The following is a 57,276-nucleotide window of genomic DNA, read 5'->3' as shown; positions in this document are numbered from 1 at the left end:
AGAGGAAGGTCCTTCGCAAAACTCAGGATGACAGAAGTGTTTATGTCCTCAAACCCCTTTACAGCAGCTCCACCAGGGTTTCCAGACCCATGCCGCGGGAGCCTTTAATCAGAATCTGGTGGTTCTGCACAGGGTGTTCGCGCAGCCAGGCAGTGGCTTCCGTCTTCGTGTTGAAGTGCAGAAACTCTGGCCGGGCCTGGGCAGCAGCCATTTCCGGGCCGCAGAGCACTACGGTTCCAAAACTGTAACCGCTCAGCAGCTCACCCATAGCGCGGTGCTCGGCGGCGCTTTCCGGGCCCAGCTCAAACATGTCGCCCAGCACTACCATTTTGCGGCTGGCATCGCCGGGGCGGGTGGCAAAGCTGGCCAGGGCGGCGGCCATGCTGCTGGGGTTGGCATTGTAGGCATCCAGCACCAGCTCGTTGCGCTGAGTGCGCAGCAGCTGGGAGCGGTTGTTGGTGGGCGCGTAGCCGGCCAGAGCCTGCGCAATATCCGGGGTGGGTACTCCAAAATGGGCGCCCACGGCGGCGGCGGCGGCCAGGTTCAGAAAATTGTAGCCACCATTAATCTGCGCTTCCACTACCGAGCCATCAAACAGGCGCAGCACCACGTTGGGGGTAGCGCTCAGCAGCTCGGCCGGGTAGGTATCGGCAGGGTTGGGGTAAGTGATGCGCGTGGGTACTACCTCGGCCAGCTGCGCTACCTGCGCATCGGCCGTATTCACGAAGGCGGTGCCGGCGTGGGCGGCCAGGAAGCGCCACATTTCACTCTTGCCTTTGGCCACGCCTTCCAGCCCACCGAAGCCCTCCAGATGGGCTTTGCCAATGTTGGTAATGAGCCCGTGCGTGGGTTCCGCCAGCCGGCAGAGCAAGTCAATTTCCCCTTGGTGGTTGGCGCCCATTTCTACCAGGGCAAACTCGTGCAGATCAGCCTTAATACTGAGCAGCGTGAGCGGAACCCCAATGTGGTTGTTAAGGTTGCCTTTGGTATACTGTACGCGGTAGCGGCGGCTCAGCACGGCGTGCAGCAGCTCCTTGGTGGTAGTTTTGCCGTTGGAGCCCGTTACGGCCAGCACCGGAATGGTAAGCTGCCGCCGGTGGTGGCGGGCCAGCTCCTGCAAAGCCAAAAGCGGGTCGGGGGCGTAAGTATAGCGCGCGTCAGTGGCGGCCAGGGCTTCGTCGTCTACCACGGCGTAGCGGGCGCCTTTGGCCAGGGCCTGCGGGGCAAAATCACGGCCCCGGAAGCTGGGACCGTTCAGGGCAAAAAACAGCGTGTTATCTTGCTCCTGCCGCGTGTCGGTGCTGACCGATTGACATTCGAGAAAGCGGGAATAAAGAGCAGTGGGCTCACTCATGCGGCAGAAAAGTAACGGGTGTTGAACGAAACAAAGAAAGGCTAAAAACCGCAGGCAGATGCTACGATGGATCCTGACAACCAGCGGCCTTTGCTGGCTGGTACTAACCACCGCGCTGGCGCAGCAGCCAGGTGCGCTGGGGTTTGAATACCAGCCGGTGGCAAAAGTAGTGCACGGCCCCGATACCCTGCACCTGGCCTGGGCCGGCGGACTCAACAGCCCGCAGTTTTCTAATATCGATTTCGATCAGGACGGGCAAAACGACCTGTTTGTCTACGACCGGATCAGCCGCCGCATTTTCACTTACCTGAATGTGGCCGGCCGCGGCAGCCAGCGCCAGTGGCAGTACGCCCCGGCGTTTGAAGCCCTCTTTCCCACGGATATCAATAGCTGGGCCCTGCTGCGCGACTACGACTGCGACCACCGCCCCGACCTGTTCGCGCACGGCGAGGGTGGCGACATCCGGGTGTATCATAATGAGCCGGATGCCAACGGGCAACTCAGCTTTCGGCTCGTCAGCAGCCAGCTGCGGTACTACAATACCAGCGTCAACAACGGAAATATCTACGCCAACCCCTATGACTTGCCGGCTATTGAAGATATAGATGGTGACGGCAAACCAGACCTGCTGCTCCTGGATTTTGCCACCAGCAACTACTTTACCTGGTACCGCAACGTGAGCCCGGCGTGCGGCGGGCTTGATTTTAAAATTGAAACCAGTTTCTGGGGCGAAATCAGAGCATGCGCCGGGAGCTGCGCCGGCTTTGCCTTTGGCACCGGTGCCTCCTGCCCGCTGGCCCGCCCGCTGCACACCAGCGGCTACACTCTGCTCACGCTGGATCTGGACAACGACGGCGACCAGGACCTTATCACCGGCCGCGACGAGTGCCACGAGCTGGCCAGCCTCACCAATGCCGGCACGCCAAGCGCCGCCCGCATGACGGCCGCCGGGCTCAGCACCAACTTTCCCGCTGGCCCAACGCCGGCCCACGAGCTTATTTTTCCGGCGGCTTTTTCGGCTGATGTCACCTTTGATGGCCGCCCCGATCTGCTGGTGGCGCCGGCGCTGTTCAGCAACGCGCACCAGGAAAGCCTGCGCCAATCCGTCTGGCTGTATGAAAACACCGTGGCCACCGGTGCGCCGGCCTTCACCTTTCGCCAGCCCGATTTTCTGCAGCAGCAAATGCTGGAAGTAAGCGAAGCCGCCGCCCCCGCGCTGGCGGATGTAGACGCCGACGGCCTGCCGGACCTGCTCATCGGCAACGGGGGCGACGAAGTAGACGGCAGCTACCGCGCCTCCCTGGCCTACTACCACAACGAGGGCACCACTACCAACCCCATATTCCGGTCAGTTACCTCTGATTACCTGACGCTTTCCACTCAGAAGCTCACCAACCTGAAACCCGTTTTCGCTGATCTGAACCGGGATGGGGCGCTGGATCTGGCCTTGTCAGCTACCACGGCGGGCGGCACCACCAGCCTGTATTACATTCTGAATACTGCTGCTGCCGGGCAGCCCCTGGCGCTGGCAGCCGGCAATCTGCAGCAGGCAGGCGGCTTATCCAACCTGCCGGGCCTGGCCCCCGCCTTTCTTGACGTGGATGCTGATGGCTACCCGGATGTGCTCATCGGCACCAATGCGGCCGGCGCATCCGGGGGCTCGCTGCGCTACTACCGCCAGCAACCCAGCGGCACGGGCGCGCTGCAGTTTACCTTGCAAAACGAGGATTACGGCCAGATTCGCACGGCGGCCGGTACCCGGCCCGGCAACCTGTTTCCCTTGGTGCTGGATATAGATGGGGATACTGCGCCCGATTTATTAACCGTGGATAATACCGGCGTGGTGCAGTTCTTCAGCAACGTGCGCACCCTCTCGGGTGCCTTCTCACCTAAAACCGATTTGTTTTATCAGCCCCTGAGCAAGCAGTTTGCCGCCAGCCGTTTTGGTACGGCCTCGCAGTTGCACCTGGCCCTGGCGGCCGCCGATGTAAACGGAGACGCGGTGCCGGAGCTGCTGATAGGCCAGGAAAATGGCGGTGTGCAGAGCTTTCGAATCCGGCAGCGGCCGGCTACCGGCACGGCCACGCGCCCCACACAGGAGGCGCCGTGGCTGCAGGTATTTCCTAACCCGGCCGCGGGTGCCGTGCAGATTCAACTGCCCGGGCCGGGGCAAATTATGGTGCTGGATGTAACCGGGCGCACGGTGCGCAAGGCCCACAGTACCGGCCGCCAACCCCTGTCAGTAGTCGGGCTGGCTGCCGGCGTATATGTGGTGCGGGTAGCGCTGGCCGATGGCCGCCTGGGCGTGCGCCGGCTGTTGGTGCGCTAGATGGGCGCGGGCGTAGGCTGCAGGCTGAAAGCATCGGCATCGTGCAGGGCCGGGAAGCGGTTGCGGAAGGCCTCCAGCTCGGCGCGGCGCAGCGTGCGGGTAATGCAGGTTTGCTGATTGCCCACCTCCACCAGGTATTCCCCTTTCATATCCAGCAGGGCGGAGTCGCCGGTGTAGGGCTGCCCGTGGTGGTCGATGCCCACGCAGTTTACCCCAATGGTATAAGCCAGGTTCTCGATGGCGCGGGCGCGCAGCAGCGTGCTCCAGGCCGTGCGGCGCACGGCTGGCCAGTTGGCTACGTACAGCAGCAAATCGTAAGGCTGCTCCGGCGTATTGCGGCTCCAGACCGGGAAGCGCAGATCATAGCAGATCAGCGGGCGGATGCGCCAGCCTTTCAGCTCCTCCAGTAAGGACTCGGTGCCGGGTACAAACACGCTCTGCTCCTGGGCCAGGCTAAATAAGTGGCGCTTGTTGTAGTGGCTCATGGTGCCATCGGGCCGCACCCACAGCAGGCGGTTATAGAAGTCTTCCCCTTCCCGCAGCATCAGGCTGCCGGTTACTACGGCCTGCCGCTCGGCGGCTATGTGCTGCATCCAGGCCACGCTGGGGCCGTCCAGCGTTTCGGCATAGGCCGGCGCCTCCATGCTGAAACCCGTGCTGAACATTTCCGGCAGCACAATCAGGTCAGTAGGAATCGGAATTTCGTTAATCAGCCGGCTTAGCTCCGCTCTATTCCCCTCAGGGTTATGCCATTGCAAGGCCGGTTGTACGCAGGAAACAGTAAGATCAGACACAACAGCAGATGGGGGTGGTGAGAAACAGAGGAATATTACGAACTAAGAACCATATCTACTGCCGGAATAATTCTACTGTTGGTTTTTTGCGGAATTTTCCTGAGAAGGAAGTGAGGCGGACTATAGCTGCCGCAGCCGCTCGGCCGCCGCGTGCAGGGTTTCATCCCGCTTGGCAAAGCAGAACCGAATCAGCCCTTCATCCAAAGCATTATGATAGAAGGCCGAAATGGGCACCACCGCCACGCCGGCTTCCGTGGTAAGGCGGCGGGCAAAGGAAACATCATCTTCGGAGGAAATGCGGCGGTAGCGGGCCAGCTGGAAATAAGAACCAGCCGTGGGCAGCAGCTCAAAGCGGCTGTCCTGCAGTAAGCGGGCAAACAGGTCGCGCTTGTGCTGGTAGAAGGCCGGCAGCGCGTGGTAATGGGTGGCATCAGAGAGCACCTCGGCAATGGCGTGCTGGGTGGGCGTGCTCACGCTGAAGGTCAGAAACTGATGCACGCGGCGCACTTCGGCCGTGAGCAGGGGCGGGGCAATGCAGTAGCCCACTTTCCAGCCCGTGGCGTGGTAGGTTTTGCCGAAGGAAGACAGCACAAAGCTGCGCTCGGCCAGGGCCGGGTGCTGCAGGGCGCTGCGGTGTGGCTGCCCATCAAACACCATGTGCTCATATACTTCGTCACTCAATACCAGGGTGTTGGTGCCGGCTACTAAGGTGGCCAGCTGGTCCCAGTCGGCGGCATCCATTACAGCGCCGGTGGGGTTGTGCGGCGTGTTCAGCATGATAAGGCGGGTGCGCGGGGTAAGGGCCGCGGCCACCAGGGCCCAGTCGGGGCGAAAGTCGGGCTGGCGTAGGGGCACGTATACGGGCACGCCGCCCTGCAGCCGGATGGCCGGGCCGTAGAGGTCGTAGGCGGGTTCCAGCACCAGCACCTCGTCGCCGGGGTGCACCACGGCCGCCAGCACGGCGTACAGGGCCTCGGTGGCGCCGCTGGTTACCGTTATTTCAGTGGTAGGGTCGGGGGGCGTTACGCCGTATACCTGTGCCGTTTTGGCGCTGATCAGTTCCCGCAGCCGGGGCAGGCCGGGCATGGGCGCGTACTGCTGGTGGCCGGGCAGGCCGGCGTAATGGGCCAGTGCCTCGGTCAGGTTGGTGGGTGGGTCGAAATCCGGGAAACCCTGAGCCAGGTTGATGGCGCCATGCTCAGCGGCCAGCTGCGACATCACGGAGAAAATACTGGTTCCCACATCGGGAAGCTTGAATACAAAAGCAGGAGTAGCCATGAAAACGGGAAAGAGGAAGAAGCCAAATATACAGGGCGCGGGCGCAATACGGCGGAGGGTTCGCCCGGGAATAGACAAATGCGGCGGGTCTGTTATTTTTGGGCAAACCAGCCTTGATTACAATTCTATACCTTTTGTTGTGCCTGCCGTTTAACCCCGGCGTTCTTTCGTTTTCCTTCCGGCTTTATGCGTTTACTGTTTTGGGGTATAGTGTTGGGGTTGTTCACGATGCGGCCCGCCCAGGTGGTGGCGCAGCAGTTTCCGGTTCTCGACCAAAATCCGCCTTCCCTACGCTGGCAGGAGCTACGCAGCCCGCACTTCCGCCTGCTGTACCCCGCCGGCAGCGAACAGCCCGCCCACCGCACGTTGCGGCGGCTGGAGCAGGTGTACGAGCCGGTAAGCAGCTCCCTGGGCGTGCGGCCCCGCCCACTCACGCTGGTGCTGCAAACGCAAACCACCATCAGCAACGGCTTCGTCACCATTCTGCCCCGGCACTCCGAGTTCTTTACCACGCCCGCCCAGGACCCGTTTCTGTCCGGCACGCTGGATTGGCTGGACCAGCTGGCCGTGCACGAGTTTCGGCACGTGGTGCAGTTTGAAAAGCCCCACCAGGGGCTTTCGGAAGTAGCCTACCGGCTGTTTGGCTACGGCGGCCTGGGCGCTGCCACCCTGGGCGTGCCCGATTGGTTTGCCGAAGGCGACGCCGTGGGCACCGAAACCATTCTCACGCGCAGCGGCCGGGGCCGCATCCCCAATTTCGATGTAGAGCTGCGCGCCAACCTGCTGGCCGGCCGGCGCTATTCCTACCCTAAGGCCGTGGCCGGCTCCTTCCGCGACAATGTGCCCAACCACTACGTGCTGGGCTATTTCCTGACCACCTACGCCAAGCGCCAATTTGGCCCGGAGGTGTGGAGCAACGTGCTCAATAAGTACTACCAGTTCCCGGCCTATCCGTTTTCGTTTTCTAACAGCCTGCGGCGCACCACCGGCCTGCGCACCGAGGACCTGTATGCCCGCACCATGGCCCAGCTGGACTCTGCCTGGCGCCGGCAGCAGCAGGACCTGCGGCTTACCCCAGCTACTGATTTAGCCGTGCAGCCCGAGCGGAAAGTCTTTACCCAGTATCAATACCCGCAATACCTGACGGACAGCACGCTGCTGGCCCTGAAAAGCGGCCTGGGAGATATTTCCCGGCTGGTGCAACTCAGCCGGCGGGGGCGGAGCGTAAGGTGCATGTGGTGGGCCTGCTCAATAACCCGGAAATGCTCTCGGTGGGCGGCAGTAAAGTGTGCTGGCCCGAGTTTCGGTACCACGTGCGCTGGGGCCAGCAGGTATTTTCCGAGCTGCGGATTCTGGACCTGGCCACCGGCAAGCTCACGCACTTGGCGCCCGGCAGCCGCTACACCGCCGCGGCCCTTTCCCCGGATGGCACCCGTTTGCTGGCCGTTACCACCAATACCGCCTACCAAACGCAGCTATTGGTGCTGGATGCCAGCACCGGCCAGGTTCTGCGCACCCTGGGCAACCCCGAGCGCAGCTTCTACCAGCAGCCTCGCTGGCTGGCCGATGGCCGCACCGCCGTGGCCGTAGCCCTGAAGCCCAACGGCAAAACTCTGGAGCTGCTGAACACGGAAACCGGCCAGCGCCGGGACTTATTGCCGGTAGCCGCCCTCAACGTAAGCCACCCCCAGCCCTGGCAGGGCTATGTGCTGTACAACTCCCCGCAGTCCGGCATCGACAATATCTATGCGGTGCACGTGGCCAGTGGGCGCACTTTTCAGGTAACCTCCCGGCCGCTGGGCGCCTACCACGCTGCCGTTTCGCCCGATGGCCGCTACCTGGCCTTTCATGAGTATGAAGCCACTGGCAGCCGCGTCCGGGAAATGCCCCTGGATACTACCCAATGGCAACCCGTAGCTACTGCCGTGCACGACCCCGCCGCCTACGCCGAGCCCCTGACCCAGACGGACGCCGGTGCCCGCACGGTAGGTGCCGTGCTGCCACTCGATTCGGTAGTGGCTGGCGATGCCAAGGTCAGTGCCCGGCGGTACAGCCCGCTGGCGCATGCTTTTAATATATATGGCTGGGGTTTGGTGCAGTCGCCGGCCGGCAGTGGGCTGAGCGTGGGCGTTCGGTCTCAGGATATGTTGAATACCCTGCAGGCTGTGGCCGGGCTGGGCTACAACCAGACGGAGCGTACCGGCAATGCGTTTGCCACGCTCAGCTACCAGGGCTTATTTCCGGTGCTGGATGCTACCGTAGAGCGCGGCCAGCGCCGGGAATCCTTGTACATCGACTCCCGGGCGCCAGCCGATAGCCTGCGTACGGACCGCTGGAACTATACCAGCGTTACCGTAGGCGCGCGCCTGCCGCTTCAGCTCACCCGCTCGCGGTTTTTGCAGGGCCTTACGGTGGGCTCCTACTACGTGGGCCAGCAGGTGAGTGGCTACCAGCTGCCCGTGCGCCGCTACACAGAGGTAGATAATACCGGGCTGCATGCTATTGCCAGCTCGGCATCCTACTACCGACTGCTGCGCCAGAACAAGCGGGATGTGGCCCCGCGCTGGGGCCAGACGCTGCTTGCTACCTGGCGCACCACGCCCTTTGGCACTGGTCTGCGCGCGGCCCAGGTAGCCGCCCAGGGCAGTGCGTATTTTCCCGGCGTGGGCAAGCATCATTCCTTGCGCCTGCGGGCGGGGTACCAGTGGCAAAAAATGAACGACTACCGGTTTAGCGCGGCCGTCTTCTTTCCCCGGGGCCAAGACTACCGCAGCTTCGCAAACCTGGCCACCGCCAGCCTGGAATACCGCCTGCCCCTGGCCGATACCGACTGGGTCATTGGCCGCTGGCTGTATATTCAGCGCATAAAGGCGGCGGCTTTTTACGATGTGGCGGAGGGCCGCACGCCGGTGAAGCGCCCGGACGGTACTTCTGTTACCAGCCAGGCCAGCTACCGCACCATGGGGGCTGATATTTCCTTTGTGTTTAATCCGCTGCGGCTGCGCACGCCCCTGGAAGCCGGCGTGCGCACCATTTACAACGCCCAAACCAGGGAATGGCTGGTGCAGCCCCTGGTGCTGGATATTGGTTTTTAGACGCCCGGGTACTACATAGCCGGCGGCAGCGGTGCGGCGGCGGCCGAAGCCGTGAGCGAGCCGGCCCGGGCGGGCATGGTTTCAAATACCAGACGGGGCCGCGGATGGCTGTCATCAAACAGATACAGGCAGCCATTTTGGGTGCGGTAGCGGGTGGTTTGCTGCAGCAGGTTCACGTAGTTCAGCTCTAGCTGCACGGCTTCATCATTACAGTGCAGCATGGCCGCAATAACGTGGGTAAAGGCCCGCACCCGCAGCTCCAGCGAAGGTCGAAAATTCCCTTCGCTGTCCAGCTGGCCCGGTAAGGCTCCCTTCCAGACAGTGGCCGATTGAAAGCCGGGGCTGGAAATATGGAGCCGCACCGGTTGCCCATCTATGGTTTGCAATACCCAGTGCTGGGTTGGGGCAGTGTCCCTGGCCTGGGCCCACCAGCTGCCCAGAAACAGCAGCAACAGCATGCCGGCTATGCTCCAGATACTACGCATCACAAGTAATTTTTATAATAGCGGATAGGGTGTCTTTCTAAGATACGAATGCCGAAAAAGAGGTTGCATCCATCACCTGCTGCCAACCGAAGATTCCGGATGCGGGGAAGCAAAAAGCGTTTTACGCATGCTGATTACGGCCGGTAAACATCCGAATACCAATCACGTACTAAAAATCGTATTATTGTCTCGGGTCATAATTATATACTATCATTTTGCTCTATGAACATGCCACCTACCCTATTGCTTTCCGGTCCACGCCGTGATGGCCCCCACATGCGTACGGAAATCACGGAGCGGTTCCGCCACTTCCATGCGCACTACCTCGCGGAGAAAGGCAAGAACGCCCTGCTGCAGGCGTATTGCCATGCGCTAACCCAATGGGTGCAAAACCCCAACACAGACGTGTATCACATCGAAATGCTCTTCGATGAGATAAGCCTGGCCGTGCAGACCGACGAGCTGAGCGACTAATTCTATCTGCTCGTTCCGGCACTCCCACCGGTACATCAGTCACAAAAAAGCCCCATCCGATTTATCGGATGGGGCTTTAGGATATCTGGTAAGCAGGCTCTACTTCTTAATCAGCTGCGGAAACTCCCGGGCAAACTCCTGGTAGTGGGGCAGCGAAACGTGCTGAATGTAGGGGTTCTCCGGGTGCTTCACCAGGTACTGCTGGTGGTACTGCTCGGCGGGGTAAAAGGCTTTAAAAGGTACCACCTGCGTTACCACGGGGCGGCCATAGCGCTTTGAGGCGTTTACGCGCTGTATTTCTGCCATGAGCTGCGCTTTTTCCTGCGGCGTGCGATAGAAGGCTACCGAACGATACTCGGGGCCCACGTCGGGGTCCTGGCGGTTGAGGGTGGTGGGGTCGTGCTGCGCGAAGAACACCTTAACTAAGGTTTCATAGCTGATGACTTTGGGGTCGTAGTACACCTGCACGGCCTCGGCGTGGCCAGTGCTGCCGTGGCCCACCTGCTGGTAAGTGGGGTTGGCGGTGGTGCCGCCGGCATAGCCGGAAACAGCGGCCCGTACGCCCCGCAGGTTGTCAAACACGTGCTCGGCCCGCCAGAAACAGCCGCTGGCAAAGGTGGCTACTTCCTCGTTGGGCAGCGGCTTGGGCAGCGTGGCAAAACGCTCCCCGTCCTGCTCGGTTGCCACCGTGGCGGCGGCGCCCGGCCGGGCATCACAGCTGGCAATGCTCAGCATCGTCAGCACAAGAAAAAACATAGTTTTCATACGCATACCTAACATACGAAGTAGCACCCCGGTTCGGACTTACTTCTTAGTTGCGTAATAAAGTAGCTTGCCAGCCAAAAACCATGGAATAGCATGAAGCCTTTCCGATACACCCTACGTACCAACAGAACCCAACCAGTGGTAGCGTGGGAACAGACTTGCATCACTAGCTCAGGATAAAGCCCACGATATGACCACAAATGTTCTCTACGCTACACCCTTCATCTCCATCACCTATGATGTAGAGCATAGCTGGCTGTATGCGCAATGGCAGGGCGAGTTGAACCAAGAGCGAGTAGAACAGGGCTGCCGCCAACTCACCGAACTCCTGCAGGCCGAGGGCTGTACCAAGATTTTAAACGATAATACCCTGATTACGAAGCCCTGGTCCGAAGGCATGATGTGGGGCCGGCGGGTGTGGCTGCCGGAAATAGCCGCGGCCGGGCTGCGCCATATAGCCTGGGTATACTCGCCGCATATCTACAGCCGGCTGATATTTGATCTGGCCCAGCCCCATGAAGCCAACATGCCCGTAGTGGCTGCCTTTGATGAGGTAGCCGCCGCCTATGAGTGGCTAGCCCGCCAATAGATAAGCCACTACCGGGCCGGCAAGGCACCTATATCCCCCGCAGGCTTCTAGTTAGCCTGAATATTTTTCGTCTGATTTCTCTATGTCTGCTCTCACTTTTCGCCGGCCCGATGGGCATATATACCTTACTGCGGAGCGCAACCGGACCGAGGGCTGGATATATGACCACTGGATAGGCGTCCAAACCAAACAGACGGTTATGGAAGGCGGCCTGGCGTACGTAGATATGCTGCGCGCCGAGCCCTGCCCCAAGCTGCTAAACGACCACCAGGAGCTGGTAGGCCGATTCCTGGAGGCCAACGATTGGATTGCTCAGGTCTGGACGCCACTGATTATACAAGCCGGGCTGCGCTATTTCGCCCACGTCTTGTCGCCGGGTATTTTCGGGCAGCTCTCTATTAAGGATCTGCATCAGCGCATCGGCACCCAGTTTGAGATGCAGTTTTTCGAAGACATTGAAGCCGCTAAAGACTGGCTGCGCAGCCTGCCCAATTAAGCGTCCCTCGGGCGCTACATTTCCAGCTGCACATCAGTGTCGCCAATGGGGTAGCCGGTACAGGTGAGCACCAGGCCGCGGGAGGTTTCCCGGTCGGTCAGCACTTCATTCAGGGCCATCCACACTTGCCCGGCCGTGCAGCGGGCGGCGCATTGGCCGCACTGGCCTGCCTCGCAGCTGTAGGGCAGCAGCAGCCCCTGGCGGCGCGCAGCCTGTAAAATGGTGTGCGGGTACTGCACCAGCAGCTGGTGCTCCTGCCCCCGGAAGCGCAGCCATACCCGGTGCGCATCGGTATCCGGCGGCACGGAGTGGGGCACGGTAGAAGAATCGGGGTTAAACTGCTCCCGCCGGATGTGGCTGAGCGGCAGGCCCACTTCGTGGAGGCCGTAGGTGGCCATGCGCATAAAGTTGAGCGGGCCGCACAGGTACGCCAGCGTACCCTGGGGCGGGGCCGTAGTGTAGCGCAGCACCAGCTCTTCCAGTAGCTCTTTATACAGTCGGGCCCGGGCCAGATCGGGGTTGTTACTGAAAAGCATTTCCAGGTGCAGGCGCTCGGGAAACTGCCGGGCCAGCGCCAGCAGCTCCTCCCGGAAAATGGTGCTTTCGGGGGTGCGGTTACTGTATAGCAGCAGCACGCGCAGGTGCGGGTGGGCATGCAGAGCCGTTTTCAGCAGCGCAAAAATGGGCGTGATGCCGCTGCCCGCCGCTACCAGTACCAGCTGCTGAAATGCCTCGATTTCCGGGGGCAGGGTGAAAAAGCCGGCCGCGCCAATGGTGGTCAGCGTGTCGCCGGGCCGGGCCTGGTCAATGAGCCGGCGCGATATAAGCCCGTTTTCTACGCGCTTCACCGTAATGCTGAGGGGCTCGTGCAGCACCGGGGCCGAGCTGATGGAGTAGGAGCGGCGCACTTCCCGCCCGTATACCTGGTGCACCAGCGTGAGATACTGCCCGGCCTGGTAGGGCGGCGCCGTACCGGCCGGGGCATCCAGCACAAAGGTTTTTACATCCGCAGTTTCCTGCCGGATGGCCCGGATAGTGAGCAGCTGATCAGCAGAAGTCATTCGGCTGCCAAAATAAACAGGAACTAACCATTTAGATACTTAGGGCCGGCGGCCGGGGCCGTTAAGTACTCTGATAGAATACCTACTCTGAGTATTGATGTCGGCTGTCGGCGCGTGTATCTTGGTTACGTTCCTGACGCCGTGCGCGCTATGCGGTGTGTTTACGTAAGGGCCGGTCCCCGGGCCGGTGCATGTGCTGTTTAAGCAAACCGAACGTTCTTTTTCCTGCTGAGTCATGCTAGTTCAACCCTACCCTCCGCCCGTGGCTACCCGTAGCCTCGACGGAGCCCCCATCACAACCAAAGACCCCCCGCTGCTGGATGCCACGCCAGTGTACCTGGAGTTGCAACTCGATAATGGAGATGCGGCGCCGCTGCCCCTGGACATGCCACCACCCCCGCTCGTAAAACCTGAGTGGGCTCCCAAACTGCGCCATAAGCCTATTAAGGCCATGCGGTTTTTCCTGCGCTCCAAGCGCTGGCTGCTACGTTTGGTGCTGCAATCCGCCATCATTCTGGGCGGGGTATTTTCAGCGGCACTGGGTCTGAAAGGCTTTTTGCTGCCTAATGGCTTCATTGACGGCGGCGTAACCGGTATTTCACTGCTGGTCAGTCAGCTGACCGGTATTTCTCTCTCCTTGCTGATTGTAGTTATCAACGTTCCTTTTATTGTGCTGGGCTACTTTCAGATAGGCCGTGAATTTGCCCTGAAAAGCTTGGCTGCCATTTTCGCACTGTCCCTGGTGCTGTTATTTGTATCGTTCCCCACGCTCACCCACGATAAGCTGCTGATTGCCGTATTTGGTGGGTTTTTCCTGGGTGGAGGCATTGGCCTGGCCGTACGCGGCGGAGCCGTGCTGGACGGTACCGAAATCCTGGCCGTGTATATCAGCAGGCGGCTGCCGCTCTCTATGGGCGACATCATCCTGATTATTAATATAGTTATCTTCGGTATTGCAGCCTGGCTGCTCTCCATTGAAACCGCCCTGTTCTCTGTGCTGGCCTACCTGGCCGCCGCCCGCACCGTCGATTTTATTGTAGTGGGCATTGAGGAATATACCGGCGTTACGATTATTTCGCCCCGCAGCGAAACCATTCGGGAAATGATAACCGATAAGATGCACCGCGGGGCCACTATTTACACCTGCAACCGGGGCTACGGCACCCACGGCGCCCACCTGCGCAGCGTTGATGTCATCTTCACTGTGGTTACCCGGCTAGAGGTAACGCAGCTGAGCAATGAGATTAATAAGATTGATGCCGAGGCCTTTGTAGTGATGCAAAAAGTGCGCGATGCCCGCGGTGGGCTGATGAAACGCCGGCCCCTGCACTAAGGCACGGCGGCCTATTTGCGGAAGGGGTGGCGCCCCGTGGCCAGCCGTTCGGCCAGCTCTACGGCCCGCCGGGCCCGGGTTTCGGCCAGCTTGGCGGTGCCTACGTGCTGGGCCATAGCCCGCCGATGGCTCCCACTGTAGCGCTGAAATCCCGCCTCCGCCTCCGGCCACGCGGCCAATGCCTCGGACAACTCGTCGGGCAGGTCCACGTGGTCGGGGGTGGGGTCGGGATTAAGCGTGAGAGTTACGGGCTGGCCCAACTGCACGCCGGCGGCCTGGCAGAGGGCTTTGTTGATCATCAGAAACCGCTCCCCGGTTTTCAGCGGCAGCAGGCCCAGGCGCACGGGGTGCCCATTGAGGGTGCCCGCCACGCGGCGCGTAGCTTTGCCGCCCAGTGCCACTACTGCCGGCAGGGGCACCACCACAATCTGGGTGGGCATAAAGCTGGGGCCGCCGGGCTCCAGCAGGGCCGTAAATGAGCAGGCAAAGCCGGGCATAAAGTTTCTACTTAGCGGCGCTGAGGTTGCTGGGGCTGTCCAGGCTTAGCTCGCGGGCTACCTGAAAGGTGTAGGTTTCGGTGGCGGCTTCGTCTATGCGGCGCTGCATAATGCGCAGGTGGGTGGCATCGGCGCCCGGCAGAATGGCCACATCGGCGCCGGTGCCGGAAGCGCCGTCATAGGTGCGGAAACCGGTTATCCAGCCTGCCGGGTAGCCGGCGCGTTTGGCTTTGGCTGCGTCTATTACATCAGGCTTGCCGGGGAAGGTGCCCAGGTCTACTTCCTTGGTTTCCTTGCCCTGCAGCTTCAGGAAAGCCTGCGTGCGGGCTGGCTGCGCCCCTGCTACGGGCTTAAAGCGCAGAGACAGGCGCACGTCGTCCACGGCGGGCGCCTCCGGGGCAGTAGCCGGGGCGGTTGGGGTTTGTGTAGAGGGCGCGGTGGCGGTGGCATCGGCCGCCGCGGTATCGGCATCGGCGGTCTGGGCCGGGGTGGCGGTGGTGGGCTGCTCGGCGGGCTGGGTGGTGGGGTTGCAGGCAGCCAGCAGGGCTACGCTCAGCAGCGGCAGAAGAAAGCGTTTCATCAGAAAATAGGAGAAGAGGCAGACGTAGGTTACGGTGTAAGAATACGCATAATTTCGGCCCGTTTGTGCCCGTTCTGCTTCGGGAAACCTTTTGGCCGGCATCCGGCTTATACAACATCCTATAATCCGACTCTACTTTCATGAAAAAGATAACCGTTGAAATCTGGTCTGATATCCTGTGTCCGTTCTGCTACATTGGCAAGCGGCGCTTGGAAACGGCCATGGCCCGCTTCCCGCAGCGCGACCTGGTAGAAGTGCAGTGGCGGAGCTTTGAGCTGGACCCCGAAGCCAACCCCGAGCCCGGCGTAAATCAGTACACCCGCCTGGCCGCCAAATACGGCAACACCGAAGCGTGGGCCCGGGAAATGAGCGCCAACATGGCTCAGATGGCCGCCGGCGAAGGTCTGGCATTCGACTTTGACCGGGTGGTGCCCGCCAACTCCCTGCGGGCGCACCGCCTGATTCATCTGGCCAAACAGCACGGCCTGCAGGATGCCGCCGAAGAGCGCCTGTTCAAGGCGTATCTGGAAGAGGGCCTCGATATTAATGACCCCGCCACGCTCACGCGCCTGGCCGCCGAGCTGCCACTGCCCGCCACCGAGGTAGAGCACCTGCTGCAGTCTGATGACTTCACCCAGGAAGTGCGCCACGATGAGTACCAGGCCCGCCAGATTGGGGTGCGCGGCGTGCCCTATTTCGTCTTCGACGATAAGTATGCGGTGTCCGGCGCGCAACCCGCCGAGCTGTTTGAGGAGGTGCTGCAGAAAGTGTGGGAGGAAGCCCGCCCGCAGCCCGTGCAGCTGGCCGGCGCCGAAGACGCCGCCTGCGACCTGGAAAGCGGCACCTGCTAACTCCGGCTAAGTGAATAAAAAAGGCCACCTCTACCTGAGAGGTGGCCTTTTTTGTGCGCAAGAGGCGGGCTATTGAACGATAGTTACCTGGCGGGAAGTGGTGGCAGATCTGTCATTGCCTTTGGCCGTTAACTTAATGGTAAAAGTACCGGCCGCATTGTACTTGTGCTTAGCGGTACTGCCGGTGTCGCTGGCACCATCGCCCCATTCCCACAGGTAGCTGTCGGCGTCCGTGCTGCAAGCAGCATTTACCTGCACATCATCATTGATTTTAGAGCTGGGAATTCCCTTTTCAATCGTAAAGCAGGCATCAGGCTTTTTAGAGCAGCTGGCCAGCAATAGCAATGACCCGGCATAAAGCGCGAGCGGGCGAAGAAGTAAACGAGGCATCATGAGAATTAGGGAATAAATGAGAGAGCCCCAATCAGCAATAATATAGCCAATATTCAATTTTCTTAGCTTGCAAAGCTCGTTAGAAAAGGGTGAAGCGCTATATTATACACATTAGTACAATTTTTAATTATCAGGTTTATGTGAAAGCACTTCTCCTTGTTGTGTCAAGGCCTGTTTGGGTCCCGCCTTTCCAAGGGCTACAGCAGGCCAGAGAGAATATTGATGCTCAGGGCTAACACCGCGGTGTTAAAGCTAAACGAGAGCAGGCTATGATAGAGCACCAGTTGGCGCATGCGCAGCGTACTCACGCCCGTATCCGAGGTCTGGGCCGTCATGCCGATAACGAAAGAGAAATAGGCAAAATCCCAGTAGGTAGTGGGGGGCTCGCCGGAAAACACCAGCCCGCCCAGCTGCCCGTGCGGTGGCAGAAGGCTTTTGCTGAAATAGGTATGGGCGTAGCGCAGGGCAAAAAGCGTGTGCAGGAGCAGCCAGGAAGTAACCACGGCCACCACCGAAACCAATATGTGCTCTACCCGCTCCTCATACGACATAGCCTCCAGGCCGCGCAGCAGCAGCAGTACGGCCGCCAGGCTGGCCGTAGTGCCCAGCAGCGTAGTAAACAGCATCAGAAAGCGGGTGCGGTCGGGGTGCAGCAGCGTGGAAGCCCGCCGGATGTAGGCGGTATTGGCCCGGGCCATGGTGTACCAGGTAAGCAGCAGCGTGCTCACAATAAATCCATCCCAGGCCAACATCAGCTGCGTATTGAGGGGAAAATCGGATGGGGCCCACCAGAAGGCCGAAGCCCCGCCACCCAGGGCCAGGAGCAGGCGGACAAGGCGCGCCCGCCAGCTGATAAGCGGGCGCACGGTGGCAACAGGCGCAGAAGAAGCAGTAACATCCATAACCGCAAAGCCGCTGGAGTGCTACGGAAGATACCCAAAGATTTGCGCAACCCGAAGCCCTTTGGCTGTTTTTGTCTGCAGAGCAGGCGCTGAACTGTGACAACTTCTGCCGGTAACTCCCAGCTTGCCCCGTACCATTTCCCAAGGCCCAAGCCCTAGGCGGGCGGGCAACCAAGGCCCGGAAAACATCAGAAAAGGAGAGTGAAAGCAGCCCCATCCCCGCGCGGGCGGGGCGTTTGGGTAAGGCGCAAAAGGGTGGTAATCTACTTGCGGCAGTAGTACCAGCCCCGGGCCAACGGGCCCGCAACCTGTGGAATGCGCATAGGCAGCAAAACCGGAAAGAAAAGCTTAGAATGCTCCTGGAATCAACGAATAATCCGGAAATTATCCAAGATACTGGCCCAACTATTCTTTGATCGGTAGATGAGCTGCAAAAGGTTTCGGCTTGTGTTTATCATAATATTTATCAGTAGATTTATATATAAATTCTGGTCCGGTAGTTTGCCTGCCGGTGCTCCTTGCCGCCTGCCTCCGGGCAGCCCTGCTATGCTGGCCGCTCCGGCCTGATAACTCTGGTTATTACTCTGGTTTATGTTAATGGAAAAAAACCGCGTGCTGCCGCCCATCAGCATGCGCGGAGAGATTCTGCAGCCCCAGGATGCAGGCTACGAAGCGGCCTGCCACATCTATAACGGCATGATTGACAAGCGGCCGGCCATGCTGGTGCGCTGCGCCGATGTAGCCGACGTTATTGCCGCCGTGAACTATGCCCGCGAGGAAGGCATGCTGCTGGCCATTCGGGGTGGGGGGCACAGCGGGGCCGGCCTGGGCATGTGCAATGATGGAATGGTCATCGACCTGAGCCTGATGCGCGGCATTCATGTAGACCCCGAAGCACGCACCGTGCTGGTAGAAGGTGGCTGCACCCTGGGCGATGTAGACCATGCCACGCACGCTTTTGGGCTGGCCCTGCCCGGAGGCATTATTTCCACTACCGGGGTGGCCGGCCTCACGCTGGGCGGCGGGCTGGGCTACCTCACCCGCCAGTACGGCCTCACCATTGATAGCCTGCTGGAAGCCGACGTAGTGCTGGCCAATGGCCACCTGGTAAAAGCCTCGGCCCAGCAAAACCCCGATTTATTCTGGGCCCTGCGCGGTGGTGGCGGCAACTTCGGGGTAGTGGTTTCCTTCCTGTTCCGGGTGCACCCCGTAGATAACGTAGTGGCCGGGCCCATGCTCTGGCCCATGGAGGATGCCCCCGAGATACTGCGCTGGTACAGCAACTTCATTAAAACCGCGCCGGAAACCATCAATGGCTTCTTTGCCTTCCTGATGGTGCCGCCCGCCGCCCCCTTCCCCGAGCACCTGCACCTGCAGAAAATGTGCGGCATAGTGTGGTGCTACACCGGCCCGCCCTCCGGGGCGGCGGCCGCTCTGCAGCCCGCCCGCGCATTTAAAACCCCCGCGCTGGATATGGTAGGCACCCTGCCCATGCCGGCGCTGCAAAGCATGTTCGATGGCCTGTACCCGCCGGGTCTGCGCTGGTACTGGAAGGCCGATTTTGTGGCTGAAATGCCCGAGGAAGCCATTGCCGAGCATGTGCGGTTTGGCAACCTGCTGCCCACCATGCACTCCAGCATGCACCTGTACCCCATCAACGGGGCCGCGGCCCGCGTAGGCCGGCACGATACGGCCTGGAACTTCCGGGATGCCACCTGGGCTATGGTGATTGTGGGCGTGGACCCCGACCCACGCAACGATGAAAAAATTATGGCCTGGGCGCGCGCCTACTGGGATGCCCTGCACCCCTACGCGGCAGGCGGCGCCTACGTTAATTTCATGATGGAGGAAGGAGACCAGCGAATCCGCGACACGTACGGCGCCAATTACCCCCGGCTGGCCAAAGTCAAAGCCCAGTACGATCCGCAAAACCTGTTCCGGGTAAACCAGAATATCCACCCCGCCGAGCGGGAGCATATTTTCACCTGAGACCCGGCGGAAAGGACGAAGCAAATGCAGAACGCCCCGGCACAGGCCGGGGCGTTCTTGATTCTGCAACAGCCGCAAATAGTTACGGCTTGGCCGCGGAGGCCTGCTCAATGGCCCGGGCTTCGGCCAGGGCCATGGGCTTATACTTCATACCCAGGCGCTGGGCATTGGCTTCTACGGTGGAATCAAAGCCAGCCTTTTTGCGCCGCTGGTTTACACGGGCCGCATCCTGTATGGGCCAGATAAACGAGACGTTTTCCCGCTGGCCGGTTTGAGCATTGGGCACACCAAAACTGCGGCCCTGCGTGCCATATAGCTGCTCTTTGCCCTCATACATCAATTGGCGGTCCAGCATGCGGGCATACAGGTAGAAGGGTATCTCGCCTTTAGCGGCCATCTTTTTAATGAGCGGTAAGTACTGCGGAATCCGGTTGGAGTGCTGAATCACGAGCAGGGCTACCTCGTTGGTGGGCTCACCTACCAGCGTTTTGCCCGGGTAGCCATACTGCGTAATAATCCGGGCAATGCGCCGGATGTTGACCGAGTCCAGCTCCAGCATGCGCTGGCTTACATAGGGGCCAACCTGCTCAGGCGTCAGGTGCACCACGCGGGCTATGGAATCGTAGCCGCTGGGGGCGCCGGTGAGCATTTGCCGCATAATCAGGATGCGGTACTTCTGGTCTTCGGCATCTATGCTGTTCAGCTCTTGTTTCAGGCCCTGGTTGAGGGTGGTTTGGGCAAGGCAGCCAGTGGCCAGCAGGCTCAGCAGGCCAATGTATAGAGCGCGGAACATAGCAGGAAAAGTGGTAAAAATGGCGCCCAGCTCCTGGTGCCTTAGCGCGCCAGATTAAAAGTCAGCTTGGGCTGCCGCGAGTTATCCGGCCCGTACAGGCGCAGCTCGTTGCCGGTTATTTCATAGCGCACGGTTTGGCTCAGGGCACTCAGGTAGTGATACTCCAGGGCTTGGGCGGGGCAGGTGCCTCTCGTCGACATCTGACCACTGATGGTGAGGGTGCCCGGCCTGCTGCCCAGTGTGTAGGTACCGCCAAAGCCATTGCACGGGGCGCGGCCGCTGGTTTTATGATCAGCAGAGGTAAACTCCAGGTAGGAGCGGGCCGACAACGAAGAGCTTGGTACAGGCACCGGCGTTTCCTCTACCTGCACCAGCATCCAGCGGGTGTTTTCCAGCGTGGCAGTGGGCGCTACGTTCGTCTCAATTCGTTGGCAGGAAGCCAATAACCAGAGGCAGCAAAAAAGAGAAAGGGCAAAGCGCATATGTGGCTGGAAAAACAGAGGGGATACTGTTCCAACAGGATAGCCGGCGGGGCCGCGAAGGTTGCTTGCCATCGAAAGAAAAAATAATCCTGCTCAGCTCAGACGCACATCAGCCCGTAGCCTGGCCTAATTACAGCGCCAGCAGCGCCTGCAGGGCTGTTTCCGGCTCATTGAAGGCCAGTACCTGGCCGCCGGGAACCTGAGCCACGGCTTCCTGCGTAGAGCGCCGGCTGAAAAAATCCTGAGAATACACCACCGTAATCCGCTGCAAACCGGCATCCAATGCCCTTGGGAACCAGTTATTGGCAAACCACTCCGCCTGGCTTACCCAAATACCCCGAATGGCATAATGGTCATCCAGCAGGCGCGGGCAGCGCTCCTGCACCAGGTACTGCAGAATCTCCTCGTAGCCCTCCCGAATGGTTTCATCCGTCTGCTCGCCCCGCCACACGGCGTGAATGTACTCGCGCACTACATCATATTCCAGGGTCAGAAAATCAAGCTGATGCAGTACTCGAAGGCGCATAGGTAGTAGGAGGGTGGCCGCGAATATAAAAGGACTCATCGTTTCCCGCCAACTCCCTGGCCCCTGCCAGGACGGGTAAATGCCCGCTTTCTGATAGCGGAGGCGGTATTTTCTGGCCCAGTAAACAGCCGCTTGGCCTGCGGCCAAATACGCCGGAACAGTAAGCAGGGTTACGGGCCGGTGGCCGCCACTAATTATTTTTGGGCTACTGGTTTGGCGGCCGGCTTTGTGTTCAGGTACCGTTCCCGCAACGCTGTACTCTCGCCGGTCAGTTTCAGCACCGGCACGGGCTGGCTGTTATCCACAGCAAAGCCCTCCATCAAATCCGGCGAAGTCAGAGGTAGGTCGGCGCCGGTGAGGATGTATTTCTGAAACTCGTAGCTGATGTCTTCGTGCAGATAGGTTTGGGCCAGCACCAGGAAACGCTCATCGGTAAACTTCTGGCCGGGCTGCAGGCAGGATTGGCGTAGCTCGCGCATCAAATCATCCAGGGAGCGGGTATAGCCGGTGGCTTTCAAAATTTGATTATCCAGCCAAAAGGCGAAGAGCGCACCGCGGCGGTAAGGCAGCTTGCCGAAGGAGCTGTTTTTCCAGTAGTTGTCTTTGATGAGGTAGTTGGGCTGGTTGCGCTCCGGGTTTTTGTAAAGCCGCTGAATCACGTCTTCATTGAAGGTTTTTACCCAGTTTTCCATGGAAAGCTCGCCGCTGCGCAGGCGGTTTTTGTAGGCGTAGTAGTCCGTGAAGCCTTCCGTAAACCAGTAGTTCAGCTCCTCGTGGGCGGCGGTAATCTGGCCGCCTATCCAGTCGTGCAGCATCTCGTGGTTGCACATGTAGCGCAGCAGGTCCCAGTTGTTGAAGGGCGTATTCGTGGATTGCAGCTTGAAGCCCTGGTACAAACCCTCGCCGCGCATGCTCTGGCCGCGCCAGGCGCTATCCAGCAACGTTACGGTGGGGCTCAGAAACACGGTGTAGCGGGCCGGGCCGGCATCCTGCCAGAAGTCGCGCTGGGCCGTGAGGGCTTGCTGAATGGTTTGCAGCAGGCGCGACTCCTCGTAGTTCTGCCACTGCCCGCGCAGGGCCACGTACACCGGTCGGTTCTGGTAGCTGAACTGCTGCAGGCGGTAGTCGCCGCCTACGTAGAGCGAGCGGTAAAACTCCGTCCAGAGCTTGCCCCGGAAGGTTTGCTCCCGCACGCCTGAGGCAAAGGTGTTGTGCAGCACGTAATCTTTCGGAAAACCAACCCACCGGATGATAGCCGTCATATCGGGCGGGGTGGGAGAGGCGGCCAGGGCATCGGGCACCATAAACAAGCTTTCGCCCAGCACATGGAAATAGGTATCCGTCACGCGGGGGCGGTTCACCTGGTCGCGGGTGTACTCCGGGGCATCCTGGCGCACGCGGTAGGAAAAGCGCACGGTGCGGATGCGCGGGTGGTACACTACTATGCGGTTGCTGTCGGGCACCACCCGGAAACGGTAGCTGGGGCCCTCCCCTGCAAAGCCGCCGAGGCAGCGCAGCAGGTCCCGCTCGCCCCACACCTCATTGGCAAAGTGGAAATAAGTGGAGTCCTCGGCTTTGGGCGTACGCACGCTTACCTGCACCCGTAGCCCTTCCGTGCTCATGTGCGGGGCGTAGTGCACCTGGTAGGCCACGCGGTGTTGAGCCCCAGCCAATAAAGGAAGCAGGCAGAAGACAAACAGCAGAAGTTTCATGGAAGTAAAAATAGCTCCGCTGATAATCAGTTGGTTTCACATAATGATGTGAGGAAGTTAACATGGTCAGGGCCGGAAATCAACATCCACATTTATAGGGGAAAGCGCGCTTCCCTTTCAACCGACCACTAGTGCCCCACTTACTCTTCCTCCTGAAGCCGGCCCGTAGGTGGCAGTACCTTCACGTAGCTCATCATATCCGGCTCAAAACCAGCTCGCTCGTACACGGCGCGGGCGCGACTGTTCTGGGCAAATACGCTGAGGGTAAGCCAGCGGTAGCCGCGCTCCAGCGCCCAGGTTTCGGCAAACGCCAGCAGGGCGCGGCCCACGCCCTGGCCTTCGGCGGCCCACATCACGGCCAGGTCCGTGATGTGGGCCTGGGTTTGCTGGTAGAAGTCGGTGGAGGTGGTGAGGTGCAGCACGCCCACAGGCTGGCCCTGCTGCTCGGCCAGGAACACGCCGCTGTGCGGGGCGGGGTGGTGCAGGGTTTCCAGCAGCACGGCTATATCCCGGGCCTTCAGTTGGGTTTCGTCGCGCCAGGCCGGCGGCCCAAACGCCACCAGGCGCGGCAGCACTTCCCGGATAAAGGGCTCATCGGCGGGCGTGGCCGGGCGGATATGGGCAACAGGAGTGGGAGCAGGCATGGGCATGGGCAGCGGCCGGGTAAGATGGCTTCCTTATACGCAGTCCTTGGCCCATCTATTCCTACTAAAATTCCGGCCGCGCACCAGTAGCAGATTGCCGGTAGCCTGTTACCTTTCGCCCTTCTTACCCCATCCGCTGTATTCCATCATTATTCACGTATGCGCATTCTATCCGGGGCCGGGTTGCTGGCCCTTACTCTGCTGCCCCTGCTCAGCCAGGCGCAGGAAACCAAAAAGGTTATTAAATACCATCAGTTTCCCGAAAACCCGCAGTACCGCGAAGAGTACTTTGTGCTGAAAGATGACAACACCATCCGGCACGGCGAGTACCAGGAAATTTACCTGCGCACCGAGATGCCCTCCCTGGCCGGCTACTACAACCAGGGCCGCAAGGACAGCATCTGGCATCAGTATTATAACGGACCCGACCAGAAGGTGGAGGCTAAAGGCCGCTACCATAACGACAAGCCGGTGGGCGTATGGGAGTTCTACACCTACCAAGGCAAGCTGGAGCAGCAGTACGACTACACCCGCCACCAGCTGGTGATGAACGACCCCGCCGAAACGAAAATTACCTTTCGCCCCGTGGTCGGCGCTGCCCCGTTGGAGCTGAACCCGGTTTACATCGGGGGCTTCTCTAAGTTGCACCAACTCATAGGCCAATCCCTTCGCTTTCCACCACAGGCTCTCCGCAACAGGAAGGGCGGCCGCGCCGTGGTGGGCTTCACCCTGGCGGCCGATGGCCAGCCCGGCAACTTTCGGGTGGTACAGTCGGTGGGGTATGGCATAGATGAAGAAGCCTTGCGGGTAGCACAGGCCGTGGCGGTAGGTTGGTTGCCGGCTTCGGTAGGCGGCCGGCCCGTAGCCGCCGAAGTGGAAATTCCCTTCGAGTTTCAGATCCGCTAGGGCCGCTAGCACCCAGAACGCACTTTCCGGCGCAGGCAATTGTGGAGCTGCCTCATCACCCTGCCAAAAATTATATCAGTCCCCACCAGCGTAGGCGTATTCAGCAGCCACCCTGGCCGCAGGTGTAGGCAGAGATGCGTAGCTTGCCCCAATCACCCACTTCCGTGCGCGTATGACTGCCGATGAACGTAACCGCCTGGCTGAGCTGGAATCTTACGATATCCTGTATTCCGCGCAGGAAAAGCTGTTTGACGACCTGGTAGAGCTGGCTGCCTACATTTTTAGTGTGCCGGTGGCCCGCATTGCCTTCGTGCACGAGAAGGAAGTGTGGCACAAAGCCAGCGCGGGTATGCCGGCGCAGGAAGTACTGGCCCTGGAGCAAACTCTCTGCAGCAAAGCTATTGCCTCCGATGAGCCGGTGCTGGTGTTCGAGGACCTGGCCACCGAGCCCGCGTCGGGCACCGCCACCAGCCAGGAGCGCAACGTGCAGTTTTATGCCGGCGTGCCCGTACGCACCCCACAAGGCATTCCCATTGGCACCGTATGCCTGGCCGGCTACGAGCCCCGCCAGCTCACCCAGCCCGAGCAGCAGCTCCTCACCCAGCTCGCCGACCTGGTGATGCGGGCCCTGGAAGCGCGCCGCCAGCTGCACGCCACCCAGAATACCCACGGCTGGGACCGGCTGCGCGAGGAAGCTGAAGAAGTGCTGCACAACCAAATGGCCGTGGTGCGCTACCTCAAAGCCCGCAGCGAAGGCCAGGTGCCCGTGCCCCCGAGCTGCTGGAACCCATTGCCAGGCGCCTGGAAGAAGTAGCCGAGGTGCTGACGGTGGAGCAGGAAGGGGAGGAGTAGGCCGGTTTGCTGTTAGTGCGGCAACGTAGAGCAGTTGGGGCCACATGCAACAGATGCCATTTTTTTCTAAAACTTTGAGAAACGCCCTGTGCATATGGACTACTATTCTTACCTCTCCATTAACCCCGAAGTGCGCTTCGGCCGCCCGTGCATCAAAGGCACCCGCATCAGCGTGGCCGATGTACTGGGCTGGCTGGGCAACGGCCAGACGATACCGGAAATTCTGGAGGACTTTCCGGAGCTGACCCGGCAGCAGATTCAGGCCTGCCTGCTCTACGCCGCCGACCGGGAACGACACCTGCGCATTGCGGGATGAAGCTGCTCTTCGACGAGAATCTCTCCTGCCGCGTGGTAGCCCTGCTGGCCGAAGCCTTTCCCGGCTCAGAGCAGGTGCGGCGTCTGGGCCTGCTGGGTAAAACCGACCGCCTGATATGGGACTACGTCCGTCAGCACGGGTTTATCATTGTAACGCACGACGAGGATTTTCTGGAGCTGAGTACCCTCTACGGCGCCCCGCCCAAGGTACTGTTGCTACGCGCCGGCAGCCTGCCCGCGCTGGCTGCGTTGCTGCTCCGGCACCACGCCACCATTACCACCGAGCTGGCCGCTCCCACCGATACGCACTGCCTGACGTTGTATGGGGAGTAGCGTGCACGGCTGCCCCGCTCAGGTACACTAATTGACGCGAGCCTGTAGCTCGTGTCTTACTGGAGGTGAGGCTGTGCCTCAACCGGTAGGCTACCCAGTGCAAAGTCAGCTTGGCGCGTTGCGGCCGATGAGGGACAACCTCATCCTGCTGGCCGGGCACGAGCGATAAGCACGCGCCAGACGGGAGAATCAGTCGGCCAGCTTCCAGTGTTTCCGGCCAGGGCCAGGGCTACTGGAGGCTACCGGTGGCTAATGGCCGTAGCTGATCAGCCAGTGAACGTGTTTTCTCGGTCACCTCGCTACCGGTGTGCAGGGTTGATTTTTTTTCTATCAACATAATGTGGCACTCCTGCTCCGCCACGGGGTTATGCCGTACGCCCTTTGGCACTACGTACAAGGCGCCTTCTGGCAACTCAACGGCTCCGGTTTCGAGTTCGATGCGTAAGTGGCCCTTTAGAATAAAAAAGACTTCATCTTCCTGCTCATGACTGTGCCAGGCCAGAGAACCATGCACTTTGGCCACTTTCACATAAGAGTCTTCAAATTCAGCCACTACGCGCGGGGACCAGTACTCGGTCAGGGAAGCCGCCGTTTGGTGCAAAGACGGAAGAGAGGATAGTATGTGCATGATCAGGGAGGAATGTTGGTTCAAAAGCAAGGCAATTTAGTAGGTGCTACCCAATAAGGTAAGGTAGGCCGGATGGCAACCGAACCGGGGTAGCTGTGGCAAGCAGTATACGGAACATAAGCCCCTCAACGCCTACCGTTCGCCTACTCATTGTTACCTGACCGACCATTTCTTACACGCCTCACTGGCGCGAGCTGGTAGCTCGTGCCTTCGTTGCTGGGAGGCTGCGCCTCCCTTTATTAGCCAGTTTGGTAGCTCCGGTTTGCCGCGTTGCGGCAGATGAGGTACAACCTCATCCTCAAAGCTGGTCACCAGTTACGCTACGCTAAACCCGCGTCAGTTGAGGAGGTAAATCCAATAAAAAGTAGATCCGGGACTACGCTATCCGGCGTTTATAAACTTTGCCTTGGTTTTTATAAGCCAATGATTTAAGCCATAATTATTATAAGTTATTTTATATAATTTTATTACTGCATCCTTAACCCACCTGTTGCAGCCGGGCAAGCTGGACTTGCCTGCTGCGTTACTGCTGTAGGGTTGGCAACGGTATACGCGCCAACCAGCAGCGGCCGTCTGATAATGTAAACATGCCTCCCAGGTGCTATGCACGTCTGGGAGAAGTTACGTTTAGATTCTCTTTTACAATGAAATTATCCGGTATTCCCTATCTGCTGATTGGTATGCTGCTGCTGCTGCCCGAAGGAGCCCAGGCCACGCCCACTACCCGCACCGCGGGGAGTAAAAAGGTGCCCGCCCTTTCCGCAACCTGGGTTTCCTACTACAACGGCCCGGCTGATAGCTACGACTTTGGCGGCCTCCTGGCGCTAAGCCGGAATGGGGATGTGTACGTGACGGGGAGCTCCGCTAATCCGGGCAACGGCTACGCCGATTTTGCCACCGTCAAGTATGATCGGCGCACGGGAAAGGAGCTCTGGAAGGCGCGCTACAACGGCCCCGCCGACAGCGACGACCAGGCCCGCGCTATTGCGGTAGACGCGCGCGGCGACGTGTACGTAACCGGCTACTCAATGAGCAGCGCGTTCTTTATTGCCGACTACGCCATTGTGAAGTACGATGGCCGCACGGGGGAGCAACTCTGGGCGGCGCGCTACAATGGCCCTGCTGATTACGACGACCAGCCCACCGACATTGCCCTCGACCTATTGGGCAACGTTTACGTGACCGGGTCATCCTCCAACGGCGACTTCTACGACTACGCCACCGTGAAGTACGACGGCCGCACTGGCCAGCAGCTCTGGGCCACGCTCTACGACAGCTCCTACGGGTTCGGCGACTTTGCCAGCTCCATTGCCGTGAGCTTGAGCGGGGATGTGTATGTCACTGGCACCTCGGCCAAAAGCAGCTCCGAGGGGCTGTTTGACATCGTGACCATCAAATACAACGGGCGCACCGGCCAGGCACTCTGGGAATCCCGCTACGACGGCCCAAACAACCAGGAAGACCATGCGGGCGACATGGTGGTAGATGTACGCGGCGACGTATATGTAACCGGCAGTGCCACCGTGAAATACAACGGGCGCACCGGCCAGCAGCTTTGGGTAGCCGACGCCGCCGGGTGGGATGGCCGCCTGGCGCTGAGCCGGCTCAATGGCCTTTACCTCACCGGCGGATCGTATAACGGCAGCAACTCCGACTACCTCACCATAAAATTTGACCCCCGCACCGGGCAGGAGCTGTGGCGCACGACCTACGATGGGGGCTACAACGACGCCGCCACGGGCATCGACGTAGATATGGCCGGAAACGTGTACGTGACGGGCACTGTCTTCAACAACAGCGACAACACCAGCGGCGATGAGGACATCGTCACGCTTATGTACGACGGCCGCACCGGCCAAGAGCAGTGGCGCGCCCGCTTCAATGGCCCCGCCTCCCACGCCGACCGGGCCGGCTCCGTGGCCGTAGACCCCGCCGGCAACGTGTACGTGAGTGGTTCCGCTTCTGTAGCCGGCGAATTTCAGTTTGATTACGTTACGCTGAAATACGGCAAAACCAACCACGGTAACGGCCCGCACATGGCGGCGCTGGCCCCGCTGGAAGTGGGTGCCCGCCCCGTGCAGCTGGCGCTGGCAGCCTTCCCGAACCCAGCCGGGGCTGAGGTGCAGCTGCGCTACTATCTGCCACAGGCCGGCGCGGCTGAGCTGCGGGTGTACAACCAGCTGGGCATCCTGGTAGCCACGCAACTACTGGCTTCCAACACTGCTACCGGCTGGCATACGCTGCCCTTATCCACGGCCAACCTGAGCGAAGGCCTGTATACCTGCCGGCTGCTCCACAATGGACAAGCCACCCAATTGCGGCTGCAGGTGCAGCACTAAGCCGCTCCGGGCTCATCTCATTCCATAAAAACAAAAAGCCCGCCCATTAGAAGGGCGGGCTTTTCTATGCATTAACGGGGGCAGTTATGGTTTGCCGCGTTGCGGCAGATGAGGTACAACCTCATCCTCCTGGCTGGGCACGAGCTACAAGCTCGCGCCAGATGGGCGAGGTAGGGTAGTGGCACTTACAGCTTATTTACATCAATAATATGCGGCAAAAGCCGCCCAAAAGGGGCCAGAAAAAAAGTTGCGCCGGCCGGCTTCGGGGGTGAAGCGGGCCGGCGCAGGGATTTGTGCCAGTTAGTATTAGGTTATCTGTAATTCATCATCATGATCTATATAGTTGTGTTTACTGATGAAAGTATAAAGCTCTTTTGCTAAATCTTGTGCGCTTTCAGTCATATCATCCCAGGAAACATGATTTGAAGCATATTTAGCAAAGCTGTTTTTGTGTAATGTGCTTAGAGTACCGCTTTCAGCAGTAAACCCTTTAGGTAACTTTTCTATCGGAAGCTTGCTCTTTAGATAATTTCCCATATAAATATCTTTATATTCTGATTCATTAAAGGAAATTCGGTTCATGTCTTCAGGGCGTATTTTTTTAATTGCTTTTGGGATAATATCTGATAGAGATTTTGGTGATAAAAGATTTTCTACTTCTCGGACAGGTATTCTATAATAGGAGAAATTTTTGCTGATTTGCTTTTTAAGATTTTCATGCTTTTTTTCTTTTCCTGAGTCAGAATCGGAAATTAAAATAATTCTATTTGCTATTGATAAAGCATTAATAGTCTTAATTAGTTTTTCATTTTCTAACATATCGTCATCTTCCGTTTCTTGGAATATATAATGTGATAAATTAGATCCGGCATATTCTAAAAACGAATAATGTAAATCTTCATGTATGATTGGCTTTTTATATTTTTTTATATAATTATTAAGATAAATACGAAAATATATTCTGTCAGTTGGTCCTTCAACCCATATAGAACAATTTGAAATGAATACAGAGGAGTTGTGTACTTCTAGTTTGTTTAATATCGTTAGATCTTTTGATTTAACAGCTCTTATATCACATACACTTTTGTTATCTATTTTTATTTTTTCAAAAGTGAATATGTTTATGTCTTGTTTTTCTTCTAGACTTACAGATAAAAGGTGATTTGAATGTGTGGTGAAAAATATAGTCAAATTTTTACTTATAATGGTTGGGTCGTTAATAATTGTTTCTAAAAAAATTCTTTGTAATCCTGGGTGTAGATGTGTTTCTGGCTCTTCTATAAAGATCCATGAATTAGGCTTTGCTGTAAATATAGGATAGAGCATTATCAATAATGATTGCACTCCGTCTCCTAAATATTGTATCGGGCGTTCTTCATCTTCTATTTCTACGGCAATATTTTCTCTCTCTATTCCTTCTGCTGGTGGTGCAATTAATTCAACATGTTTTCCATTAAAAAAATTGATAGAAATAAAATTAACAAATGCTTTAAAAGGTCTTCTCGCGTGTTGTAATGAATTATTTGCGTCTTTTATTAAAGAGAATAAATTTAGTCCAGTTTCAATCTGTAGGTTAGTGTCATTCAATGGAAGTGAGTAGTCTTGCGCTATTGTAAATTTGAATATTGATGAAATTGTATCGTTTAATACGCTTTTGTCAATATCGGAACTTACCAGATTGGAGGTGTGAAGTGTTCGTGCTGATCTTAATATAGGAATGTAGATCTTGTTTAATATATCGTTATTTATTTTTATATCAGCAATTTCTGATGAAACAGAAGATATTTCTTGTAATAAATTTATTATCTCTTCGGAATCATCAAATATTTCATAAGACAATGTTTTTGATAATCCTTCAAATGGAAATATGCCCCATTTTTCAACTTTGTCTTTGTTTAAAATATATATATTATAAGCTATTATCAATATGTCAGATTGGAGTGTAATTCCGGCTTTAAGGCCCGCGCCTCTCATTGTATAAAATGAACTAGTAATATGTTTTATACTATTAATAACTGATTCTCTGCTTATTGGATAATCTTGTGGCTCTCTATTGCGTAGTAATAGTCTTTTGTGACTTTCGTTAATAATAATTTGATCAGTTATTTCTACTCTTGCTGTTGTTTGAAAATTTAGAAATACTTCGTTTGGTAAAATATCCTCAGCTTTCCTTGCGAGGTCAGATAATTGTTTAAGTTTGTTGATAATGCTATTTTCATTTGTTGTAATTATTGAATTGTTTTTTATAATGGCGCGCATGAATCTACTCTTGCCAGAATTATTCGCTCCTATTAGTATATTTACTTTGTTGATAGGCGTAAAGTAGACCATATTCATATAGCTTTCAAATCTAAATCCTTCAAAAGCGTCTTCTGATTCATTATCGAAATAATAAACATTATTTTCTTTTTTGAAAAAGGCTACCATAGTTAGTTGGGTTAATGTTAAAACCCTGCATATTAATGAATATTTTTAGGTAATCAACGATAAGCAGCTCATGGTAACTTATGTTACTTAATGGGATAGATTCTTAAATGACATGCTGAAATTCAATAAAATGTCACCCCTGCGAATGGACATAATCCCTACACCCCCACCTTCTCCTCACTCCCCAGCTCACTCAGAATCCGCTTGGCCGCCTGCACGCTTTTCACTTCCTCGAAGGAGATAATCAGCTGCTCTTTGCGCTCTTTCATGCTGGCCGAGCGGGGGTGGGTTTGCACGTAGCTGAGCACGTTGCCGAAGACGTCGCCCTGGAAGAAGGCCTCGTTGTTGGTGGCCGGGATAAAGCCTTTCATGAGGTTTTTCTTCAGCGTGAGCTTCTCAAAGCCCACCTGACAGGCCTGCCAGCGCAGGCGCACAATGTCGGCCAGCTGTTCCACTTCCTGGGGTAGCGGCCCAAAGCGGTCCACAATGCCAGCCACCAGCTTGCGCAGCTCCTCGGGGCCTTTCACGCGGTCCAGCTTGCTATACAGCTGCAGGCGCTCCGAGACGTTGCTCACGTAGTGGTCGGGAATCAGGATTTGCAGGTCGGTTTCAATGTTGCACTCCTTGGGTCCTTTGGTGGCGGCGGCTTCCTGCAGGCGCTGGGTAGGGTCGCCGAGGAACAGGTCGCGGAACTCGGTTTCCTTCAGCTCCTGCACCGCCTCGTCCAGAATCTGGTGGTAGGTCTCAAAGCCCAGGTCATTAATAAAGCCCGACTGCTCGCCGCCCAGCAGGTTGCCCGCACCCCGGATATCCAGGTCGCGCATGGCTACTTTGAAGCCGTCGCCAAGGTCGGAGAATTCTTCCAGGGTGCTCAGGCGCTTGCGGGCATCGGCGGGCAGGCCCGCCACCGGGGGCGTGAGCAGGTAGCAGTAGGCCTTCTTGTTGGAACGGCCCACGCGGCCTCGCATCTGGTGCAAATCACTCAGCCCAAAGAGATGGGCGCGGTTGATGATGATGGTATTGGCGTTGGGAATATCCAGGCCCGACTCAATCAGGTTGGTGCTCACCAGCACGTCGTACTCGCCGTCCACAAACTTCATCATGCGCTTTTCCAGCAGGTCGCCCTCCATCTGCCCGTGGATGTAGGTCACGCGGGCATCGGGCACCAGGCGCAAAATCATGTTGGCCAGCTCCTCAATGTCCTTCACGCGGTTGTGCACGAAAAACACCTGCCCGCCGCGCTTCAGCTCCCGCGCCACGGCGTCGCGAATCAGCAGCTCATCAAACACGTGCAATTCCGTTTGCACCGGCTGGCGGTTGGGCGGCGGCGTGGCAATTACGCTGAGGTCGCGGGCGCCCATGAGGGAGAAGTGCAGGGTGCGCGGAATGGGCGTGGCCGAGAGGGTGAGCGTGTCCACGTTCACCTTCAGCTCCTTGAGCTTGTCCTTGGTTTTCACCCCGAACTTCTGCTCTTCATCAATGATGAGCAGGCCCAGGTCTTTGAACTTGATGTCCTTGTTGGTGAGGCGGTGTGTGCCGATGAGGATGTCGGTTTTGCCCTCGGCCACGCGGCCCAGCGTTTCCTTAATCTGCTTGGTGCTTTTGAAGCGGTTCACGTACTCCACCGTGACGGGCAGGGCCGCCAGCCGCTCCCGGAAGGTTTTGTAGTGCTGCATGGCCAGAATGGTGGTGGGCACCAGCACGGCCACCTGCTTGCCATCGGCCACGGATTTGAAGGCGGCCCGAATGGCTACCTCGGTTTTGCCGAAGCCCACGTCGCCGCACACGAGGCGGTCCATGGGGTGGGGCTGCTCCATGTCGCGCTTCACGTCCTCGGTGGCCTTGCCCTGGTCGGGCGTGTCCTCGTAAATGAAGCTCGATTCCAGCTCGGCCTGCATAAAGGAGTCGTGGGCGAAGGCGTGGCCCGGCGCGGTTTTGCGCTTGGCGTACAGCCGAATCAGCTCGGCGGCAATGTCCTTCACCTTTTTCTTGACGGACTTCTTCTTGTTTTCCCACTCCGGCGAGCCCAGCTTGCTCATAGTGGGCGGCGTGCCCTCGGCCCCGGAGTACTTGGCAATTTTGTGCAGGGCATGAATGCTCACGGTCAGCACGTCGTCGTCGCGGTACACGAGGCGGATGGCCTCCTGCAGCCGGTCGTTGATTTCTACCTGCGTGAGGCCGGCAAAGCGGGCAATGCCGTAGTCCTGGTGCACCACGTAGTCGCCGGGCACCAGGGTGCGCAGCTCTTTTAGCGTAAGGGCCTTTTTCTTGGAGAACTTGCGCCCTTCCTGCGCCCGGTAGAAACGCTCGAACAGCTGGTGGTCGGTGTACACCACCAGCTTCAGCATGTCATCAATAAAGCCTTCGCGCAGGCCCAGCAGCAGGTGCTGAAACTGCACGTTGTTGTCCAGCTCATCAAAGATGGTGCGCAGCCGGTCCGCCTGCCGCACGGATTCCGCCCCAATAATATTGACGTAGCCCTTCTCCTGGTTCTCGTGCAGGTTTTTCACCAGCCGGTTGAAGTCCTTGTTGAACGAAGGCTGCGGCTTGGCCGTGAAGGTGAAATCCTCGCCGCCCTTGAAGTGGAAGCGCTTGCCGAACTCCACGATGGGGAAGTTCTCCAGCAGCTTTTTGAATGATTTGCCCGTCTCGAACAAATCCTCCGGCTTGCTCACAATCTGCACGCCGCCGGCAGATTCCAGCATCTCCTTAAAGCCCAGCTCGGCCCGCTCAAAGGATTCCTCCACCACGTCCAGGGTCTGGCGCACATCCTTAGCCCAGATGGCGGTGTTCTTTGGAATGAAGTCCAGAAAAGCCTCCCGCGTTTCCTGCAGCAGCTTGGTCTGCACGTTGGGAATAATGCTCACCTGCTGGCGCTTCTCCACCGACAGCTGGCTCTCGGGGTCAAACGTGCGGATGGTTTCTACCTCGTCGCCAAACAATTCAATACGGTAGGGCAATTCGTTGGCGTACGAGAAGATATCCACGATACCGCCGCGCACCGCAAACTGCCCCGCCTCATACACAAAGTCGGAACGCTCAAAGTCATACTCCGCCAGCATGTCGCTGATGAAGTTCACGTCCAGCTTGTCGCCCACCTTCACAATAAAAGTGTTGGCAACTAAGCTCTTCTTGTTGATAACCTTCTCAAACAGTGCCTCCGGGTACGTCACAATCAGCGCGCCGGCCGTGTCCTTCACGCTGATTTTCCTGCTCCGGGCTGTGGCGTCGCCTTCCGGCAAAGCATCGTCGGCATCTTCGGCGGCCTGCTCGGCGGTGGTTTTGGGGCCGCGGTGGGAGTTGAGCTTGTTCAGCACCTCGGCCCGCATCAGCACGTTGGCGTTTTCCGTCTCATCGAAGGCGTAGGGGCGCTTGTAGGAGCTGGGGAAAAGCAAAGGCTCCTCGTCGGGCACCAGGTGCTGCAGGTCGGCCAGGAAGTAGGCCGCCTCTTCCCGGTCGTGCAGAATAAACAGATGGTGCTGATCGGGAAAGTCCTGGTGCAGGGCGGCGGCCAGCACGGCATCCTGGCTGCCCACCAGGCCGCGCAGATGCAGGCGCACGGGCGCGGCCGGGGCGTTGGCTTCAGCGCGCAGGCTGTTGCGCGTGGCTGGGTTCAGGCGGGCCCCAATGGTCAGCACGGTGGGGTCCAGGGTATAGAGCTTGAGGAAATCGGAGACCTGCAAAACGGATATCGGCTAGGAGGCAAAACAACGGGAGAAGCCCGGCCGAATGAGAATCCGGTCGGGCTGGGGGCGGTAGCAATACCGCCGCCAAGGTCCGAAAGTTTCCCGGATGTGCTATAAAGCCTTTTATTGTTGAGCTGGGTGAAGTATCAATAGTGAAAAGTATATATCTTAGTCCTCTGCTCTCCCCACCCATCCCACCGTTGCATTATGGACCCCACCCGCAACCCCGCCCCGGACCCCGAGTTTGATATTGACGCCTGGGAGCGTTGGCAACAGGCTAAACATGCCTGGCTGGCCATTTACCGGCGGCGCTGCCTGGCTGCCGTACAGGCCGCACGGCCCTATACCCGGGAGGCGCCGGTGCGCGGCACGGCCTGCGCATTACCTGCTTCGGCCCCTCGTTCCTAGCGGTTAGCCGCGTACCTTCGTTCTTTCGTTCAAAGGTATTTTTCTGCGTGCGCGGCTCTTCTCACCTGGCCATTGGCCTTATTACCGGCGTAGCCGTGGCCGGCCTGGTACCGGGTATTCCCTTTTCGCCGGCCGGCATAGCCCTGGCGGGCTTTTCGGCCCTGGCTCCTGATCTGGACCATCCCAGCTCCCGCCTGAGCAAGCGCCTAGGCTTTGCCCAGAATTACGTGCGTTGGGCGTTTGTGCTGGTGGGCATTGGCATAGCCGCCTACACGCACTATATGCTGCTGGGCGCCGACCGGCGCATGGGCTTTACTACCGCGCTGGCTTTTGGTATGGTGGGCGCGGCCATGCAGGGCGGCTCGGCGCGTAAGCTGGCACTTATGTTTACGGGCCTGTGCACCGTAGTGGCGGGGCTGTATACTGGTATGCTCTGGCTGAGCATGCTGGGCACTTTTGTAGCCGTGGCGCCCTTCACCAGCCACCGCACCTGGACGCACACCATCTGGGCCACCGCCCTCTGGACGTATATCGGGCACCTGGCCAACCAAACGCTGGGGTGGCACGGCGTGGCGCTGTTTGCCGGCGGGGGCTACCTTTCCCACCTGCTGGCCGATACGCTGACCAAGTCCGGCGTGAAGTATTTTATGCCCCTTTCCGATTTCGCTATTAAATTGCCGCTCATACGGACGGGTTCGGCCATGGGCAACGTGCTGGAAATAGTGGTTTGCGGCGTATATGGTGCAGTAGTGTTGTTGCTGATAGTGAGCAGAATGAAATTCTAATTCACTTGGTGTTGTTACCTGAATAAACCCGGATTTCGCAGGTAATCGGCCTGCTTGTTTTGCATTTAAAAGGCTTGGTTAGCTTTTATAGTCAGCCTTGGTAAGCTCGACAGTAAAGTTGCACTTTGCTGTATGTAGTTGGAATATCTGCTTTGATAAACGACGTTTTTCACCGCAAATTGGCGCCTTCGGAAGTATTCATAAATGTGATTATTTATGGAATGATTTTGTGGTATATACCCTTTGAATCAAACAGTTAGCATATTAAATTTATATTATGTATTTTATGCATACTTCGTACCTTTGACACGGCCTTTCCTCCTTGAAGGCCCACCCTGACCTGTTACGTGTCCTGACACACCCCCCTGCACATTTCCAAAACGAGTAGAATTTTATGAATCAGATGAATAGCCCGCTGATCCGGATCGGTGTCTTCTATGACGGCAATTATTTCCTTAAGATCAGTGATTACTACTACTTTCAGCATGAGCGCAAGGCACGAATTAGCTTGGAAGGCCTGCACGAGTTTATCCGTCATCAGGTAGCCGAAGACGAGGACACCGATGTGCGCCTGTGCCAGATTACCGACGCTCACTTCTTCCGCGGCCGCTTAAGCGCCACGGAGGCCCGCGAAAAAGACCGTCTGTTCCACGACCGTCTGCTCGACGATATCCTGATGAACCTGGGCATCACCACCCACTACATGCCCCTGAAAACCCGCGACGGCCGTTTGCAGGAAAAGGGCATTGACGTGTGGCTGAGCCTGGAAGCATTGGAAATGGCCCTGCACAAGAGCTTCGACGTAATTGTGCTGATTGCCGGCGACAGCGACTACCTGCCCCTGGTGAAGAAGCTCAACACCGTGGGCACCCGCGTGATGCTGCTCAACTGGGACTTCAAATACACCGATTATAAAGGCGAAAACCGCGTAACCCGTGCCTCCCAGCAGCTCCTCGACCATGCTACCTACCCCGTAGCCATGCACGAGGTAATTGATGAGCGCCTGAGCAAGAACGACCCGCTGATTGAGGACCTGTTCGTGAACCAGCCGGAGCCCGCGGCTTATACCGCTGCTCCCAAGCCGCTGCGCCCCGCCGGCCCTACGGCCGCCGGCCCGGTAGGCTCCATTGGCGTAAGCACCATCAAAAACCTGAAAAACGGGTTTGGCTTTGTGGTAATGCCCCCCAACAACCTGTTCTTCAGCTACGCTGATATGGCCGAAGGCGACTTCAACGACCTGCAGGAAGGCGACTGGGTAGAATTCACCGTAGGCCGCAACCACCGCGACGAGGACTGCGCCCGCAACGTGCGCAAAGTGCAGCCCCCCATCATGAATGAAAACGAAGACGACGATTCTCCCCAGGAGGAGGAAGAGCACGAGTCGGCTTCTTCGCGCTACTAAGTAGCCAGGGCCGGTTAGCCGGCACTGCTATAAACCGCCGGGCGGTTCCTTTTACGGGAACGGTCCGGCGGTTTGCGTTTTATTCCTGCTCGTCGTCGGCGGAGGGGAACAGCAGCTTGCGGAAGTCGCGCTTGTCGGCGGGGTAGCGGTTGAAGGTGCCCATGCCCTTGGCTACCACTAGCTCGCGGGTGGCGCAGTAAATGTCGCCGGTAGCTACCAGCAGGGTTTTGCCGGCGTGGTCTACTTTGGCGGTGGCCACCAGCGTATCATGCAGGCGCACCGGGTGCAGGTAGTTCATCTTGAACTCCACCGTAGATACCAGCTCACCCGCGGTGAAGGCCTCCGACAGGGCCGCTGCTCCCAGCACCGAGTCCATGAGGCCGGCCAGCACCCCGCCGTGGCAGGTGCCGGGGGAGCTAAGGTGCTCGGCGCGCACTGTCATGGTGTACTTCACTTCCCCGGGCGAGGCTACGTGCAGCACCATGCCGTTTATGCGGCCGTATTGGTTCATTTGGTTGTAAATAGCCACCAGAGTGGCTACATCAGGTAATTGGTCCATTGCGCAGGGCAGGCTGTGATTTCAGGGAAAAGTTAGGCTTCTTTACGTAAAACCCTGCTTGCTATGACGGCCCGGCCCCTGACTTTTGCGGAGTTCTACCCACGCTACCTGCGCGAGCACCAGCAGCGCGGTACCCGCATCCTGCATTTTATAGGTACTTCCCTATTCCTGCTTTGCCTGGTGCTGACCGTGGTGCTGGGGCGTCCCATATTAATTGGGTATGGCATCATAGCAGCCTATGCTTTTGCCTGGGTAGGTCACTTTTTTGTGGAGCACAACAAGCCCGCCACCTTCCAGCACCCGTGGTTTTCCCTGCGCGGCGACTTCCGCCTGTACTGGGACCTGCTGCGCGGGCGGGAACGGTTCTAAAGCGGCTTGCGCATGAGAAAGTGCGGAATGCTGCCGAACAGCGTGTGTGAAGGCGCCACCACCGCATACCCCAGCCGCAAATAAAATGGTACGGCCTGCTCCCGGGCGTGCAGCACACACTCCCGCAGGCCGCGGCGCCGGGCTTCGGCCTCCAGGTACTCCAGCACGGCCCGCCCCACACCTTGACCCCGTGCATCGGGGTGCACGGCCATAAAGCGCACCTGCGCCTGCCCGGGGGCGGCCTTGTGCAGGCGGCCTACGCCCAGGGCGGTGCCATCCGGGGTAGTTACCAGAGCATGAAAGGTGTCGGGCAGGGCGTCATCCTCGGCTCGCTCTGAGCCGGGTGGCTGCTGCCAGGGCTGGCGCAGCACTGCATAGCGCAGCTGGTAATAAGCGGCCCAGTCGGTGGGCGAGGAGGGAGGATGAACGGCAGGCAGCATAACCACGGAACAGACAGATTTCGTACAGGCAGGGCGGGGGCCGGAAACGCCGAATTTTGCGCCCGGGTAAAGGTAGCATTCCGGCAAACTCCTACCTTTGGCACCCTCGCTACCGGTGCTCCGGGCAGTGTTTTCTCCCACCTTATGCCTTCTGCGCTATGGCTTCCTTCGATATCGTGAGCAAAGTAGATCCGCAAACCCTCGAAAACGCGGTGAATACTGCCAAAAAAGAACTCCAGACCCGCTACGACCTGCGCGACACCAAAGGCGGCATGGAGCTCGATAAAAAAAACAATACCATTCAGCTCAGCTCTGAAAACTCCATGCGCATCAAAGCCCTGGAAGACATCCTGCTCACGCGCATCGTGAAGCAGGGTATTGATGGCACGGCCCTGGATTTTACGGCCGAGGAGCTGCCCAGCGGGGCCCTGGTGAAGAAAACCATAAAGGTGCGGGCCGGGGTAGATAAGGATGCCGGCCGCAAAATCATCAAAGCCATCAAAGACGCCAAGCTGAAAGTGGAGGCCCAGATGCAGGACGACCAGGTGCGCGTATCGGCCAAGAAGATTGACGACCTGCAGGCCGTAATTGCCCTGCTGCGCCGCACTGATATCGGCCAGCCCCTGCAGTTTGTAAACATGAAGAGCTAAGCCTGGTAATTATGAATGCTGAGTTATAAATGATGAATGGGTGAACGGCGCCCAACGACACTATGGGGCCATTCATACTTCTGCATTCATAATTAAAAATTGAAAAAGAATGAATTTCGACTTCTCCGTCTTCTCCAGTGCCAATACCTGGGTGAGCCTGCTCACGCTCACGTTCATGGAAATCGTTCTGGGTATTGATAACATCATCTTCATTTCCATCATCGTCAACCGCTTGCCGCGGGAGCAGCATGCGCGCGGGCGCAGCATTGGCCTGTTTCTGGCGCTGCTGTTCCGCATTGGGCTGCTGCTGAGTATCTCCTGGATTGTGGGCCTGAAACACCCCTTGTTTACCCTGCCTTTGCCGTGGATGGAAGGCGGCTGGGGCGTATCCGGCCGCGACCTTATTCTGCTGGGCGGGGGCTTATTCCTGATTGGGAAAAGCACCACCGAGATTCATACCAAGCTGCAGGGCGAGGAAGAGGAGGCCCAAACCGGCAAAGCCGCCGCTACCATGGGCAGCGTCATCATTCAAATCATCCTGATTGATATTGTCTTCTCCTTCGACTCCATTCTGACGGCGGTAGGCCTGGTGGATAACGTGCTGATTATGATTATGGCCGTTATTCTATCCATGGCCGTTATGATGATTTTCTCGGGCGTGGTAGCCGATTTCGTGAACCGCAACCCCACCATCAAAATGCTGGCCCTGTCCTTCCTGATTATGATTGGGGTGATGCTGGTGATGGAAAGCTTCCACAAGGAAATTGAGAAAGGCTACATCTACTTCGCCATGTTCTTCTCGCTGTTAGTGGAGGTGCTGAATATGCGCCTGCGCAAGAAAACGGAGCCTGTGCACCTGCGCGACTCGCAGTACGACTAAGCTGCCCGGCGTGGCTGCCGCTAAAACTGCCCAACAGAAAGGCCGCTTCTTTAGGGGAGCGGCCTTTCTGTTGGGCAATAATTCACTGATGAAGGGCAGGCAGCTGATCCAGCAGGCGGTGGGTGGCCATTTCAATCAGCCGCCGGTTTAGCTCAGGGCGGTGCTGCCGGTAGAATGCGGTTTCTGCCGCCGTAAACAGGCCGGCTATCAGCCCCACCAAAGTATAGCGCAGCTTCACGTTGCGGGCCAGCAAATCGGTTAGTAGGCGCTGCTGCTCAGTGGAGCTGCGCTGCGCGAGGGGTATGTGATGGTCGTGCACATAGTCGGTGAGGGTGAGTAGCAAGGGCATGTTCTGCAGCTTGAGCAGGGGGCGCAGCGTGTGGTGCAGGAAGTCGGCCACGGTCTGGGGCGTTTCATAGGCCGGCACCCCTTCAATAAGGGGGCGCATAGCCAGCAGGGCGGTATCCCGGGCAGTAGAGGAATTGGTAACAGGCATAAGGGTAGGTTGCAGAAAAGAGAAGCTTTTGAAAAACAAAAAAGCGGCCCTGTTGGGGGCCGCTTTTTCTCCTTCTGGCAATTTTCTTTTAGTGCTGTACCACCACTTTGCGGGTAAGTGCCCCGTTAGGCGTAGAAATGCGCACCATATATACCCCATCGGCCAGGTTGCCCAACGACAATTGGCTACCACGCTGTGCCTGCGCCGCGGTAAAGGTAGAACGCAGCACCTCCGTGCCCAGCACCGAGTATACGGCTACCTGCACGGGAGCACTACCCAGCCCAAACGTGCGGAGCGTTAGCTGGTCCTGCGCCGGGTTGGGGTACAGCTCCACGGAAGAAGCGGCCAGCTCCCGGGTGGTTGCCAGCACGGTGGGCATAGCATAGCCGGCCTTGTTATCCTTCAGGTTATCACTGCTGCCCTGCACAGCATCACTGCCCATGCCGCGGCGGGCAAACACCCGCCAGATCAGGGCCTGGTTGACGCCTTTGTTGTTGGCTTTATCAGCGGCCAGAATGGCGTCGCGGCCATCAAGGAAGCCGGGGCTGCATTTCTGCAGCTTCAGGCCGTCCATCACCAGCTGCATGGTTTTGTTGTTGCCGCCGGTGCCCCGGTACAGGTCGGTGCTGTAGCCGTATTGCTTAATCATCTCCCAGTTCAAATCCCAGAGTACGCTGGCCCATACTTCGCCAATGGAGTGCTCCTCATCAAAGGGCGGGGTGCCGATGATGGCATAGGAAAAGTCGTTCACGGCCATATCGGTGCTGTAGAACTTGTTCCGGATACCCACGCCGCTGGTGGCCTGCCCCATTACGTAGGAGCCAATACTGCGGGGCGTGGTGCCCGTGTCGCCGGGTTTGGTCGTCAGCCACAGGGCAAAAAAGTCGCTCCAGCCTTCACCCATCTGCTCCTTGTTATTCAGGCACTCCACCGAGGCCGGTCCGCCCGTGAGGCGGATGGAAATACCATGGGTGTACTCGTGCGCTACTACGGCATTATCAAAGGCCCCATCCCGCCCCACTGGGGTTTCCATGCTGATAGTAACGGTTTCGCCGGCCTTCAGGCGCTCCTTGATAAGGTTGCCGTCGCCGAGGCGCATAAATACACTGGGAATGCTGAGCTTGTAGTCGCCACTCATGGTGATGAGCGTATCGGGCTGGTTATTAACCACTACTGCAGCTATAGCGCCGGCATTCTGGGCGGCTTGCACTTTATCTGAAAACGTGCAGGTGCCCCGGTCAATGAGGGCAATGTTGCCTTTCAGGGCCGCCGCGTTTTTCAGGGGAGCGGTACAGCCCAGTGTGGGGGCGGCACTGCCATCATCTACCAATACCAGCTTGCCCGTAATGGGCGCGCCGGCAGATAAGCTCGGCCCGATAGCACCTTCCACCACGGGGTACTGCCCGGCAATAGAAGATGGGCCAGTTACCTTAAAGGTGGTAGTGCCCGGCCACAAAAACATGTGCATGGCGGAGCTTTTGCCGTCTACTGCGGCCGAGAAGTAAGCATTGTAAACGCCATCTGGGTCCTGAGCCAGGGCGCGCACTGCGTCGCTGCCTTTGCCCAGACCGGTGTAGTTCTTCGTTTGAAAGTTGCCGGCAGCTTCCGTAAATCCATACTGAAAGGAAATGTCGTGCATGATGTTGTTCAGGTAGAACAGCTGCGTTAGCGCGGCATTCTTGTTGGTTACGGCCGACTTCTGGGCGTCGTAAGCAAAATCGAAGTTGAGACTGGTGCCGCCATCGGCAAAGTAGGAGGCAACGGTCGTGCTGGGGATGTACGTGGAGGCATTGTTGCCGCGGGTGGTGGTGTACTCCGGTCCGGCCACCCCATTGTTATCATGCCAGCCATAGGGCGAGGCTTTGGCATCGGCGGGGTTGCGCGCCAGGCTCCGGGGCCCAAAGCCCGGGGCTTCCACTGGCACCGCAAACACATTATAGGTGGCATCGGTGCCGGAGGGGCGGGCCGCTGCCCGGCTGGCGGGCAGGAAAGGAATAGTAACTGGTACGGCAGTGGGCGGGGCCAGCTTCTCCTGCGGATTCCGGTCCCGGCGCTTTAGTACTTTCCCGGTAGTGGCATCTACCTGCAGGCTCCACTGGTGGGTGGTTTTGGGTGGGTGCATCACCAGCTGCCATACCAGCTTCACGCTGCCATCGGGCTGCACGGCATAGGCCAGCTGGGTAGGAATTTCTTCCGTGGAAAGGGCCGCATCATACAGCGTGAGGCGGGTAGAGCGGCTTTGCGCCGGGGAAGCGGGCTGCGGGGTGGGCGTGAGGTGCAGCACCTGCGCCGCCGCCGCCATGGCCGCCGGGGCAGCTACCGTGGCCGTAGGAGCGGGCGCTTTGCTGGCCAGGTCTGTCACAAACTTTCCCGTTTGCGTGAGCACTTCTCCCTGGCCGTCAAAGTGCAGGCTCATTTCAGTGCCTAGCACTTCCAGGCCCAAATGCTGCTGGCGCAGATACACGTGCGAAACCCCGTTGTGGGCATCGGTATAGGTATCCGTTATGGCCGGAGCAGCTACGTCAGCCTCCGTGAGGCCCAGCTGCGCGCGGTGGCTGCTCAGGTATTGGCGGGCATAATCGGCGGAGAAGGATTGGGCAGGGGCCAGGCGGGGGAGAGCAAGCCACAGCCCCACCACCAGCCACCTACCCAGCAGGGTAGAAGTTGTACGCACAGAAAAACAGGTTTAGTAAAAGAGTCTGGAAAGATAACAAACTGAAAGGAAAGCGTTTTGATAGCCGCGGCTGGTGGAATTATTTTGACCCCTGCAGGAGTTTCCGATTTGCCGGCTAATAGCACGGCACCCGGATACCCAAAAATTCTTTTTGACGCCTCACTTTTTATGCGGACTCAGGAAATGGTAGTATTTTTCCTGAACGCAACTATTCTAAAGCTGCTTGTGTCCCGAACAGGAAGCAGGCAGGGGCGGTTCCAGGGCAGTATTATTGCACTATATAAGGTAGCAGTCGGTTGCGAAAAATTCCTTTCTTCTCCATGAAAAGACACTTACTTCTACTGCTGGGCCTGTGGGCTTCGGGTCAGACGGTATCGGCCCAATCCAATAAACTACAGCGGGCGCCGGGGCGGAGTACTATATGTTTTGCCACCACGCAAACCGGCGTTACGCGCGTAGCGCCCCCGGAGCGGTTTCTGCAGGTACGGGCCGGCAAAGCCCGCCCCGCCGGAGCGGCATCCATCACCGTAACTTACCACGACTTTACGCCCCAGGCCCAGAAGGCTTTTCAACATGCCGTGGATATCTGGGAGGCGCTGCTGGAGAGTCCGGTAGAGATTCATATTGATGCTACCTGGAAAGAGCTGGCGGCCGGTACGCTGGGCTCGGCGGGGTCTACATCTTACTACCGAAACTTTAGCGGCACGCCCCGCACCAACGCCTGGTTTCCGGTAGCGCTGGCCGAGAAAATTCATGGCCAGGACCTGAATGCTGCCTCCGAGCCGGATATTGCCGCCAGCTTCAACAGCAAATTTGACTGGTATTATGGGCTGGACGGCAAAACGCCGGAAGGCCAGTACGACCTGGTAACCGTGGTGCTGCATGAGCTGGGCCACGGCCTGGGCTTTGTGGATACCATGGACAAGGACGACCAGAAGAAAGGCAGCTACGGCTTTAGCGGTCTGCCCTCGGTGTACGATTCGTTCATCGAAAACACCAGTGGCCAGCGCCTGACCAACGAAACTGCCTTTAGCAATCCTTCTACGCAGCTGGGTACCCAGCTTACCAGTGCCGGCCTGCACTTTAACAGCCCCCTGGCCGTAGAGGCCAACAAAACGGTGCGCCCCCGGCTGTATGCGCCGGCCACGTTCAGCGGCGGTTCCAGTGTTTCGCACTTAGACGAGGCTACCTATAAGGCGGGCACTGCCAACTCTCTGATGTCGCCGCAAATTGCGGACGGGGAGTCCAACCACCAGCCCGGGCCGCTGGTGCTGGCCATGTTCAACGACATGGGCTGGTTTAACACCGCCATTCGGCACACCCCGCTGCCCGATGCCGAGACCCTGCAGAGCTACCCCGTAACGGCGGTAGTTGTATCAGATGGTGCCGTAACCCCAGGCTCCGTACAGCTGGTGTACGCGGCCAATGGCGGGCCCGATGCCACCATTACACTGCAGCCCACCGGCCGCGCCAACGAGTATGCTGGCAGTATTCCCAAGCCGGCGGCCGCGGCTAAAATCAGCTACTTCCTAAAAGCTTCCGATAACGAAACCAAGCGTACCTACACCGCCCCCGGCGCGGGCACGCCCGGCAAGCCGGAGCAGCCGCGCTACGAGTTTGTCATCGGCCCCGATGCCGAAGCGCCGGTAGTGGGGCACCAGCCCCCGGCTTTCCTGTTTACCTCTCAGCTGCCTTACCTGCTGGTAGCGGAAGTAACCGACAATATTGGCGTGGCGCGGGTGTATGCTGAAGTGAAAGTAAACGGCCAGACCCGCCCCGAGGTAGAGCTAACCCGGCAGGCCAACGGTCTGTATCAGGGTACCCTCTCGGCCGCCAGTGGTGCTATTAATGCTGGTGATGTTATTACCTACCGCATTGTGGCCCAGGATGCCTCCCAGGCTCACAACCTGGCTTATAGCCCTGCCAGCGGATATCACACGGTACCGGTAGTCGACTTTAAGCCGGCGCAGGCTACCTACATCAATAATTTTAATAGCACGACCACCACTGACTTTGTGGGCAATGGCTTCTCCATTGGTAAGCCCACCGGCTTCAGCAATGGCGCCATGAATACGGAACATCCGTATGCCGATGGCACCGGGCCCAACCAGGAAAGCAACTTTATCTACCAGCTGCTGGTGCCCATTACGGTAGCCAATGAAGCCAGCGCCGCTACCGTCATCTTTGATGAGATAGTACTGGTAGAGCCCGGCGAAACCGCCGCCGCTTTCAATACCCCCGAGTTTTACGATTACGTGGTAGTGGAAGGCAGCTCCGACAACGGCCAGACCTGGACGCCCCTGGCCGATGGCTACGATGCCCGCGCCAATGCCACCTGGCTGGCCGAATGGAACAAAGGCACCAGCGGTAACAACTCCACTGGCACCGGTATGCCCGCCCTATATAAAGAGCGCAAACTCAACCTGCTCGATAAATTCTCGGCCGGTGAGGTAGTGAAGCTGCGCTTCCGGCTGTTTACCGATGCCGGTGCCCACGGCTGGGGCTGGGCCGTCGATAACCTCTACATTCAGACCCCACGCCCCCTGCCCATAACGGCCGCCGATGGCCTGAGCGTATTCCCCAACCCCAGCACCGGCCAGTTCACCGTGGTTACGCAGCTGGATAAGTCCGTGACCAGCGCCCCGCTGGTGGTGTATAATCAGCTGGGCAAAGCCGTGCTGCATACCACGGTTACCGCCGTGCAGGGCCGGGTAGAAGAGCCCGTTAGTCTGCATAACCTGGCGGCGGGCATCTACTACGTCACCATCGGTACCGATAGCAACCGGCAAACGCAGCGCCTGATGATTCAGCAGTAGTACTGTTGGCTCTTGCCTGATCAAAAAGGCCCTTCGCTCAACAGCGAAGGGCCTTTTGCTTTTTTGGTCAACGGCTGGTTACCGGGCCGGGGCCTGAAAACCCATCTTGGTGAGAAAATCCCAGAGCACCACCCCGGCCGCCACCGAAACGTTGAGCGAGTGTTTGGTGCCGAACTGCGGAATTTCCACGGCGGCGTCGCACTGGGCCAGCACCTCATCATCCACCCCAAATACCTCGTTACCCATCACCAACGCATAAGGCCGGCCGGGCTCCAGCTCAAAAGCAGGCAACAGCTGGCTGCCGGTGGTTTGCTCCACGGCCACCACCACGTAGCCCGCGGCCTGCAGCTGCCGCACCACATCCAGCGTACTCGCGGCATATTCCCACACCACCGACTCGGTGCTGCCCAGCGCCGTTTTGGTGATTTCGCGCTGCGGTGGGCGGCCCGTAATGCCGCAGAGCCACATTTTCTCAATGGCAAACGCATCGGCCGTGCGGAAGGCGGCGCCCACGTTATGCAGGCTGCGCACGTTATCAAGGACTAAAGTGAGGGGGAATTTTTGCGTATTTTTGAAGTCTGCCACCGTCAGCCGGTTCAGCTCTTCCATGGAAAGTTTGCGCATAGCGCAAAGGTAGGAAGGCCCGGCCGGCTGTTCGCTGTTTGTCAGCCTTTGACAACTAACTGACCGTCATGTCGAGCGCAGCCGAGACATCTCGCGTGCTGAGGTTGCAATGGTAACCAAACGGCGCGAGCTAGATGTCTCAACTACGCTCGACATGACGGCCTGATGACTGGCATTTTTACCTCTTCCTCTGTAGTTCCGCTTCCGTGAAATCCAAAGTAGCTGCTTCCGATAAAAAGCCCATCCGCACCCACGGCACGCTGGGCCCCGCGCCCGTGATTGATACGCCGCTGATGAAGCAGTACTATCAGCTGAAGCAGCAGCACCCCGGCGCGCTGCTGCTGTTCCGCGTCGGCGACTTCTATGAGACCTTCGGGGAAGATGCCGTAACGGCGGCGCGCATTCTGGAAATCACCCTCACTAAGCGCGGCGCGGGCACCTCCTCCGAAACCCCGCTGGCGGGTTTCCCCCATCACTCCCTCGATAACTACCTGCCCCGCCTGGTGCGCGCCGGGCAGCGCGTAGCCATTTGCGACCAGCTGGAAGACCCCAAGCAGGCCAAAGGCCTGGTGAAGCGCGGTATTACGGAGCTCGTCACGCCGGGCGTCTCGTTCAACGACAACGTGCTGGAGCGCAAGAGCAACAACTACCTCTGCGCCGTGCATTTTGGCAAGCAGGAGTGCGGCATCAGCTTTCTGGATATCAGCACCGGCGAGTTTCTGGTAGCCCAGGGCGACCATAACTACATCGGCAAGCTGCTGCAGAATTTCAGCCCCGCCGAGGTGCTCTTCTGCAAGAAAAGCCGCCACGATTTCGAGCACCACTACGGCCCCGATTTCTGCCACTATGCGCTGGATGAGTGGGTGTTTGGCTTCGATTACACCCACGATATTCTCACCCGCCACTTCAACACCACGTCCCTCAAAGGCTTTGGTATTGATGGCCTGCGCGAGGGCATCACGGCCGCCGGCTGCATCCTGCACTACCTCGCCGAAACCAAGCACGACGATGTGGCGCACATCAGCAGCATTGGGCGGCTGGAAGAGGATAAGTACGTGTGGCTGGACCGCTTCACCGTCCGCAACCTGGAGCTGGTCTACCCCCAGCACCCCGGCGGCGTGCCCCTCATTGATATTCTGGATCAGACCGTGACGCCCATGGGCGCGCGCCTGCTGCGCAAGTGGGTGGTGCTGCCCCTGAAAGAGCCCGTGCAGATTCAGCGCCGCCTCGATACCGTGGATGGTCTGCTGCAGAACAGTGAGCTGCTGGGCGAGCTGAATCAGCAGCTGCGCCAGATAAACGACCTGGAGCGCCTGATTTCCAAGGTAGCTGTGCGCCGCATCAACCCGCGCGAGCTGCTGCAGCTCGCCCGCGCCCTGGAAGCCATGGAGCCCATCCGGGCCCTGCTGGCTGGTTCCGGCCTGAAAGCCCTGCAAAAGCTGGCTGATCAGCTGAACCCCTGCGCCTCGTTGCGGGAGGAAATCAACACCAAAATCCGCCCCGATGCCGCGGTACTGACCAACCAGGGCAACGTGATTCTGGATGGCGTGCACCAGGAGCTGGACGAACTGCGCAGCATTGCGTTTTCGGGCAAGGACTACCTGCTGCAATTGCAGCAGCGCGAGCAGCGCAACACCGGCATCAGCTCCCTGAAAGTGGCCTATAACAAGGTGTTCGGCTACTATCTGGAAGTTACCAACGCCCACAAGGACAAGGTGCCCACCACCTGGATTCGGAAGCAGACCTTGGTTAACGCCGAGCGCTACATCACGGAAGAGCTCAAAACCTACGAGGAGAAAATCCTGCACGCCGAGGACCGCCTGTTTGTGATTGAGCAGCAGCTCTACAATGAGCTGGTACTCACGGCCGGAGAGTTTGTGCCTCAGATTCAGCAGAACGCACGCGCCATTGGCGTGCTCGATTGCCTGGCTTCCTTTGCTACCACCGCCCGCCAGCACCGCTACGTGAAACCGGAAGTGAATGAGTCCACCGTGCTGGATATCCGCCAGGGGCGCCACCCGGTTATTGAACGCCAGCTGCCCCCCGGCGAGGCTTACATTCCCAACGACATCTGCCTGGATCAGGAAGACCAGCAGATTGTGGTGATTACCGGCCCCAACATGGCCGGTAAATCGGCCCTGCTGCGCCAGACAGCCCTGATTGTGCTGCTGGCCCAGATTGGCTCTTTCGTGCCCGCCGAGGCCGCTACCATCGGCGTTATCGACAAAATCTTCACCCGTGTGGGCGCTTCCGATAACCTGAGTAAGGGCGAAAGCACCTTCATGGTGGAGATGACGGAAACCGCCAGCATCCTCAATAACCTCTCCGACAGAAGCCTGGTGCTGATGGATGAAATCGGGCGCGGCACCAGTACCTATGACGGTATCAGCATTGCCTGGGCCATTGTGGAGCATCTGCACAACAACCCCAAAGCGCGGGCCAAAACCCTGTTCGCCACCCACTACCACGAACTCAACCAGCTGGCCGACGACTGCCCGCGGGTGCGCAACTACAACGTGGCCGTGAAGGAGGCCGATGGGCGCATTCTGTTCCTGCGCAAGCTGCAGGAGGGCGGCTCGGAGCACAGTTTTGGCATCCACGTGGCCCGCATGGCCGGCATGCCTACGGCCGTGGTGCTGCGCGCCAACGAAATTATGCACCACCTGGAGCAGGAGCGCACCAGCGCCGGCCTGGAAGAGGGCCCCACGGAGTTTGATGACGTGCTGGCCGGGCTGGATGATCGGCCAGCCAGCAATGGCAAAGCCAAGGCAAAGGCTGCCCGTGGTCCGGTAGCCCAGCCCGCCGCAGCCGTTGCTACCGCCCCGCGCCCCAGTTTGCAGCTCAGCATGTTTGAGCCCGCTGACCCGGCCCTGGAGCGCGTGCGGGAGCTATTGCAGCACCTGGACGTGAACACCCTGACACCCATTGAAGCCTTGTTGAAAATCAATGAGTTGAAGCTGGTTTTAGGCGGTAAGTAGTTTTTGAGCTGCGCTCCGTTCCTGAAAGAACGAGCCCCGACACCGATTTTGAGGAGCCATATTGCGGTTTGTGCTTGATCCAAATTCAGAAAGAAGAAGAAAAAAAGTGTCTGAAAATGAGATAGAAGCACTTTTTTAAGAGGCAAAACGAGAAATTTTAGGTTCAAAGGCTTGACAAAAGAGAATCTCCTAGTACCTTTGTCACACCAAACGCCACTACGGTGGCAAACCTCAAGCGAGAGTAGCTCAGTTGGTAGAGCGCGACCTTGCCAAGGTCGAGGTCGCGAGTTCGAACCTCGTCTCCCGCTCAAAAAAGGACGTTGCCCGCGCAGCGTCCTTTTTTATTTTTGTGCATGTTTGCTGCACGGCTGCCGGAGTGGTGGAACTGGTAGACACGAGGGACTTAAAATCCCTTGCTTTCACGAGCGTACGGGTTCGATTCCCGTCTCTGGTACAAAAAAGGCCTCAAGCGCAATGCTTGGGGCCTTTTTGTTGAGTGTATGATGTATTACTGTAAGCACCCTAGCTCCAAGGCTGATTTGCTGCCCGCGGCATAGGCTGAGGAAAAAACCACCGCAAATCTGGCTGAATCTCTATTTTTGAGAAAACCGGTTGGTACAGCTAGTGTTCAACCAGAGCGGTTGTCTCTCTTTTACTTTTCTATCTGCTTTATATTGCAACTGCATGGACGACTACCGCGACAAAATCCGCCAGGTATTTACGGAAGTAGGCAAGGTCGTGGTAGGCCAGCAGTACATGGTCAATCGGCTGCTGATTGGCTTGTTTACGGGTGGGCATATTCTCTTGGAAGGCGTGCCGGGCCTAGCCAAAACGCTTACCATTAGTACGCTTTCCAAGGTGCTGCACCTGCCGTTTCAGCGCGTGCAGTTCACGCCGGATTTGCTGCCTTCTGACCTGGTAGGCACCATGATTTATAACCAGAGCCAATCGATATTTGAAGTAAAGAAGGGGCCGATTTTCGCCAACCTGGTGCTGGCCGATGAAATTAACCGCTCGCCGGCTAAGGTGCAGAGCGCCCTGTTGGAGGCCATGCAGGAAAAGCAGGTGACCATTGGCGAAACCACCTACCAGCTGGATCTGCCGTTTCTGGTGCTGGCCACCCAAAACCCGGTGGAGCAGGAGGGGACCTACCCGCTGCCCGAGGCCCAGGTAGACCGCTTCATGATGAAGGTGTATGTGGACTATCTGAAAAAGGCCGATGAGCTGGAGGTGATGCGCCGCATGGCCAACCTTTCTTATGTAGGCGAGGTAAGCCCGGTGCTGCACAAGGAGGATATATTTGCCATTCGCAGCCTCATCAACCAGGTGCAGATTTCCGAAACGCTGGAGAAGTACATTATTGAGCTGGTGTTTGCTACGCGCAAGCCCGCCGAGTACGATCTGGCCGAGTTTGCCCAGTATGTGCAGTTTGGCGTAAGCCCGCGGGCCAGCATTGCTCTACACCGCGCCGCCAAAGCCGTGGCCTTCCTCGACCAGCGCGACTACGTGCTGCCGGAAGATATCAAGGAAGTAGCCTCCGACGTGCTGAACCACCGCATTCTGCTGAACTATGAAGCCGAGGCCGACGGTATTCGCACGGCGGATCTGATTGAGGCTATTTTGCGCAAGGTGCCTATCAGTTAAGCGGCGTCTTCTGTGGCAGTGGCAAGCGGTTGAGCCAGGCGAAGCAGCTGCCAGGCGTAGGTGGCGTCTTCGCGCCGCGGTAGTAAATCCAGCAACCGGATACCGGTGGCTCGCAGGAAAGCGCGCACCAGATACAGCGCCGAGCAGCTGTAGGAAACAGTCATGACCAGCGCGGCACCTCGAATGCCCCAGGCCGGCACCACCGTTACACAGCCTACCAGCGTGACCACCACGCCCAGCAGGGTAGCCAGGTTATTGACGCGGTAGTGGGTAACGGCCGTAAAATAAGTGCTGCAAATCTGGCTGAGGGCAATGGCCACCACGCCCGGGGCCAGCAGCAGAATAACGGGGCGGGCGGTGGCAAACTCCAGTCCAAACACCAGAGAAAGAAGCTGCGGCGGCAAAGCACACAGCACCACCACGGCGGCCACGGTCAGGAAAAGGGTAAGGCGGGTGAGGCGCATGGCCCTAGCCACCTGCGCCCGCTTGTCATCAGCCCGCACCAGCTCAGTATACTGCATAAGTGCGGTGCTGCGCGGAATCATCCAGATGGCCTCGGCCAGGGCTACTCCTACGGAAAGAATACCCACGGCGCGGGCATCGGCGAAGTGCGCTACAAAATAGTAGCTGAGGCGGTAGTTAATAAAGGTGAGAATGTTGGAAAGATGAGCTTCGCGACTGTGGCGGGCCAGTTCCCGCATGGTGCCACGGAGGGCTGACGTCACCTCCGACGGCCTAGGCAAGCCCGCCAGCCAGCCAAAGCTGAGCAGCAAGGGCAGCCCATACGCCAGGTAACAAACCTGAAAATAGACGGACAGCTCGCGCTGCCGAAGCAGAGCAAAATTTAGCAGCAGCGTGCTGGCTAACAGCAGTACCGGCAGTACGCTGAGCAGATTATAGGGTGTATCACGCCGGCGGCCCAGCAGCAGCAGCGTGTTAACGGAAAGAAAGGCCTGCAACAAAGAAAGGGCCCATAAATGCAGCAGATACTCGGCCGACACAGACCGCAGCAAAGCTACCGCCGCCGTGCCGGCCGCGCACACCAGCAAGGCCCAGCAGTAGGCTGGCAGGAGCAAATGCCAGATGTTGCGGCGCGGCGCCAGATAAATCAGCGAAGAGCCGCCCAGCAGCCCAATAAAGAGCAGCAGCGCCGCGCAATCCGTCAGGAACAGGCTGATGTGCCCCCGCCCGGCCGCTCCCAGATACCGCGCCGTGAGCCACACCACCCCAAAGCTGAGCAGGGCAGTGAGCAGGCGGGTAGCAAAGTTGTGGAGAATACGGCGCAGCATAGAAACTGAAGCGGGCTACTTGTGGGCGACAATCTGCTGATACACTTCTAAAAAAGCGGCACCTACGGCCGGGTAGCTGAAGCGAGCTACTGCCTCGGCGCGGAGGGTGGCGGAATCAAAGCGGCCGGGTGGGGCCTGCAGTACTGCCAGCAGGGCCTGGGCCAGGGCCTGTTCATCCCTGGGTGGCACCAGCAGGCCGCGGGAGCCATCATCCGGCAGCAGCTCCGGTACGCCATTCACCCTGGTGGCTACGGCGGGTAAGCCGCTGGCCTGGGCCTCAATCAGTACGCAGGGTAAATTCTCATAATTGGAAAACAGCACCAGAGCCTGCGCCTGCCGCATTTCAGCTGCTACCTGAGCGGGTGGCAGCTTGCCCAGGAACTCCACCGTGCCATCGTCCAGCAAACCCAGCGAGCCGGCCAGCTGGTGCATCTGTGCCTCCGCGGCACCATAGCCTGCTATTCGCAGATGCAGCTTCAGGGCCGGATAGGCCGAGCGCAGCCGGGCTACTGTGCGCAAGGTGCCGCTCAGGTTTTTGGCCGGCTCATTAAACGCGGCCACATGCAGCAGGCCGTGCCGCTGCCCGGGCATAGAAGGTGGGTGAAACAGCGCTGTATCTACCACATTAGGGATGATAACGGTGTGTGGGTTTATGCCCCCGAAGCGGGCCAGTGCCTGCCGCAGATCATCCGAAACAGGCGTGTACGCCGCTGCCTGCCGCACCAGCACCCCGGCCAACTTACGCCGCAGCCACCCCAGGCGCCAGGCGTTTGCCGGCTGAAAAATCGTCCAGTGTTCCGTAATCAGATAAGGTAGGCCGTGCCGCCACTTCAGCCACAGCGCCAGCATACCCGTCCGAAACAGAATATGGGCGTGCACCAGATTGGGCAGCTTGCCGCCCCAGTGTTGGCGCACGGCCCGCAGGCCGCGGGCCATACACACCAGCCACAGCAGTAATTTCAAGGGCTTATCCAGCCAGGGCAGGCCGGTAAGCCGGGAGCGGTAGTAGTAGCGCCAGGTAGGCGTGAGGCCGCTTAGGTCCGCCTCCAGTTCTATCAGCTTAGGGACAGGGGCACGGGCTACGGCGGCAAATACTACGGCCGTTTGCAGGGCCGCATCTGCCTGCGCAATGGCCTGGATATGACGGGCCACGAAGTCCCCATCCTGGTCGTCGTAGCGGTTGGGGTACCACTTGGGCAGCATCAGTATGCGCAGTTTGCTCACGGTTTGCAAGCTACGGATTTAGGCGGGTGCTTCCGTATGGCCCAAGGCACTGTTAGGTAACGATTTGGTAATAATTAGGTCCGATTGATGTAACACTAGGAGAGGAGCTTTGTGGCATAAATCACTGACATGGCCACACATCTAACCCGAATCATCACCCTGGCGCTGTTGCTGTTCAGCTTCAGCAGCCTGGAAGCCGCGGCTCAGACTGGTACGATTACCGGGGTCGTGAAAGACGAAAAAACGCAGGAGGCCATCATTGGGGCCAGTGTAGGCGTGCAGGGTACTACCATTGGCGCTTCTACCGACCTGGATGGCCACTTTACGCTGGCTAAAGTACCGGCCGGGCCGCAAACACTCGTTATTTCCTACATCTCCTATCAAACCAAATCCATTCCTAACCTAACGGTGGAAGGCGGTAAGGTGCTGGTGGTGAATACCGGTCTCGCGGAATCAGCCCACCAGCTAGCCGATGTGGTGGTAACCGGGCAGCGCATTACCAACACGGAAGTAGCCGTTATTACGGAAGTAAAGAACGCCCAACTGGTAGCAGTGGGCGTTTCTTCTGAGCAGATAGTGAAGTCGCAGGACCGCGACGCGGCCCAGATTGCCCGCCGCGTGCCCGGCGTTTCTATTCAGGACAACCGCTTTGTGCTGGTGCGTGGCCTCACGCAACGCTATAACTCCGTGCTGCTGAATGATATCCTGACGCCCAGCACCGAAGTAGACAGCCGTGCTTTCTCCTTCGATATGATTCCGAGCAGCGCCATTGACCGGATGATGATTTACAAATCCGGCTCGGCGGAGCTGCCCGGCGAGTTTGCGGGCGGCGTTATAAAGCTCTATACCAAGCGCGCGCCCCAGGAAAACTTCACTAACCTGAGCATTGGCGGTGGCTACCGCGCCAATACCACCTTTCAGCAGGTGCAGCAGGCCCAGGGCGGCAAGCTCGATTTCCTGGGTTTTGATGACGGCAAGCGCGACCTGCCCGGCAACTACCCGGTGCAGCTGCACGTGCCGCCCTTCACGGCGGAGCGCGCCGCCGCCTACGCCAACCAGATGCCCAACCGCTGGGGCCTGCAAACCAAGAAAGCCCTGCCCGATTTCCGTCTGGGCTTTAATATGGGCCGCCGCTTTGCCTTGGGCGAGAAAGAAGCCGGCACCATGACCAGCCTGAGCTACAGCAACACCAATCAGTACTCTGATATCGACCTGTCCTTCTACGAAGGCCAGAAAGTGGGCCAGCAGTATAATGACCGCACCTACAGCAGCAACGCCCGCCTGGGTTTGGTACAGAACTTCTGGCTGCGCGTAAACCCGCGTACTTCCTTCGAGTTCAAGAACCTGTTCAACCAAATGGGTTTCTCGGAAAGCGTTACCCGTGAAGGCCAGGATATTACTTCCTCAGATAGTGACGTGCGGGCCTACTCGCAGCGCTTTGAGAGCCGCAGCCTGTACTCGGGCCAGCTGCTGGGCAAGCACGAGCTGGCCAACGACAAAACCAACATCGACTGGCAGAGCGGCTTCTCCATCATTCGCCGCACCGAGCCCGACTGGCGCCGGGTGCGCTACATCCGCCCCCACGTAACCCCTGGCTCTGAAGGCGTACCTGCCGAGTTCGGCGTGGCCCTGCCCTCGGACCCCAACCCCACCGATGCCGGCCGCTTCTTCTCGGAGCTGACGGAGCGCGTAGAAACGGTGGCGGCCAACCTCACGCATCAGCTGGGCCAGAAAGATTCTTCCTCGGTATCGGGGGAGGAGCGCGGCATGAAGCTGAAGGCCGGCGTGTATGCCGAGCGCAAAGACCGGAATTTTGCTTCCCGCTTCTTCGGCTACCAGGGCGTGGGCAATACCAGCGGCGTGCGTTACCTCCCGCTGGACCAGGTGTTTGCGCCGGAAAACGTAACGGGCACCGAAGGCAAGTTCACGTATGAGGAAGGTACCGAGCCCAACGGCCGCTACGATGCCAGCAACACGCTGGTGGCCGGCTACGCCAGCCTGATGGTACCGGTGGGCCCCCGCTTTACGGGCACGATAGGCCTGCGCGCCGAGTACAACGACATTAAGGTGAACAGCCGCCGCCTGGACGGCACCCCCACCCAGGGCGGTACCAGCGTGCTCAGCCCGCTGCCCTCCCTGAACATGACCTACACCATTTCCGACAAGGCCCTGGTGCGGGCCGCCTACGCCTCTACCATCAACCGGCCCGAGTTCCGGGAACTGGCGCCGTTCAGCTTCTATGATTTCAACCTGAACTCGAACGTGGTGGGCAACTACACGCTCAAAACGGCCAACATTCAGAACCTGGATGCGCGCTGGGAATACTACCCGGCCTCCGGCGAAATGATTTCGCTGGGTGCTTTCTACAAGCAGTTCCGCAACCCCATTGAGTCGTTCCTGCTGTACACGCCTTCCGGCCTCAGCAACACCTTCGTCAACTCCAAATCGGCCCAGAACTACGGTGTGGAACTGGAAGTACGTAAGTCGCTGTCGGAGCTGACCAACTCCAGCTTTTTGCGCCGCATCTCGCTGGTCGGCAACGCCTCCTACATCTTCAGCCGCGTAGACCTGGGCGAAACCGTACTGGCCGCCGACCTGGGCGGGGAAGTAAGCCGCGAGAACGTGGCCGACATTCAGGACCAGAAGCGCCCCCTGCAAAACCAGTCACCTTACCTCATTAACCTGGGCGCTTACTACGATAACCCGGAAGCCGGCACCCAGGTGAACTTGCTCTACAACGTGGTAGGGCCGCGCATTTTCGCGGTGGGCAACCTGCTCAACCCTACCGTATATGAGGCCCCGCGCAACGTCATCGACCTGGTGCTGACCAAGCGCCTGAGCCAGAAGCTGGAGCTGCGTGCCGCCGTGCAGGATGTGCTCAACCAGCCCGTGAAACTGGTGCAGGACCTCAACACCAACGCCCGCATTGATAACAGCGACCCCACCGTGCGCTCCTTCCGCCGCGGCGCTAACTCCTCCCTGGGCCTCACCTTCAAGTTCTAATTCCACGCTTCATACAGTACCCAACTCCCATAATTCTTTCTATGAAAAAGCTGAGTAAAGCACTGTTGGTAGCTATGATGACGGTGGCAGCGGTGAGCTGCAAAGACGACAACCCGGACCCTATTCC

49 protein-coding genes and 2 tRNA genes (1 of these 51 running past the window's edge) are annotated in these 57,276 nt (G+C 58.3%); 26 read left to right on the top strand and 25 right to left on the bottom strand.

Annotated elements, in window-relative coordinates; all coding sequences use genetic code 11:
* Window positions 1–58: 58 nt before the first annotated feature.
* The gene (locus tag PK28_RS16530; protein WP_044515808.1) at window positions 59–1,354 is read right to left on the bottom strand and encodes a UDP-N-acetylmuramoyl-tripeptide--D-alanyl-D-alanine ligase; all 1,296 of its coding nucleotides are present in this window, start codon (window positions 1,352–1,354) and stop codon (window positions 59–61) included.
* Between the two features lie 58 nt (window positions 1,355–1,412).
* On the opposite strand from PK28_RS16530, the gene PK28_RS16525 reads away from it, so the two are divergent.
* Window positions 1,413–3,683, top strand: coding sequence for a T9SS type A sorting domain-containing protein (locus PK28_RS16525; RefSeq protein ID WP_044515806.1), 2,271 nt, complete (start codon window positions 1,413–1,415; stop codon window positions 3,681–3,683).
* Here PK28_RS16525 and PK28_RS16520 read toward each other — a convergent pair.
* Both PK28_RS16520 and PK28_RS16515 read right to left on the bottom strand, forming a co-directional pair.
* Window positions 3,680–4,477, bottom strand: a complete 798-nt coding sequence (locus PK28_RS16520; protein ID WP_044515804.1) for an amidohydrolase — start codon at window positions 4,475–4,477, stop codon at window positions 3,680–3,682. The genes PK28_RS16525 and PK28_RS16520 overlap by 4 nt on opposite strands.
* 120 nt (window positions 4,478–4,597) lie before the next feature.
* Window positions 4,598–5,755 carry a methionine aminotransferase gene (locus PK28_RS16515; RefSeq protein WP_044517468.1) on the bottom strand — a complete coding sequence of 386 codons (1,158 nt, stop codon included), beginning with the start codon at window positions 5,753–5,755 and terminating at the stop codon, window positions 4,598–4,600.
* A gap of 1,313 nt (window positions 5,756–7,068) precedes the next feature.
* Here PK28_RS16515 and PK28_RS21020 point away from each other — a divergent pair.
* Window positions 7,069–8,850, top strand: coding sequence for a BamA/TamA family outer membrane protein (locus PK28_RS21020; protein ID WP_231576186.1), 1,782 nt, complete (start codon window positions 7,069–7,071; stop codon window positions 8,848–8,850).
* 11 nt (window positions 8,851–8,861) lie between these two features.
* On the opposite strand, the gene PK28_RS16505 is transcribed toward PK28_RS21020, so the two are convergent.
* Window positions 8,862–9,338, bottom strand: a complete 477-nt coding sequence (locus PK28_RS16505) for an META domain-containing protein (protein WP_156126443.1) — start codon at window positions 9,336–9,338, stop codon at window positions 8,862–8,864.
* Window positions 9,339–9,563: 225 nt separating this feature from the next.
* On the opposite strand from PK28_RS16505, the gene PK28_RS16500 reads away from it, so the two are divergent.
* Entirely contained in the window at window positions 9,564–9,809 is a 246-nt protein-coding gene (locus PK28_RS16500) for a hypothetical protein (protein ID WP_156126442.1), read from the top strand.
* A gap of 99 nt (window positions 9,810–9,908) precedes the next feature.
* Here the strand turns inward: PK28_RS16500 and msrA are convergent, their stop codons facing one another.
* Entirely contained in the window at window positions 9,909–10,574 is a 666-nt protein-coding gene (gene msrA, locus PK28_RS16495; RefSeq protein WP_044515797.1) for a peptide-methionine (S)-S-oxide reductase MsrA, read from the bottom strand.
* 190 nt (window positions 10,575–10,764) lie between these two features.
* Here msrA and PK28_RS16490 point away from each other — a divergent pair, with 190 nt between their 5' ends.
* A complete protein-coding gene (locus PK28_RS16490) occupies window positions 10,765–11,163 on the top strand; it encodes an STAS/SEC14 domain-containing protein (protein WP_048826198.1) in 399 nt (132 codons plus the stop codon).
* Between the two features lie 82 nt (window positions 11,164–11,245).
* Window positions 11,246–11,659, top strand: a complete 414-nt coding sequence (locus PK28_RS16485; RefSeq protein WP_048826196.1) for a hypothetical protein — start codon at window positions 11,246–11,248, stop codon at window positions 11,657–11,659.
* Between the two features lie 14 nt (window positions 11,660–11,673).
* On the opposite strand, the gene PK28_RS21245 is transcribed toward PK28_RS16485, so the two are convergent.
* Entirely contained in the window at window positions 11,674–12,720 is a 1,047-nt protein-coding gene (locus PK28_RS21245; protein ID WP_044515795.1) for a ferredoxin--NADP reductase, read from the bottom strand.
* 235 nt (window positions 12,721–12,955) lie between these two features.
* On the opposite strand from PK28_RS21245, the gene PK28_RS16475 reads away from it, so the two are divergent.
* Complete coding sequence (locus PK28_RS16475) at window positions 12,956–14,053, top strand: YitT family protein (protein WP_231576185.1); 1,098 nt, start codon at window positions 12,956–12,958, stop codon at window positions 14,051–14,053.
* An 11-nt stretch (window positions 14,054–14,064) separates the two neighbouring features.
* Here the strand turns inward: PK28_RS16475 and PK28_RS16470 are convergent, their stop codons facing one another.
* Window positions 14,065–14,550 (bottom strand): YdeI/OmpD-associated family protein, encoded by a 486-nt coding sequence (locus PK28_RS16470; RefSeq protein WP_044515793.1) that lies wholly within the window; start codon window positions 14,548–14,550, stop codon window positions 14,065–14,067.
* 7 nt (window positions 14,551–14,557) lie between these two features.
* Window positions 14,558–15,130, bottom strand: coding sequence for a lipoprotein (locus PK28_RS16465; RefSeq protein ID WP_044515789.1), 573 nt, complete (start codon window positions 15,128–15,130; stop codon window positions 14,558–14,560).
* A gap of 140 nt (window positions 15,131–15,270) precedes the next feature.
* On the opposite strand from PK28_RS16465, the gene PK28_RS16460 reads away from it, so the two are divergent.
* Window positions 15,271–15,981, top strand: a complete 711-nt coding sequence (locus PK28_RS16460; protein WP_048826193.1) for a DsbA family oxidoreductase — start codon at window positions 15,271–15,273, stop codon at window positions 15,979–15,981.
* Window positions 15,982–16,050: 69 nt separating this feature from the next.
* On the opposite strand, the gene PK28_RS16455 is transcribed toward PK28_RS16460, so the two are convergent.
* Together PK28_RS16455 and PK28_RS16450 are read right to left on the bottom strand one after the other, a co-directional pair.
* Entirely contained in the window at window positions 16,051–16,374 is a 324-nt protein-coding gene (locus tag PK28_RS16455) for a PKD domain-containing protein (protein ID WP_156126441.1), read from the bottom strand.
* A gap of 197 nt (window positions 16,375–16,571) precedes the next feature.
* Entirely contained in the window at window positions 16,572–17,276 is a 705-nt protein-coding gene (locus PK28_RS16450) for a DUF1345 domain-containing protein (protein ID WP_048826192.1), read from the bottom strand.
* Window positions 17,277–17,873: 597 nt separating this feature from the next.
* Between PK28_RS16450 and PK28_RS16445 the strand changes: the two genes are divergently transcribed.
* Window positions 17,874–19,265 (top strand): FAD-binding oxidoreductase, encoded by a 1,392-nt coding sequence (locus tag PK28_RS16445; RefSeq protein WP_197070435.1) that lies wholly within the window; start codon window positions 17,874–17,876, stop codon window positions 19,263–19,265.
* 82 nt (window positions 19,266–19,347) lie between these two features.
* Here PK28_RS16445 and PK28_RS16440 read toward each other — a convergent pair whose 3' ends face one another.
* The 5 genes from PK28_RS16440 to PK28_RS16420 all read right to left on the bottom strand — a co-directional run bounded on the left by PK28_RS16440 (window position 19,348) and on the right by PK28_RS16420 (window position 23,422).
* Complete coding sequence (locus PK28_RS16440; protein WP_048826189.1) at window positions 19,348–20,058, bottom strand: DUF6624 domain-containing protein; 711 nt, start codon at window positions 20,056–20,058, stop codon at window positions 19,348–19,350.
* Between the two features lie 41 nt (window positions 20,059–20,099).
* Complete coding sequence (locus PK28_RS16435; protein ID WP_197070434.1) at window positions 20,100–20,540, bottom strand: META domain-containing protein; 441 nt, start codon at window positions 20,538–20,540, stop codon at window positions 20,100–20,102.
* 130 nt (window positions 20,541–20,670) lie between these two features.
* Window positions 20,671–21,066 carry a hypothetical protein gene (locus PK28_RS16430; protein WP_052430583.1) on the bottom strand — a complete coding sequence of 132 codons (396 nt, stop codon included), beginning with the start codon at window positions 21,064–21,066 and terminating at the stop codon, window positions 20,671–20,673.
* Window positions 21,067–21,260: 194 nt separating this feature from the next.
* Entirely contained in the window at window positions 21,261–22,778 is a 1,518-nt protein-coding gene (locus PK28_RS16425; protein ID WP_044515780.1) for a M61 metallopeptidase family protein, read from the bottom strand.
* 140 nt (window positions 22,779–22,918) lie between these two features.
* On the bottom strand, window positions 22,919–23,422 hold the full coding sequence (locus tag PK28_RS16420; protein WP_044517448.1) for a GNAT family N-acetyltransferase: 504 nt from the start codon (window positions 23,420–23,422) through the stop codon (window positions 22,919–22,921).
* Between the two features lie 159 nt (window positions 23,423–23,581).
* Between PK28_RS16420 and PK28_RS16415 the strand changes: the two genes are divergently transcribed.
* The 4 genes from PK28_RS16415 (at window position 23,582) to PK28_RS16400 (ending at window position 25,828) form a co-directional block, all read left to right on the top strand.
* Window positions 23,582–24,328 (top strand): energy transducer TonB, encoded by a 747-nt coding sequence (locus PK28_RS16415; RefSeq protein WP_044515777.1) that lies wholly within the window; start codon window positions 23,582–23,584, stop codon window positions 24,326–24,328.
* A 172-nt stretch (window positions 24,329–24,500) separates the two neighbouring features.
* On the top strand, window positions 24,501–25,142 hold the full coding sequence (locus PK28_RS16410) for a GAF domain-containing protein (protein WP_048826183.1): 642 nt from the start codon (window positions 24,501–24,503) through the stop codon (window positions 25,140–25,142).
* Window positions 25,143–25,274: 132 nt separating this feature from the next.
* A complete protein-coding gene (locus PK28_RS16405; RefSeq protein WP_044515774.1) occupies window positions 25,275–25,496 on the top strand; it encodes a DUF433 domain-containing protein in 222 nt (73 codons plus the stop codon).
* Window positions 25,493–25,828 carry a DUF5615 family PIN-like protein gene (locus PK28_RS16400; protein ID WP_044515771.1) on the top strand — a complete coding sequence of 112 codons (336 nt, stop codon included), beginning with the start codon at window positions 25,493–25,495 and terminating at the stop codon, window positions 25,826–25,828. The genes PK28_RS16405 and PK28_RS16400 overlap by 4 nt, the downstream gene beginning before the upstream one ends.
* 229 nt (window positions 25,829–26,057) lie before the next feature.
* On the opposite strand, the gene PK28_RS16395 is transcribed toward PK28_RS16400, so the two are convergent.
* Window positions 26,058–26,456 carry a cupin domain-containing protein gene (locus PK28_RS16395; RefSeq protein WP_044517443.1) on the bottom strand — a complete coding sequence of 133 codons (399 nt, stop codon included), beginning with the start codon at window positions 26,454–26,456 and terminating at the stop codon, window positions 26,058–26,060.
* Between the two features lie 644 nt (window positions 26,457–27,100).
* On the opposite strand from PK28_RS16395, the gene PK28_RS16390 reads away from it, so the two are divergent.
* A complete protein-coding gene (locus PK28_RS16390) occupies window positions 27,101–28,795 on the top strand; it encodes an SBBP repeat-containing protein (protein WP_044515769.1) in 1,695 nt (564 codons plus the stop codon).
* 306 nt (window positions 28,796–29,101) lie between these two features.
* On the opposite strand, the gene PK28_RS19975 is transcribed toward PK28_RS16390, so the two are convergent.
* Together PK28_RS19975 and mfd are read right to left on the bottom strand one after the other, a co-directional pair.
* A complete protein-coding gene (locus PK28_RS19975) occupies window positions 29,102–31,222 on the bottom strand; it encodes an AAA family ATPase (RefSeq protein ID WP_071885163.1) in 2,121 nt (706 codons plus the stop codon).
* Between the two features lie 158 nt (window positions 31,223–31,380).
* Window positions 31,381–34,905: a transcription-repair coupling factor gene (gene mfd / locus PK28_RS16385; RefSeq protein ID WP_044515767.1), complete on the bottom strand. Its 3,525-nt coding sequence runs from the start codon at window positions 34,903–34,905 to the stop codon at window positions 31,381–31,383.
* 210 nt (window positions 34,906–35,115) lie between these two features.
* On the opposite strand from mfd, the gene PK28_RS20785 reads away from it, so the two are divergent.
* The 3 genes from PK28_RS20785 (at window position 35,116) to PK28_RS16370 (ending at window position 37,503) form a co-directional block, all read left to right on the top strand.
* Entirely contained in the window at window positions 35,116–35,316 is a 201-nt protein-coding gene (locus PK28_RS20785) for a hypothetical protein (protein WP_044515765.1), read from the top strand.
* 47 nt (window positions 35,317–35,363) lie between these two features.
* Window positions 35,364–36,101, top strand: a complete 738-nt coding sequence (locus PK28_RS16375) for a metal-dependent hydrolase (RefSeq protein WP_044515763.1) — start codon at window positions 35,364–35,366, stop codon at window positions 36,099–36,101.
* A gap of 403 nt (window positions 36,102–36,504) precedes the next feature.
* The gene (locus PK28_RS16370) at window positions 36,505–37,503 is read left to right on the top strand and encodes an NYN domain-containing protein (protein WP_316931945.1); all 999 of its coding nucleotides are present in this window, start codon (window positions 36,505–36,507) and stop codon (window positions 37,501–37,503) included.
* Between the two features lie 79 nt (window positions 37,504–37,582).
* Here the strand turns inward: PK28_RS16370 and PK28_RS16365 are convergent, their stop codons facing one another.
* On the bottom strand, window positions 37,583–38,062 hold the full coding sequence (locus PK28_RS16365) for a PaaI family thioesterase (RefSeq protein ID WP_048826181.1): 480 nt from the start codon (window positions 38,060–38,062) through the stop codon (window positions 37,583–37,585).
* A gap of 63 nt (window positions 38,063–38,125) precedes the next feature.
* On the opposite strand from PK28_RS16365, the gene PK28_RS16360 reads away from it, so the two are divergent.
* The gene (locus tag PK28_RS16360) at window positions 38,126–38,431 is read left to right on the top strand and encodes an Mpo1-like protein (protein WP_044515757.1); all 306 of its coding nucleotides are present in this window, start codon (window positions 38,126–38,128) and stop codon (window positions 38,429–38,431) included.
* On the opposite strand, the gene PK28_RS16355 is transcribed toward PK28_RS16360, so the two are convergent.
* Window positions 38,428–38,871: a GNAT family N-acetyltransferase gene (locus PK28_RS16355; RefSeq protein WP_044515754.1), complete on the bottom strand. Its 444-nt coding sequence runs from the start codon at window positions 38,869–38,871 to the stop codon at window positions 38,428–38,430. The two genes, PK28_RS16360 and PK28_RS16355, sit on opposite strands and share 4 nt — an antisense overlap.
* Before the next feature lie 158 nt (window positions 38,872–39,029).
* Here PK28_RS16355 and PK28_RS16350 point away from each other — a divergent pair, with 158 nt between their 5' ends.
* Window positions 39,030–39,521 (top strand): YajQ family cyclic di-GMP-binding protein, encoded by a 492-nt coding sequence (locus PK28_RS16350; RefSeq protein WP_044515752.1) that lies wholly within the window; start codon window positions 39,030–39,032, stop codon window positions 39,519–39,521.
* 109 nt (window positions 39,522–39,630) lie between these two features.
* Window positions 39,631–40,401 (top strand): TerC family protein, encoded by a 771-nt coding sequence (locus PK28_RS16345; protein ID WP_044515749.1) that lies wholly within the window; start codon window positions 39,631–39,633, stop codon window positions 40,399–40,401.
* An 82-nt stretch (window positions 40,402–40,483) separates the two neighbouring features.
* Here the strand turns inward: PK28_RS16345 and PK28_RS16340 are convergent, their stop codons facing one another.
* Window positions 40,484–40,897, bottom strand: a complete 414-nt coding sequence (locus PK28_RS16340; RefSeq protein WP_156126440.1) for a hypothetical protein — start codon at window positions 40,895–40,897, stop codon at window positions 40,484–40,486.
* 88 nt (window positions 40,898–40,985) lie between these two features.
* Window positions 40,986–43,571, bottom strand: coding sequence for a M36 family metallopeptidase (locus tag PK28_RS16335; protein WP_082017171.1), 2,586 nt, complete (start codon window positions 43,569–43,571; stop codon window positions 40,986–40,988).
* Between the two features lie 320 nt (window positions 43,572–43,891).
* Here PK28_RS16335 and PK28_RS16330 point away from each other — a divergent pair, with 320 nt between their 5' ends.
* Window positions 43,892–46,387 carry a T9SS type A sorting domain-containing protein gene (locus PK28_RS16330; protein ID WP_044515746.1) on the top strand — a complete coding sequence of 832 codons (2,496 nt, stop codon included), beginning with the start codon at window positions 43,892–43,894 and terminating at the stop codon, window positions 46,385–46,387.
* Between the two features lie 78 nt (window positions 46,388–46,465).
* On the opposite strand, the gene PK28_RS16325 is transcribed toward PK28_RS16330, so the two are convergent.
* Window positions 46,466–47,011, bottom strand: coding sequence for an RNA methyltransferase (locus PK28_RS16325; protein WP_044515743.1), 546 nt, complete (start codon window positions 47,009–47,011; stop codon window positions 46,466–46,468).
* Between the two features lie 293 nt (window positions 47,012–47,304).
* On the opposite strand from PK28_RS16325, the gene mutS reads away from it, so the two are divergent.
* The 4 genes from mutS (at window position 47,305) to PK28_RS16305 (ending at window position 51,633) form a co-directional block, all read left to right on the top strand.
* Window positions 47,305–49,989, top strand: a complete 2,685-nt coding sequence (gene mutS / locus PK28_RS16320; RefSeq protein ID WP_044517421.1) for a DNA mismatch repair protein MutS — start codon at window positions 47,305–47,307, stop codon at window positions 49,987–49,989.
* 235 nt (window positions 49,990–50,224) lie between these two features.
* Window positions 50,225–50,297 (top strand) — tRNA-Gly (locus PK28_RS16315).
* A 62-nt stretch (window positions 50,298–50,359) separates the two neighbouring features.
* A tRNA-Leu gene (locus tag PK28_RS16310) sits at window positions 50,360–50,443 on the top strand.
* Between the two features lie 230 nt (window positions 50,444–50,673).
* On the top strand, window positions 50,674–51,633 hold the full coding sequence (locus PK28_RS16305) for an AAA family ATPase (RefSeq protein ID WP_044515741.1): 960 nt from the start codon (window positions 50,674–50,676) through the stop codon (window positions 51,631–51,633).
* On the opposite strand, the gene PK28_RS16300 is transcribed toward PK28_RS16305, so the two are convergent.
* Window positions 51,630–52,922 carry a lipopolysaccharide biosynthesis protein gene (locus tag PK28_RS16300; RefSeq protein WP_044515739.1) on the bottom strand — a complete coding sequence of 431 codons (1,293 nt, stop codon included), beginning with the start codon at window positions 52,920–52,922 and terminating at the stop codon, window positions 51,630–51,632. The two genes, PK28_RS16305 and PK28_RS16300, sit on opposite strands and share 4 nt — an antisense overlap.
* Before the next feature lie 15 nt (window positions 52,923–52,937).
* Window positions 52,938–54,146, bottom strand: a complete 1,209-nt coding sequence (locus PK28_RS16295; RefSeq protein WP_156126439.1) for a glycosyltransferase — start codon at window positions 54,144–54,146, stop codon at window positions 52,938–52,940.
* A gap of 129 nt (window positions 54,147–54,275) precedes the next feature.
* On the opposite strand from PK28_RS16295, the gene PK28_RS16290 reads away from it, so the two are divergent.
* Together PK28_RS16290 and PK28_RS16285 are read left to right on the top strand one after the other, a co-directional pair.
* Entirely contained in the window at window positions 54,276–57,149 is a 2,874-nt protein-coding gene (locus PK28_RS16290; RefSeq protein WP_044515736.1) for a TonB-dependent receptor, read from the top strand.
* Between the two features lie 41 nt (window positions 57,150–57,190).
* On the top strand, window positions 57,191–57,276 hold the 5' end (the start) of the coding sequence (locus tag PK28_RS16285; RefSeq protein ID WP_044515734.1) for a beta-helix domain-containing protein. The gene runs 1,336 nt beyond the window's last position; only the first 86 of its 1,422 coding nucleotides appear in the window; its start codon is at window positions 57,191–57,193; its stop codon lies beyond the right edge, outside the window.

The organism is Hymenobacter sp. DG25B, from assembly GCF_000801315.1.
In the GTDB taxonomy this organism is placed as follows: Bacteria; Bacteroidota; Bacteroidia; order Cytophagales; family Hymenobacteraceae; genus Hymenobacter.
This window is presented reverse-complemented; position numbering and strand designations above follow the sequence as displayed.

Coding starts and splice junctions, on each gene's coding strand:
- PK28_RS16360 (WP_044515757.1), top strand. CDS start 38,126: ATGACGGCCCGGCCCCTGACTTTTGCGGAGTTCTACCCACGCTACCTG.
- PK28_RS16410 (WP_048826183.1), top strand. CDS start 24,501: ATGACTGCCGATGAACGTAACCGCCTGGCTGAGCTGGAATCTTACGAT.
- PK28_RS16370 (WP_316931945.1), top strand. CDS start 36,505: ATGAATAGCCCGCTGATCCGGATCGGTGTCTTCTATGACGGCAATTAT.
- PK28_RS16390 (WP_044515769.1), top strand. CDS start 27,101: ATGAAATTATCCGGTATTCCCTATCTGCTGATTGGTATGCTGCTGCTG.
- PK28_RS16430 (WP_052430583.1), bottom strand. CDS start 21,066: ATGCGCCTTCGAGTACTGCATCAGCTTGATTTTCTGACCCTGGAATAT.
- PK28_RS16300 (WP_044515739.1), bottom strand. CDS start 52,922: ATGCTGCGCCGTATTCTCCACAACTTTGCTACCCGCCTGCTCACTGCC.
- PK28_RS20785 (WP_044515765.1), top strand. CDS start 35,116: ATGGACCCCACCCGCAACCCCGCCCCGGACCCCGAGTTTGATATTGAC.
- PK28_RS16340 (WP_156126440.1), bottom strand. CDS start 40,897: ATGCCTGTTACCAATTCCTCTACTGCCCGGGATACCGCCCTGCTGGCT.
- PK28_RS16465 (WP_044515789.1), bottom strand. CDS start 15,130: ATGAAACGCTTTCTTCTGCCGCTGCTGAGCGTAGCCCTGCTGGCTGCC.
- PK28_RS16450 (WP_048826192.1), bottom strand. CDS start 17,276: ATGGATGTTACTGCTTCTTCTGCGCCTGTTGCCACCGTGCGCCCGCTT.
- PK28_RS16515 (WP_044517468.1), bottom strand. CDS start 5,755: ATGGCTACTCCTGCTTTTGTATTCAAGCTTCCCGATGTGGGAACCAGT.
- PK28_RS16455 (WP_156126441.1), bottom strand. CDS start 16,374: ATGATGCCTCGTTTACTTCTTCGCCCGCTCGCGCTTTATGCCGGGTCA.
- PK28_RS16475 (WP_231576185.1), top strand. CDS start 12,956: ATGCTAGTTCAACCCTACCCTCCGCCCGTGGCTACCCGTAGCCTCGAC.
- PK28_RS16290 (WP_044515736.1), top strand. CDS start 54,276: ATGGCCACACATCTAACCCGAATCATCACCCTGGCGCTGTTGCTGTTC.
- PK28_RS16395 (WP_044517443.1), bottom strand. CDS start 26,456: ATGCACATACTATCCTCTCTTCCGTCTTTGCACCAAACGGCGGCTTCC.
- PK28_RS19975 (WP_071885163.1), bottom strand. CDS start 31,222: ATGGTAGCCTTTTTCAAAAAAGAAAATAATGTTTATTATTTCGATAAT.
- PK28_RS16525 (WP_044515806.1), top strand. CDS start 1,413: ATGCTACGATGGATCCTGACAACCAGCGGCCTTTGCTGGCTGGTACTA.
- PK28_RS16485 (WP_048826196.1), top strand. CDS start 11,246: ATGTCTGCTCTCACTTTTCGCCGGCCCGATGGGCATATATACCTTACT.
- PK28_RS16330 (WP_044515746.1), top strand. CDS start 43,892: ATGAAAAGACACTTACTTCTACTGCTGGGCCTGTGGGCTTCGGGTCAG.
- PK28_RS16470 (WP_044515793.1), bottom strand. CDS start 14,550: ATGCCCGGCTTTGCCTGCTCATTTACGGCCCTGCTGGAGCCCGGCGGC.
- mutS (WP_044517421.1), top strand. CDS start 47,305: ATGAAGCAGTACTATCAGCTGAAGCAGCAGCACCCCGGCGCGCTGCTG.
- PK28_RS16435 (WP_197070434.1), bottom strand. CDS start 20,540: ATGCGCTTTGCCCTTTCTCTTTTTTGCTGCCTCTGGTTATTGGCTTCC.
- PK28_RS16305 (WP_044515741.1), top strand. CDS start 50,674: ATGGACGACTACCGCGACAAAATCCGCCAGGTATTTACGGAAGTAGGC.
- PK28_RS16425 (WP_044515780.1), bottom strand. CDS start 22,778: ATGAAACTTCTGCTGTTTGTCTTCTGCCTGCTTCCTTTATTGGCTGGG.
- PK28_RS16325 (WP_044515743.1), bottom strand. CDS start 47,011: ATGCGCAAACTTTCCATGGAAGAGCTGAACCGGCTGACGGTGGCAGAC.
- PK28_RS16445 (WP_197070435.1), top strand. CDS start 17,874: ATGGAAAAAAACCGCGTGCTGCCGCCCATCAGCATGCGCGGAGAGATT.
- PK28_RS16460 (WP_048826193.1), top strand. CDS start 15,271: ATGAAAAAGATAACCGTTGAAATCTGGTCTGATATCCTGTGTCCGTTC.
- PK28_RS16490 (WP_048826198.1), top strand. CDS start 10,765: ATGACCACAAATGTTCTCTACGCTACACCCTTCATCTCCATCACCTAT.
- PK28_RS16355 (WP_044515754.1), bottom strand. CDS start 38,871: ATGCTGCCTGCCGTTCATCCTCCCTCCTCGCCCACCGACTGGGCCGCT.
- PK28_RS21245 (WP_044515795.1), bottom strand. CDS start 12,720: ATGACTTCTGCTGATCAGCTGCTCACTATCCGGGCCATCCGGCAGGAA.
- PK28_RS16365 (WP_048826181.1), bottom strand. CDS start 38,062: ATGGACCAATTACCTGATGTAGCCACTCTGGTGGCTATTTACAACCAA.
- msrA (WP_044515797.1), bottom strand. CDS start 10,574: ATGAAAACTATGTTTTTTCTTGTGCTGACGATGCTGAGCATTGCCAGC.
- PK28_RS16350 (WP_044515752.1), top strand. CDS start 39,030: ATGGCTTCCTTCGATATCGTGAGCAAAGTAGATCCGCAAACCCTCGAA.
- PK28_RS16420 (WP_044517448.1), bottom strand. CDS start 23,422: ATGCCTGCTCCCACTCCTGTTGCCCATATCCGCCCGGCCACGCCCGCC.
- PK28_RS16530 (WP_044515808.1), bottom strand. CDS start 1,354: ATGAGTGAGCCCACTGCTCTTTATTCCCGCTTTCTCGAATGTCAATCG.
- PK28_RS16400 (WP_044515771.1), top strand. CDS start 25,493: ATGAAGCTGCTCTTCGACGAGAATCTCTCCTGCCGCGTGGTAGCCCTG.
- PK28_RS16405 (WP_044515774.1), top strand. CDS start 25,275: ATGGACTACTATTCTTACCTCTCCATTAACCCCGAAGTGCGCTTCGGC.
- PK28_RS16345 (WP_044515749.1), top strand. CDS start 39,631: ATGAATTTCGACTTCTCCGTCTTCTCCAGTGCCAATACCTGGGTGAGC.
- PK28_RS16415 (WP_044515777.1), top strand. CDS start 23,582: ATGCGCATTCTATCCGGGGCCGGGTTGCTGGCCCTTACTCTGCTGCCC.
- PK28_RS16440 (WP_048826189.1), bottom strand. CDS start 20,058: ATGTTCCGCGCTCTATACATTGGCCTGCTGAGCCTGCTGGCCACTGGC.
- PK28_RS16500 (WP_156126442.1), top strand. CDS start 9,564: ATGCCACCTACCCTATTGCTTTCCGGTCCACGCCGTGATGGCCCCCAC.